Raw genomic sequence first — 43,409 nt, 5'->3', positions numbered from 1 at the left:
GAGTCATCTCCACTCAAGGTGTAGCAAGCTCAGGGTTGGCCAAATTGGCAGCGTCACTTAATCAGGTCGGATAGAACCTATCATTTGGAACTCAATTTACTGGAACCGAGAAAAACTTGACACATACACCCCAATGCTTTTCTTGTCAGTCAGGCTTTGATTGGCTATGATGGAGCTATACACGAAAGTTAAAGGAGCACATCATGTCTGCTAAATTCACGATCATTCTTGCGGCTGGTAAAGGCACGCGGATGAAGTCTTCATTGTATAAGGTATTGCACCAAGTTTGTGGCAAGCCCATGGTCGACCACGTGTTGACCCAAGTGGAACAAACCCATCAAGATCAAATTGTCACCGTCGTTGGCCATGGCGCCGAAGCAGTCGAAAAGGCCCTTGGCGACCGGACCCAATTCGTTTTACAAGCGGAACAGCTTGGCACCGGCCATGCGGTATTACAAGCTGAACCCTTATTAGGCGACAAAGACGGCATCACCTTGATCGCAAGCGGCGATACCCCATTGTTTACCGCAGACACCTTTGAAAAACTGTTTGCTTATCATGAACAAGCAGGCGTTTTGGCGACGGTTTTGACGGCTAATGCCCCAGACCCATTTGGCTATGGCCGCGTGATCCGCAACGCTGACGGCAATGTGGAAAAAATCGTGGAACAAAAAGACGCCACGCCAAAAGAAGCTGCAGTGCATGAGATCAACACTGGCGTTTATGTGTTCGACAACCAAACGCTGTTCAAGACCTTGCATCAAGTGGGCAACGACAACGCGCAAGGCGAATATTACTTGCCAGATGTAATCGGTATTTTAAAGGCGCAAGGTGAAGCCATCGGCGCGTACACCATGGACGATTTTTCAGAATCCATGGGCGTCAACGACCGCGTGGCGTTGGCTGCCGCGACGAAAGTGATGCAACGGCGCATCAATGTCGCCCACATGAAAAACGGCGTGACTATGGTCGATCCTGACACCACGTATATCGATGCAGATGTCACAATCGGCAACGACACGATCATTGAACCTGGCGTTTATTTGAAAGGTCATACCACGATCGGGTCTAACTGTGTCGTCGGCACGCATTCTGAATTGATCGATGCGACGATCGAAGACAATGTCACCATCACCAGCTCCACGATCGAAGACGCGATCATGCGCAAAGGCTCCAATATCGGCCCGAACTCCCATTTGCGGCCACAATCCGATATCGGCGAAGACGTGCATATCGGCAACTTCTGTGAAGTCAAAAAAGCGACCCTTGGGGCGCGCACTAAGCTGGGTCATTTAAGTTATGTCGGCGATGCCACCTTAGGCTCAGATATCAATGTCGGCTGTGGCGTGGTGTTCGTCAACTACGACGGCGTGCAAAAGTTCCATTCCAATGTTGGCGACAAGTCGTTTATCGGCTCCAACTCCAATATTGTGGCGCCAGTTGATCTGGCTGACCACTCGTTTGTCGCGGCAGGCTCGACCATCACCAAAGATGTGCCATTCCACGCGATGGGCATTGCCCGTAGCCGCCAAACCAATAAAGCAGACTTCTGGGATCGCTTGCCGATCGCCAAAGACCCTGATTGGAATTAGTAGACGATCACGCTTGCGGTTGCGCAGGCGTGATTTTTTGGACCAAATTTTGTCGACCCCCTAAACAAATTAAAGATGAAAAATAAGCATCGTTGTGCGATAATAGTCGCACAATTGTTATTTTTCGGGAGGAAGAATTATGCACAAGCGCTCAAAAGCCTCACGCATCACCTTGCTGGCATTATTGACGGCGTTGATCATTTTGCAAACGATGGTGCCAATGCTCGGGTATATTCCTTTAGGTTTCATGAGTTTGACGATCATTCATATCACCGTGATCGTGGCGGCGATCGTGTTAGGCCCTTGGGATGGGATGTTTGTCGGCTTGATGTGGGGGCTTTTTACCATTTTCCGCGCGTTAACGGCACCGACATCCCCGCTTGATCCGATCGTTTTCACCAATCCGATCATTTCCGTGGTGCCGCGGGTGTTAGTCGGCTTAGTCGCCGGCGCGGTATTCACCGGGTTATATCATCGCTTCCACAACCAAACTGTCGCCAGCGTGATCGCGGCAGGCTTAGGGGCGTTGACCAATACGGTTTTGGTATTAGGGCTGATGGGTTGGCTTTATACCGGCCCAGTCGCTAAAGCATATGGCGTGACGTCCAGCGGTTTGTTAAAAGTGTTGATGGGCGTGATCGCCGCCAACGGGGTGCCAGAAGCTATCGGCGCCATGATCTTGACGCCTTTGATCGTCGGCGCGCTGTTTGCCGTGAAACGTTTAGGCTTGAAGCGAGAATAATGCTTTGGAGGTTTCGTCTGTTGAGATGAAGCCTTTTTCTTTGTTGGCGAAACTTTGCTAGAATGGATCCTGGGATCGGAGGTATCAAGTTGAAGAAAACAGACACAGCGTTGGCTTTGCACTTGCCAAAAGCGGTATGTGAACAGTTAGGGGTCACCGCGAATACCCCGATGGAAATGAGCGTGAAAAATGGTCGCTTGGTGTTACAACCTAAGCTTGCGGCGCGCGTTTCGGCCAATCGTTTCTTGTGGTTGTTGCCATTGGTGGTATCAGTGGTGTTGAGCCTAGGGGTTTATGTGTACTGGGTCACACAAGATATCCACGTGCTACCGTTATCTGGCGGGGTCTCATTAGGGAGTTTTGTGATCGGCGTTGGCTTGGTGGCTGGCATGATCTTATTTGCAGGCTTTTTCATTCAAGCTCAGCGCGCCAAAACGGTGCCGAGGATCTATTGGCGCAATTTCCCAGTGATCACTGGGGCACTGACGATCATGTTAGGGTTGGCGCTAGTCGGCGGCTTTTGGTTGTTGGGACAGTTATTTCCAGGTGCTAGTTTTGACCGGATCACTGCAGTGCTGATCTTTTGGCTGTTTATGTTGGTCGTAGCGGCGTTTATGATGCAAGCGGCGATCACCCTTGATACCAGTATGTTGGCCAACTTACTGTTAGTGGTGATCGTGTCAGGAATGGTGATCGCCATGGCGACCAACAACACACGCCGCTGGTGGCAACATAACTTGAGTTTTTTAGGAACGGATATGGCCAGCCAAGCTTGGCAGTTCAATGTGACCTTGATCTTGTCAGCATTATTATTTGTCGCGTTAGTCGATACCTTGTTTGTGTCACTAGAAGCGCGGTATCCGCGCTCTTGGAAACTATGGACCATGCGCATCATGTTGACGCTGATCGGCGTGGATCTGGGCTGTATCGGGTTGTTTCCCAATAACGCCGCGTCGCATTTGTTGCATGACCAAGCGGCAGGCATGCTGGTGTTTTTGGTGGCTGGATTGATCGTCGGGTGCCGTTGGCTGTTGCCGGAAGTGACACCAGAATTTCTCGGGGCTTCTTATGTGGTGGCGGTAGCATTATTGGTGTTGAACTTCGGGTTTCGCTGGTTTGGTTGGCCGAGTTTGACCAGCTTTGAGATCCAAGCGTTTGTTTTGGCGTTTGGGTGGTTATTGGTGCTATTTGGGCGTTTAGAAGCGCTAGTGGATCAAGGCAGTCAAACTTGGGATGTCCAAGTGATCGATGACTGATTTGTTACGTGATCAAAAAGTCGCCACTCCTTTGCACGTAGGCATGCATCGGGGTGGCGACTTTTGTTTGGTTCAGTTATTTACCAGGCACATAATCTTCATCAATGACTAAGACTGGCTTGATGGTTTTACCAGAACGAGAATCGGCGTTGGCTTCGTTGATTTGATCGAATTTGTAGAACTTTTCCGTCTTATCAAAATCAAATTGGCCAGCTTGGTAGAATTGGATCAAGCGAGGGACATCGATTTGCGGAATGGAATCGCCCATGTTGACGCCGACGATCTTCTTGTCGTCTACGCACAAGTCGTTCCAAGTGTCGACATCGATATGATGTGGGGTAACGGCGATCGTGGCCGTGGTGCCGCCTTGAGCTAAGACTTTGATGGAGTTTTCCATGACTGCAGTGACACCAGTGGTATCGACAGCCCAGTCAACACCATAACCGTCAGTTAGATCTTTAACGGCTTTGACGACATCAACATCTTTGGAGTTGATCACATCAGTGGCACCAAGTTCTTTGGCTAAAGCCAAGCGAGAATCGACGATATCGATGCCGATGACTTTGACACAACCAGAGATCTTGCCAGCCATCATGGCAGCTAGGCCAACCGCGCCAGTACCAAATACGGCAATGGTGTCACCAGGCTTTGGCTTCAAGGTGTTCAAAACGGTGCCAGAACCAGTCACATAGCCGCAACCCAGCGGGCCGAGTTTGCGCAAGTCGAGTTCTTTTGGCACTTTGACCGCGTTGCGCTCGCGCACGACTGTGGTGGTGGTGAAACTGGATTGGTCGAACATATCAGCGACATGCTTGCCATCTTCAGTGAAGTGGCTGGAGCCATCTGGCCGCACGCCTGACAAGTTGTTGTGCGCGTAGTTCTCACATTGTGTTGGGATGCCTTTTAAACAAGACTTGCATTGGCCACAAGCGTAAAATGACAGCACCACATGATCGCCAGGCTTGAACTGAGTGACTTCTGGGCCGACTTTTTCAACGATCCCAGAGCCTTCATGCCCTAACACGATCGGATAGTCGATCACCGCATCCCCGATGCGCAAAGCTTCATCAGAGTGGCAAATGCCACTGGCGACCATATGCACTTGGAGATCATCTGGGCCCATGGGTGCTAATTCAACGTCATCTTTGATCACGAACGGATCATTTTGCTTTTCAACCACAGCTGCTTTAATTTTCATGAATGGAGAACCTCCTAGATTGGTTTACAACGTTCATTATTTCACGAATTCCCAATTAATCAAGCGCTTACATTATTTGCCACATCATATGTTCCGGCATCGATTCACCGCTGAAACAGCAGAATTCACCGATGCCAACTGTTTTCAAGCCAAAATGAACAGTTCAGGTCAAACTGTGATGGGACATATTTACAGTTGCTCAATGAATGACGAGTGCCTGGGATCTTGGCGGTCAAGGATCGGGGCATGGCCGAATTGTTCGTGATATTTATGGTAGAAAAAGCTTTTGTTGCGAATGCCCACCGCCAAACAGATCTCAGAAATCGGCGTGCTGGTGTTTTGGATCAAGTCATGTGCGCGCAATAAGCGCTCTTGAGTCAACACCACGCTAAATGGTTTACCGACGACTTTGGTGAATAAGTTACTTAAATAGTTCTTGTTGTAAGCAAATTTGTCAGCCAAGTCGCTTAATGTGAGGTGTTGATAATGGCTGCGGATCTCATTGAGCATGCGCATCGCCAATTCTTCGCTAGGCGTCAGCTGTTGGGCTGGAGTCGGGTAATGACGCACCAACAGCGCGATCAAAATCGTCAGTTGCGCTTCAATGATGGTATCGGCAAAAGCGCGATGTTGATAATATTCACTGATCAGCGTGTCTAATGTGGTTTGGATCTCGGGTTCAGCAGTCGGTTGGGCGACAAACAATAAGTGGCGACTTTGCGAAGTTTGCGCATGGTTCAACAAAAAATCATAAAACACACTTTTTTGCGCTTGCAATTGATTCAAAAAATCCAGCGATAAATTACGGTCGCGAAATAACACATTGATCATTAAGTCATTGGGACCCAAGGCTTTGATCGCATGTTGGCTGCCGATATCCAACAACAACACGTCGCCTTGGCTTAAATGCAGCGCTTGGCCGTCGACCACTTCATCAGCGTCCCCGCGCAACATATAATTGATCTCAAAAAATTGATGGGTATGTAGCGGATAATCTGCAAAACGGTTATGTTTGCGAATACTGACACTGCAGTTATTAAAGAAATAATCATTCAACACTGGCATTTGTGTGGCCGTCGTGGCGTGGGTGTCGATGGCAGCTGGTGGGATATCATCGGCAACGATGTGACTGTGTTGTTGTTGGCGTTCGACTGCAGTCAACGCTTGTAACGTTCTTAAAACCGTGATGTCCATGATATCCTCCCAGGTGTGATAATAGCTTTAGCATACCATTTGCCACACTTTGCTGGGGATCTTTTTCAAAAGGCGGGTGTTTCATGGTATGCTTAAGGCAAATCAGCAAAAGGGAGCGATTACATGTTGAGTCTTGCCAAATATATCGACCAAACGTTGTTAGCCCCAGACGCCACGCAAGCGCAGATCGATACCGTGATCTCACAAGCCAAAGCGTACGGTTTTGCCAGCGTGTGCGTCAATCCTTATTGGGTGCCGCGCGCCCATGCGGCTTTGCGTGGCACCGACGTGAAAGTTTGCACCGTGATCGGCTTTCCGCTAGGGGCCAATACCACTTTTGTGAAAGTGGCTGAAGCCAATCACGCGCTGGACGAAGGCGCCAGTGAAATCGACATGGTGCTCAATATCGGGGAATTGAAGTTCGGCCATGACGACCAAGTCAAAGCCGACATCCAAGCCGTGGCCGAAGCGACTCATGCCAAAGGCGCGTTGTTGAAAGTGATCATTGAAGCGGCGTTATTGACCGACTCGCAAAAAGTGCGCGCCTGCGAACTGGCAGAGCAAGCAGATGCTGATTTCGTCAAAACCTCAACTGGCTTTGCCAAAGGCGGCGCCACGGTGCATGACGTGGTATTGATGAAACAAGCGGTGGGTACACGCTTAGGCGTCAAAGCCGCTGGCGGCATCCACTCGTATGCGCAAGTCAAAGCCTTGATCGCCGCTGGGGCCACGCGCATCGGCGCCAGTGCTGGGGTCACGATATTACAGGAGGCAAAACATGAGCAAATTTAACCGCGTGATCGCGATCGTGACAGATTCTATCGGCATCGGCGAAGCGCCTGATGCCGCTAAATATCATGATGTTGGCGCCGATACCTTAGGCCATATCGGGGATGATTTTGATGGGGACTTGTGTTTGCCCAACTGGCAACATTTGGGCCTAGGCAATATCCAACGCCCGCGCCCGATTTTAGGGGTGGGGCCAGTGGCGCACCCGCAAGGCTATTATGGCAAAATGTTTGAGATCTCAGCTGGCAAAGACTCCATGGATGGCCATTGGGAAATGATGGGCTTGCCAGTGACGCAACCACTAGGCTTTTTCCCGGCAGGCTTTCCAGATGCGTTGATCCACAAAATCGAAGCTTTCTCAAAGCGCCATGTGATCGTCAATCTGCCTTATTCTGGGACTGAAGTGATCAAAAAATATGGCGAACAACAGCTTCAAACCGGCGATTTGATCGTGTATACGTCAGGCGATTCGGTTTTGCAGATCGCGGCCAACACGGCAGTGATCCCGCTTGAGGAGTTGTATCGCATTTGCGAATATGCCCGCAGGATCACCATTGACGAGTATCACATCGGCCGGGTGATCGCGCGGCCTTATGTCGGCGATTCAGCGGCGAACTTTACCCGCACGTCTGATCGTCATGACTACACTTTAAAGCCCACTGCCAAAACGGATCTTGATCGCTTGCAACAAGCTGGCATTGCCACTTACGGTATCGGCAAGATCAATGACATTTTTTCTGGGATCGGCTTAGATGATGGGGTGCATACCGTATCCAATGATGACGGCATGGTGCAAACCATCAAGGCAGTGAAGTCCAAGCGTGACGGGTTCATTTTCACGAATTTGGTCGATTTTGACGCGATGTATGGGCACCGCCGCAATCCTCAAGGCGACGGCGAAGCGCTGATGGCATTTGATCAGCGTTTAGGCGAATTGCTCAAGGCGATGCAACCAGACGATTTGTTATTGATCACCTCAGATCATGGCAATGACCCGACGTTTAAAGGCACGGATCATACCCGCGAATATGTCCCGTTGGTCGCATACAGTCCCAGTTTCACCAGCTCAGGCGACTTAGGCATCCGCAGCCCATTTGCCGACCTTGGGGCCACTGTTTTGGATAACTTTGAGGTGCCAGCAGGCGAATTTGGTCAGTCATTTCTCAGCCAATTACAATAGGAGGCAAAAGGATGAGTACGCATATTGATGCCCCACAATCAGCGATCGCCAAAGTCGTATTATTACCAGGTGATCCACTGCGCGCCAAGTATATTGCCGAAACGTATTTGACCAACACCAAATGCTACAATACGGTGCGCAATGCATTTGGCTATACTGGCTATTTTGAAGGGGTACGCGTGTCGGTACAAGCCACTGGCATGGGGATCCCATCGATGAGTATTTATGCCACTGAATTGATGGTGGATTATGATGTGCAAGTGTTGATCCGCGTGGGTACGGCAGGGGGCTTGAGCCCAGAGGTTCAAGTGCGCGATGTGTTGCTGGCGCAAGGGTCAACGACAGATTCGTCGATCATTCTCAATACTTTTGGGGCAGGGATGTATTTTGCCCCGCTGGCAGACTTTGAGCTTTTGGATGCGGCCTACCATCAAGCCCAAGCGCAAGGTTTATCGGTACAAGTCGGGAATGTGCTTGGCGAAGATCGTTTTTATAATGATGAAATGGATCGGCACAAGCTGATCAAATATGGCGTATTGGCAACAGAAATGGAAACGCCTGCACTTTATCTGTTGGCCAGAAAGTATCATCGCCAAGCGTTAGCCATTTTAACCGTGTCTAACCATTTGATCACTGGCGAAGAAACTACCGCGATCGAGCGGCAAACCAGTTTTGACGACATGATCGCGCTTGCATTTGCAGTTGTAAAGGGATTGTAATATTTCGCCGACAGCCGTGGTCCGCCGCGTGTTGTCGGCTTTTTGTATGCGCACTTAACGGTTTGCGAACAGGCATTCGGGTGTGCAAACGCCGCGATGGTGCTATTCTAAAACTATCTATTTAAGAAAATTTAAGCTATTAAAAGTGTCCTTAAGTTTTGATTGGAGGAATCTAGATGACAGAGTCAAAAAAGGCCTTTGCGATCGCTGCAGGTTTAGCTGGGGTTGCAGGTGCTGCCACATTAGCCGCTGCGCCAAATACTGTTAGCGCATCGACTGGTACCGTCACCTATGCAGAAGGTGCGACCACTGTTTGGCAAACACCAGCATTCAACACGGTCCAACGTTACGTAGTCAAAGACCAGTCCATCGCAGTTGTCGGCCAAAAAACCGTCAACGGTACGGTTTGGTATCAAATCGGGACCAACGAGTGGATCCCTGAACTCTACCTCCAAGTGGATGGTGCAGCGCCTGCTGCGACCAGCACGGCGAACGTCAAAACGCCAAGCACCACCACTGCCACTGGGACTTTCCAAGTTGAAGCCACTTATACTGAAGGCGCTGTGACCATTTGGAACAGCACCAACTATTCCGATGCTTCAGGCAAGTACTTAACTAGCGATGCCAGTGCAACTGCGGTTTCCACAGTGCAAGCAAACGGCGAAACTTGGTACAAACTGTCTAACGGCGGTTATGTACCAGCTCGTTTTGCCGCTAAAGCTGGTAGCGTTCAAACTGCCACTGTGGCCCAACCAGCCAAAGCCGCCGCTACGGCAACTCAAGCTGCAACCACGGCACCGGCAGCGCCTGCTGCCGCTGATACCACCAGCACCACCACTGGTACCACTGCTGAAGATACCGCAACCACTGCGGCTAATGCTGCCGCTGCAGCCAAAACCACGACTGCTGCGCCTGCGACGACTGCCGCGACGACAGCCCAAGCCACTAGCACCCCAGCCGCTGCGCAAAGCACTGCGACCCCGGCAACTAGTGCGACTACTGCGACGACTACGCAAACCTTGAAAGTGACTTACACAGATTCTGTGGTCACTGAATGGAAGTCTGCTAGTTATGCGCAAGCCGCTGGCAAGTACTTGAACCCAGGCACGACTGTTACTGCTGTGGGCACCACCACTGCCAATGGCGAAACTTGGTACCAATTAAGCGATGGTAACTTTGTTTCTGGTCGCTTCTTTGGTGCTCAAGGCACTGCCAACAGTAGCAAAGCCACGACGACGACAACCGCAACGGCTACACCAAAAGCCGCAACTACAGTGGCGACGCCAGCTAAAACCACAACGTCAACGCCAGCTAAAGTGGCGACGCCGGCTAAAGCGACTGCAACACCAGCGCCTGTTGCTAACAGCTCGCGTGCGGCTCGCATTGCGGCGGTGATCAATGTGGCCAAAGCCCAACTTGGCAAGCCATATGTTTGGGGCGGCAAAGGCCCTAACAGCTTTGATTGCTCTGGGTTGGCGCATTACGCTTACCTTTATGGGGCTGGCAAAGAGATCGGCGGCTACACCGGCGCCCAAGAATACTCAGGCACTGTGGTTTCGTTGAACAACTTGTCGGTTGGGGACTTGCTTTTCTGGGGTTCTCGCGGGTCCACTTATCACGTGGCCATTTACCTTGGCGGCAACCAATATATCGCCGCACCACAACCTGGCGAAAACGTCAAAATTTCTTCGATTTCCAGTTACTTCGCGCCATCCTTTGCGGTTCGCGTATTGTAATCCAAATCAAAAAGAGTCGAACATCGCGTTCGGCTCTTTTTTTGCGTTAGGCCAAAAATCGGCCCATGATCGTTAACCAATGCATCAACTCCAGCTTGCGTACAGTGCCTAACCCGGGGAAATGATCCAATGCCAGCAATGCGTCAGTGGCATCAGTGTTGGCATCTGGATGCATCGAAAGCCATGGTTTCAAACTGGCGCGCGCTTCAAAAAATTTGGCGCCAGGGTCTTGAAAATCAGCATTGTTGACGGAAACGAAATGTCGCACCCAAAGCTGACGGTGATCTTGAAACGACAAGTGCAAGGCAATGGCACGCTGAGGATAACCATGCTCATCAAAATGATGCGTACTAAGCGGGTAATCGGCAAACCCGACGCCTGGCAGTTGCTTGCGTGAATACTGGTAGAATTCTTGTTGCACCTGATAATAGTCTTCCGTGCGGCTGCGGATGGGGTAATGGTCTTCTAAATAAACCGCCTGCGGCAGCTTCAGCGCGCGCGCCCGTGCGGTATTTGGCACCACAGCTAGTTGCGTCGGTTTTAGTAAGTCGACTTGGCCAAAAGTCGACGCGATCACCAGCTTGGCTGGCAACACATCAAAATAGCGCGCTGTGGTGATCGGGTCAGGCAAAGGATCAGGCAGCGCATGTTTAGGCTTTTGCAATAAGCCGTATTGGCCCACTTGGGGATTGGCAATGACATATAGCGGATGACCAGCTTGGGCAAACGCCTTGACCACGCCTAACAATGCTGGAATATCTTTGACTGGTTCGATGATCGGAATGATCTGAGGACTTAACGTTTTAGCCAGGGTTTTTAACGCCAATAAGTCGTATTGCCGGCCGCGAATGATTGGATAATAGTTCATTGGTCTGCCGCCAGTTTGTATTCAGCCAATTCCGACGTCAGCGCATCAACTTCTGCTTGTAAGGCGTCGATGGTGTCGTTATGAAGTTTGTCGACGAATTGATCATACAAGTTCTCGTCTGGGTCATAGACTTGATAATCGGCTGAGCGTTTGCGCAACTCGCTCAGTAATTGCTCGTTGGAAAAGGCGCCTAACCCGCGTTTGAGCCGCTTGGCTTTGTTGACTTCACGATCCAAGCTAGCGATAAAGCGGTCAGTCAACGCCGCATCATCGACTTGTAGATCTTGATAGCGCGCCGGTTTAACGATCGTCAAGGCTCCTGGTGCCAGCGGCGGTTCGACGCTTTGGGCGATAGCTTTGGGGTCAAAGGCCCGATAAGTCATCACGCCAATATGCGCTGGGATCTCAGCTTTAAGTTTGGGGTAAAGCGTGGCTGGGAACACAAAGTAATTGTAGTTGCCGATAAACGATAGCTTGGCATTGGAGTGAAAGTCGGCTTTGGTGACTTTCAGCTCAAAACAGCGCCAAATGCCGTCATTTTGCCGTACCAGCGTGTCTACGATACCAGCGTCATCTGGCATCGTGACTTCTTCAACAGCCGTGGCGCCTTGTTCTTCCCAATACGCATAAAGCGTTTTTTCTAGATCTAGCGTTAAAGGGGTTTTCATGAGTCTTCCTTTTCTGTGGCCCAAAAGGCCGTTAATTGCCCAGCTAGCTGCTCCAAGCTGTAGCTAACTGATGCGTGCGCCCAATGCGGCGGAAACAACTGGGCATAATCCGGCCGACAAAATCTAGCATCCAACAATAAGATCACCCCGCGGTCATGGGTGCCGCGGATCACGCGGCCACCAGCTTGCAAGACATTGTTGAAGCCTGGCAACTGATAGGCATAAGCAAAGCCGTTGCCATTGACGCGATCAAAGTAAGCTTTCAAGCGGTCGGTTTCAGAATTAAGCCCTGGCAAGCCGACAGAAACGATCGCCACGCCGATCAGCTGGGCACCTTTTAAATCGATGCCTTCACTAAAGATCCCACCCAGTACCGCAAAGCCGATCAAAGGGTCCGGATCTTCGCGAAAATGATCCAGAAACTGCGCGCGGGCTTCCGCGTCCATGGCGCCGCTTTGTTTGATCACCGTCATTTCCGGGTTAGCCGATTCAAAGGCTTCAGCGACTTGGGTCAAATACGCGTAAGACGGCAAAAAAACCAAATAATGTCCCGGTTGCGCCCCGCACATCACCGTTAAGCTGGCGATCACTTCCGGCAAGCTTTGTTGGCGCTGTTTGTAGGTGGTTTGAATGTTGCCCGTGACGATCACTGCTTGATGTTTGGGGTCAAAAGGCGACGCCAAGCGATAAGCCAGCGAGTTTTCGGCGCCACCAAGCACGTCTTGATAATAAGGCAAAGGCGAAAGTGTCGCAGAAAACAGCACCGCCCCGCGACCTTTGTCCAAGCTGGCGCTGATGAATTCGCTGGGGTCCAAGCACATTTCTTTGATCGTCAAGCTTTGACCATCGTCTGTCAGCTTGGTTTCAAAACAGTCGTTGTAAAAATCATAAATCCGCAAAAAGCCCAAGCACACAAAGTATACTGGCAACAGGAGATCGACGACTGCTTGTTGATCAGTGCGCAATTCACCAGTCAGCCATTCGTGAATGCTTTGGCTCAAGCGGTCTAGTGCTTCAACAAACGCTTCGACTGGATCGGCGCGAAACACTTCACGCTGGCCGTCCATGCTCAAGCGCACCACGTCAAAAGCGGTGATCAACTTGGTGATATTGCCTTTGATCGCCGGCAACCCAGCGCCTTTAAACGGGGCTAGCGCCACTTTTAGCTGGGTGAAGGCTGTATCAGTGATTTCTGCAGAATACATATCGCGCGCCCGCGATACCAAGTTGTGGGCTTCGTCGATCAAAAAGAAATTCGCGTCATCAGGTTCAGCAAAAAAGCGCTGCAAAAATACTGCCGGATCGAACAGATAGTTATAGTCGCAAATAATGACATCACAAAACAAGCTGGCATCCAAAGAAAATTCAAAAGGATCCAAGCGATGTTTGCGCGCATATAATTCGACAGTTTTTTTGGTGATGGCATTTTCATTGGCCAACATATCTTTCAACGCGGGCTTGAGGCGATCATAATAGCCTAACATATAAGGATTTTGCGCCGGGTCGTCTGGCTCGTCATCAAACGTGATCGTATCTTTGGCCGTCAAGGTGATACTTTTGGCCACCAAACCGTGCGTTTCTAACAGTGCCATGGCCGACTCAGCGACATGGCGGGTCGATTGTTTAGCCGTCAAGTAAAAGCAACGTTGGATCAACCCAGCGCCCATGGCTTTGATGGTGGGAAACAGCGTGGAAATCGTTTTCCCCGTGCCAGTCGGCGCTTCGACAAATAAGCGTGTCGACGCGGCAATGGTGCGATAAGCTGCCGCGGCGAGTTCACGTTGGCCTTTGCGATAAGCCGGAAACGGAAAGTCCAAGGTTTCAATGCTGGTGTCGCGCACTTTAATGATGTCACTGCGCAACTTTAGCCAATCGCCAAATTCTGCTAATAAGTCGTCAAATTCGTCACTAAGCGCTTCGGCAGTTTGCACCTCAGAAAATCGGGTGACCGCGTCGTTGGAGGTTTGGTAATACACCAAGTCCAACGTGATCTTGTCCAAGTCGCGTTCTTGACACAAAAAGTGGCCGTAAACGCGCGCTTGTGCCCAGTAACGGTCTTTGGTGTTTTGCGGCAGTTGATCCCATGACCGCGCTGATGTTTTGATTTCTTCAACCACGACGCCTTTGGTTGTGGTTTGCACCCCGTCAGCGCGGCCATCGATGACATATTCTTGGTCGTTTACGGTGACGGTATGCTTCATATAAACTTCTTTTTCATAGGTGTCGTCATACGCTGATTGTAAGCGGCGGTGGATCTTGGCGCCGATCAGCGCCGTGTTATTCGAATTGGTGGTGACAGGATTGAGATCTCCTGTGCGTACCGTGAATTCCACGAATTCACGCACGCCGATACGGTTGGTGGCCAAGTGCTCACCTCCTTAAGGTGTTGGTGTCGGTCGTTTGAATTTGAGACTCCGGCTAGCCGCCTCAAATTCAAACGACCTTCGTGCGACGATTCGGCAATGGGGCTAGTAGGCATTGCCTACTAGCAAGAACTTGATCGATCGGTTACTTTGACCAATCCGAAAAATCTGGGGCGGCGGCAAAAAGCAGGTAGGGAATTTTGTTTGGCGCTCGTCTTAAACTCAGACCTTCCGTTTCGGTGCCAAATGCCATGATTTAGGCGGCAATGTGTTTAGCTTAATACCTTGAGCAATAGTAGACCCTGAAAACTTGAATATGAGTAGCTGTGGCCATTCGAGAAAATTTGTGGGCGAAGGGAGATCGGCGTCACGAAGGAAAACTGGCCAATTGCCGTGACAGTGAAATCAAGGATGACGCCGAACTTTGGCGGTATCCGCGGCTTTCACCGGCAAGTTTTGAAACAGTGGTTTGTGCTGGTTCAAAACTTAGGCGTAAGAACATCGGCGCTTTTTGCCGATTTCTGAAGCCGGCCGCACGGCAACTTGGCCAGTTTTCCGCAGTGATGCCGATCTCTCGCAGCCCGCAGATTTTCGGGTCGTATGACAATAGTCGTTGCCAGTTATCGGCAACAGTTGAATCTCTACTAGTATAGAAGAGTTTGCAAAAAAGTTGAACCTTGTTAGAAAAATCGCTATAGTTGGCCTTGTCATGAATTTCTGAAAAAAGGGGATCCCAAAATGGAAATCAACACCAAAGCCTTCCAAGACGCCATTATGGACGGCAACTACACCACCTTCAATCAAGATGTTACCCCAGAAACAGCCAAAAAAGGGCTCGATTCTGCACTAGCACCTGTGTTTGCGGCAGTCGATGACGCGATTGCGCAAGGCAAGTTGATCCAAGCGCAATTGACGATCACCAGTGCCGAACCGACGATCATTCGCTTAGAAACCGGGATCGTGAACTTGCCTTTTGCCGATGCCAAGAAAATTATCAACTTTTTAGAACCTGAAGAACAAGTGCCGCTGAAGCTGTATTTGATCGTCATCGCCGAACACGTCAACGCCTCTGGCTTGCGCATCGATGAAGTGGCGACATTAGAACAATACACGCAACAAAAAGCGGCCCAACAAGCGGCGATCGTCGCGGCAGGCATGCAAAAACTTGACGAGATCGCCGAAAACCAACTGCGGCCAGCGCCGGAACCAGTCGAAAAAAAGCCAGCTACCCGCCGCACCACGACGAAAAAAGCCACCACGAAGCGTAAAACTGCGACCCGCAAAACTGCAGCGAAAAAAACCACCACGCGTAAAACGACTCGTAAGCCGGCAGCCAAAAAGGAGACGAAAGCATGATCACCCAAGCCTTGATTTTTATTGGCGTTGGGCTGATGGCTGGCATTTTAGGCGCATTGCTTGGCTTAGGCGGTGGGATCATTGTGACCCCAGTGATCACCTTGATCCTTGGTTTGCCGATCCAATACGCCATTGCCGCGTCGATCATTGCCGTGATCGCCACCAGCTCAGGCGCCACGATCGCGTATCTCAAAGATGAAATGCTGAACTTGCGCGTGGCCATGTTTTTGGAGATCGCCACCACAGTTGGCGCCGTGCTTGGCGCGGTGGTCACCGGCTTGGTGTCTAGCCAAGTGCTGTATTTCTTGTTTGGCGCCTTGTTGATTTTTTCAACGTATAATATGGTGCGCAAGCTCATTGGCAAAAAAGATGCCCAACGCGACCCAGTGCCTGATCCTGCTGCTGAAAAATTGCGGTTGAACGGGACTTACTATGATAAAGCCAGTGGCAAAGAAGTCGATTACAAAGTCACCAATGTTCCTGGCGGCTTTGCGATGATGTTTGGCGCCGGATTAGCGTCTGGATTGCTTGGAATCGGCTCTGGGGCATTTAAGGTGTTGGCCATGGATACGATCATGCAAATGCCGCTGAAGCCTTCTACAGCCACGTCTAACTTAATGATGGGGGTCACTGCCGCAGCCAGTGCCACGGTGTACTTTTTTAACGGCGCTTTACAGCCGCAAATCGCCGCACCTTTGGCCATCGGGATCTTAGTTGGGGCGACGATCGGCACGCGCATCATGCAACTGCTGCCGACCAAAGTCTTGCGGATGATCTTTATTCCTGTGATCGGCTATATGGGCTTGCAAATGCTACTTAAAGGATTTGGGGTGACCATCTGATGACGCCAGAAATGAAAAAAGAAATCGACGACATCGAAGCCATTATCGGCAAGATCATGCAGATCGGCGTGTTGATCGCGGCGTTTGTGATCATTGTGGGGATCTTGGATCTGTTGATCAGCGGCACTAGCGGTTATCCCGCTGGCGTGCATCCGCATGCGCCTGGCACCATTTTGCAAGGGGTGCTGCAGTTTAAAGCTTACGCCATTATGATGCTGGGGATCTTTTTGCTGATCTTGACGCCGGTATTGCGAGTCGTGGTATCGATCTATGCGTTTATCAAAGAAAAAGACCGCTTATACACTTGGATCACGACTATCGTATTGATCATTTTGGTGATCGCGATGGTGATCGGATACTTAGGTTAACGTCATCGACAACGTGTTTCGTCAGCTTGACTGGCAGAAGCGCGTTGTTTTTTTGTTTTTTAATTTGGCACAAGTGTTCATTTAAAATCGACGCTTTGTTATTAAATTAATCACCTGTGTTGGAAATGTTCCCGTCTAGTAACGTTCACGTAAAACTTGGCTGGTAGACTCTAGTTATCAAATGTTGAAGCTTTTGTGATTTTATGAAGCGAAAGCGAAATTTTATCGGGTACCATGCCAGGAGGAATATCGTGAAAATTAGTAAATTAACTGCATCTTTATTAACCAGTACTGCCGTCTTTGCTGGGTTGCTTGTCGCACAACAAGGCCAATCCCATCAAGTTTCTGCCGATAGCAAATTGCGCGTCGACTATTCATCGAACCTACGCCAAAATGCCGGCACTGATGCCAAGATCATCGGCGGTTTAAAAGTTGGCGATACTTACAGCTATGACAAAACCGCGACTGCTAGTGGCTACACCTGGTATGAAATCGGCGATAACCAATGGGTCGCTTCTGCCGGCGCCAAAGTCACTGGTGGCCAAGTGACCGTGACTGACGCGTCCAATAAGCGCGTGGGCCCATCTACCAGCAATAAGATCGCTGGCGGTTACTACCCTGGCCAAAAGCTGAACTTTACGCAAACGGTTCAAGCAGGCGGCTACACGTGGTACAAAGTCGGCAAAAACGCTTGGGTCGCTTCTGCTGGGGTCACTGAAACTGGTGTGACCCGCACCGCCACACAAGCAAGCGTTCAACCCGCAACACCTACTACCACTGCGTCTGCTCAAACGACCACGCCTGCCGCTACCGCTACGCCTAGTGCCACGACCACGGCCAGTGCGACGCCTGCCGCTGTAACGCCGGCACCAAAAGCGGCCGCAACGACCACCACGCCAACAGTGACTGCGGCTAGTGGCAAAGTGCAAACGACCGTTGCCTCTAACTTACGGAGCAGTGCCGATACTTCCGCGACTGTCACTGGTAGCTTACCAGCTGGCACGATCCGCAACTACACGGCCACCACAGTTGCTGATGGCTACACGTGGTATCAAGTTGGCACCAACCAATGGGTCGCCGGCGCGCAACCATACACTGGCAGTGCTGCGGCTACCACTAGCACACCAAGTACGACGACGCGCTCAGCCAGTGCGACTAGCACAACGACGACGCAAACTCGCACGAATACGGCATCGACTTACACCAACGCTGCTAGTGCAACGCCTGCAGGCAACCGGACGGCGACGAATTCTGCCGGTAACACTTACGCTTGGGGTCAATGCACTTGGTATGTGAAGTCAGTGGCACCTTGGGCTGGCAACTACTGGGGCAATGGCGGCCAATGGGGCGCTAGTGCCGCAGCACAAGGCTTCACAGTCAACCATACGCCAAGTGTCGGCTCGATCGTCGTCGTTGCCGGTGGGCAAAACTTTGGCGGCTGGACTGCCGCTGCGGGTTATGGTCATGTGGCTTATGTTGTTGGCGTTAGTGGCAACACAATCACCGTTCAACAAGGCGGCATGGGCTTTTCTAACCCAGCTGGTCCAAACACCCAAACGGTTTCTGGCGCTGGCAACTTCACTTACATCCATCGTTAAACCAGATCCAACGAGTCGCAATTTTGCGGCTCGTTTTTTTGTGGTGTTATTTAGCATTCGCTTCATTTGTAAAAAATGTTATCTTTCAACTTTTAAAAAAACCTCAAAGGGCTTAAGGATGTTTTACGATTGTTTAGTTTTAGTCATCTTGCCGTAACACAATGAAGGTACACTCAAAGAAGTCAAACGTTACGTTTTTGACGTTGAATTGACCATATATGTTATTAAAAATGAAATTATTCGGGGGAACAACATTGAAAACCAGCAAGCTTTCCACATCCTTACTTGCCAGTACTGCCGTATTTGCCGGGGTGTTACTCGCCTCAGGGCATAGCAACAAAGTGTCCGCAGCCAGTTATGTGAAGATCAATTATTCATCTAACATTCGCCAAACGCCAACCACGTCTGCACGGATCGTTGGCGGCTTAAGCGTGGGTTCCGTACTCGCTTATAGCAAAACTGCCACGGCTAACGGCTACACGTGGTATCAAATCGGCACTAACCGCTGGGTCGCCTCGGCCGGGGCATCAACCACTGCAGGCGCAACCGCAAGCAACACCGGCACTGCTGCTAGCGGCAAAGTGCAGATCAAATATGCATCCAATCAACGTTCTGGTGCCGGCACTGGCTACAGTGTCAACGGTAGCTTACGTGTTGGCGCCGTTTATACATACACGGCTACGGCCAAGGCCAATGGCTATACGTGGTACCAGATCGGCACCAACAAGTGGGTCGCTTCTGCTGGGGCTGCCCCATATGCCGGCAGTGCGTCAACGTCGACGCAACCTTCAACACCAAATGCTGCCAGCGGCAAAGTGCAGATCAAATATGCGTCCAACCAGCGCTCAGGTGCTGGCACTGGCTACAGCGTCAATGGTAGCTTGAAGGCCGGTTCGATTTATAGCTACACGGCCACAGCAACGGCTAATGGCTACACTTGGTATCAGCTTGGCGCCAATCGCTGGGTCGCTTCAGCCGGCGCGGTTCCTTATACCGGCGCCGCTACTGGGACGTCAACTGCCCCATCTACGCCAACGAATAGCTCAGCGTCAGCTAAGATCGCCGCAGTGATCGCTTTGGCTAAAACTGAGCTCGGCAAGCCGTATGTTTGGGGTGGCAAAGGGCCGAACAGCTTCGATTGTTCTGGTTTGATGTATTATGTCTTCTTGCATGCAGCTGGCATCAATATCGGCGGCTACACTGGCAGTCAACAAAATGCTGGCACCCGCGTCAGCTTGTCCAGTTTAAAACCTGGGGACATTTTATTTTGGAGCAGTAACGGCAGCACGTATCACGATGCGCTGTATATTGGCAATAACCAATACATCACTGCCCCAGAACCAGGCGAAACGGTTAAGATCGCCACGATCACGCGCTACTTCTACCCAAGCTTCGGCGTTCGCGTGCTGAAGTAAGCATCAAAAAAGCCCTTCACGAGAGGAAATTCGTGAAGGGCTTTTGCTTAATGTTGAAGGCGTTGCGGTTGCGCTAAGGCTTGCGTCAACGCGTCGCATAATGCCAAGGCGCCGGTTTTGATCTGAGCCAACGTGGGGCCAGTGAAGTTCAACCGCGCCCCGTTGATCATGCCATTGCCTGGCACCATTACGCTGGCAGGCACAAAGGAGACATTAGCTTGTGGCATCAAGGTGTCATTCATAAAGGCTTCCGCGTCAAAGCCTTCAGGTAGCTGCAGCCACAAGAAGAAGCCGCCGTCAGGATCATTGATGGTGCAGCCAGCTGGCAAATGTTGTCGCAAGGTGTGGACCATCAAGTTTTTCTTTTCGACATAACAAGCGCGAATTTGTTGGATATGCGCGTTAAGGTCGTTTTGTTCCAAATAGGCATTGATCCCATGCATCATCAAGTTGCTGGATTCCACATCCACGCCGCCTTTTAAGGCAGTGAGGTGATGCAATAATTCCGGTTGTGCCACCAGCCAACCTAAGCGCAAGCTCGGCGCTAAGATCTTGGAGAAACTGCCGAGAAAAATCACGCGGCCTTGGGTATCCAAGCTTTGTAACGTCGGTAAGTTTGAGCCGCTATAACGCAAGTCGCGATAAGGCCCGTCTTCTAAGATCATCACGTCATATTGATTGGCCAAAGCGATCAATGCTTGGCGTTTAGCTAACGACATCACAGTGCCAGTCGGGTTTTGGAAATCAGGAATGGTGTAGATCAACTTGACGGACTTGGTCATCAACACTTTTTGTAGCGCGTGTAAGTCCATGCCGTCAGCTTCCACAGCCACCGGATAATAAGTTGGTTGATACGCATCAAAGGCCGCCAAAGCGCCAACATAAGTGGGACCTTCAACGACCAACCCGTCGCCAACGTTCAACAACAAGCGCGCCGTTAAGTCGATGCCTTGTTGGGCGCCTTGGGTCAACAGCACGTCTTTGTCAGTGACCGACATGCCGTCTTGTTGCATGCGCGCCGCCAACTTTTGGCGCAAAGGTAAGTAACCAGATGCCGAAGCGTATTGCAATAATTCTGGGTCTGCGCTTGAAAAACTATGGGCGAAAGCTTGATTCAATTGTTTGGTCGGAAACAACTTGCGATCGGGGTAGCCGCCAGCAAAGGAGATCACCTCAGGCGTCGACGCGGCAAACAGCGCCTCTAATCCGGCACTGGCATTTTGATAATTGCGTTGGGCTAATTCCATGATGATCTTCCTTTCTGTTTGACTAACTTGACTTCAGCTTACGTTGATTTTATGATGAAGTAAAATTCAACTTGTTCAAAGCTACATGAGAATTTCTCATGTATCGTCGAAAACGGCGTGGCAGTGGGATCTAGGAGGCAGTTCATGAGTAATTTCAGTTACGAAGTTTTTAGTGCGGTGGTAGAAAAAGGCACCTTTATGCAAGCTGCACAAGCGTTAAATGTCACCCCAAGTGCGGTATCTCACAGTGTCTCCCAATTGGAAAATGATCTGGGCTTTCCTTTATTTATCCGCAACCGTACTGGCGTGGAGTTGACGCCTGATGGCACGGCGATTTTACCGACGATCCAATCGATCTTAAATTTAGAAGACCAATTGGTGCAGATCGCCGACAATATCAATGGCATCAACACCGGCCGCATTCGCATTGGGGCCTTTTCGTCAGTGTCCAACAATTGGCTGCCGGAAATCATTCTGCGCTTCAAAAAACAATACCCAAAAATCGCCGTGTCGTTGGTGCAAGCCAGCTTCAATGAAATTGCTGAACAAGTGCGCGTCGGTACCATCGATATCGGCTTTTCGTTGATGCCAGTGGCCAAGCAATTGATCGCCATTCCGCTGTTGAAAGACCCGATCTATTGCATCACGCCGCGAGCCTACACCCCAGCTAACGGGACTTACATGACGGATCGTGATATGGCGCATCAAAACTTCATTTTGCAACAAGCCGATTACGACCGCGACACCAAAAAGGCGCTGGATCGCTACAATGTGTCGACCAACTCGCTGCATTATTCGCTGGATGACCAGTCGATTTTGTCGATGGTCGAAGCCGGTTTGGGCTTAGGGGTGTTGCCGAAATTGGCGTTAAAGAAGTTAGTGGGGGATGTCAACACGTACCCATTTTCTGAACCGTTTGAGCGGACACTGTGCTTGGTGATGAACCCTACCACCCAAAAGTCCCCTTCAGTTGCGCGCATGCAAACCGTGATCGAAGCGTATCTCAAAGAACATTATCCCAATGAATGCTTGTTGGCGTAACCGTTACGTTAGCCAAAAGCTTGGCAAATGCGTTAGAATAAACCCACGGTGACTGCCGTAAATTTTTGGACGTAAGGATGGCGGATATGAATCAAAAGCTGATCGCCTTAGATCTCGATGGCACCACGTTAAATCAAGCAGGGGCCTTGAGCCCCCAAACTATCGCAACGCTTAAAGCGGCGCAAGCGGCAGGACATTTGGTGGTGATCACCACTGGGCGACCAGATGCGATCTCAGAAAATTTCTATGATGAACTGGCACTGAACGGCCCGATGATCAACTTCAATGGGGCGTTGATCCACAAACCGCATCAACATTGGGCTCATGAACACCAAGTCGCCTTAACCACGCAAACAGCTTTGGCGTTAAAAGCGTTGAAGCAACAATTTGACATCGAGTTGATGGTGGCAGAAGGCAAGCAGTTGTTGTTAGCCGATCACGGCTATGTGGATATGCCATTTTTGCCGGATCTGCCAGCGCCACAACACTTGTTTGACGTCAACGGGTTGCAACAAGCGCCGATCTCCGTGACGATGTTTATTCGCGAACACACCTTGGCAGCTTTACAACGCGCGGTGCACCAGCATTTTCCCAAGCTTACCCCGAAAACTTGGGGGGCTTGGAGTGGCGAACACACTGCCCTTGAAGTGACAGCGGGCCATACTAGCAAATCGCAAGCAGTGGCTTATGTGGCCAAACTTTACGGCATCGCCCAACCAGACGTGATCGCGTTTGGGGATGATCTTAACGATTTAGATCTGATCGCTTATGCCGGCGTTGGCGTGGCAATGAAAAATGCCCGTCCGGAGATCTTACAAGTCGCAGACGCGGTGACGGCTTATGACAATGAAGGCGCTGGGATGGCAGATTATTTAGCGGATTATTTGGCGTTGTAAGAAGATGAGAAAATGCATGCTTCAGTAGAAAAATTATCCTCAGGCCAATTATTTGGCATGTTTGGCTTTTCGTTGATCCTTAATGGCTTTGGCAATGGCATGACAGTGGCGATGAACCTCGGCAGTGCGCTGTGGACGTCGAGTGCGGTTAATTTAAGTCACGCGTTTAACGTGTCGCTACTGACGATCTTGTTGCTAGAAGGCGTCGCCGTGGTGGCGTTTAATGCGGCAGTGTTAAGGCGTATTGACTGGCGGCGGATCGCAGGGAACTTTTTGTACATGGTGCCATTTTCGTTTCTGGTGTCAGGTTTTGCCACTTTGATCAAAATGACGCCGTTAGTGGCTTTGCCGTTGGCTTTGCGCGTCGGGTTGGATCTGATCGGAATCATGTGTATCGGGTGTGCGACGTCGATTTATCAACGCATCAATGTGGTGTTGCATCCCAATGACGACTTCATGCAGATCATTCGCTTCCGCTTTTTGCATGGCAATGCGGCGATCGCCCAACCGGTTTCGTTTCTGCCGCCGATCACCATCGATATTTTGTGTGTCGCGTTGACCAAGCAGATCTATGCCATCAATATCGGTACGTTGGTTTCTTTAGTGGCACAAGGAGCGGTGATCGGGTTTGCCGATACGCATGTGTTTCCGAAATTAAAGCATCGCCATTTGCAGGTGTAAGGTACATAAGTCGTTCAGCCATTTTGTTTCTCATGAATTGTTCATAAGCTTGTCAGAGTTGCTTGCTACAATGCCAGTAACAAGTGAAAAGAGGAATTGAAATGACATCGCGCAAACTCACACAACGCGAACTGATTTTTATTGGCACCATGTTGTTTGGCTTATTTTTTGGCGCCGGCAACTTGATCTTCCCAGTATTTGTCGGCCAGCAAGCAGGTGACCACTTATGGCCGGCAGTAATCGGCTTTTTGATTTCTGGTGTCGGCTTGCCGCTGTTAGGGGTGGCCGCGATCGGGATCACCAAAGTCGATGGGGTGTTTGGCTTAGCTGAAAAAGCCAATCGGCCGTTTGCTTATGGGTTTACCATCTTATTGTATTTGTGTATCGGCCCATTATTTGCGTTACCGCGCTTGGCGTCGATTTCTTATGAGATCGGGCTGACGCGCTTTGTCGGCGCAGGGCATCAAGCGCCAGTGTTGGCGATCTATTCGGTGATTTTTTTTGTTGCGGCTTGGTGGTTTGCCCGCAAACCTAGCAAGATCATGGTGTATGTCGGCAAAGTCCTGACGCCAGTATTTTTGGTGGTGTTGGCCGTTTTTCTGATCGCTGTGGTAGTGGCACCGATCGGACATGGGCAAGCAGCCGTTGGGACTTATCGCACGGCGGCGATGACTAGCGGCTTTACTGCAGGTTACTCGACGATGGATGCGTTAGCGGCGTTGGCTTTTGGGATCATCGTGGTCAATGCCATCAAGCAACTAGGGATCACCCAACCCACGGCCATTGCCAAACATACCGTGTTGGCGGGGACTTTGGCGGCAGGGCTGATGGGTGTGATCTATGCGCTATTGGCATTATTAGGGCGCAACGCCTTAGGGGTGTTTGCGCGCGCGGACAATGGTGGGGTGATTTTAAGTAATGTCGCCCATCACTATTTCGGCACGGCTGGTAATGTGCTGTTAGCGGTGATCGTGATCATTGCCTGTTTGAAAACTGCCATCGGCTTGATCACTGCGTTTGGGGATACCGCCAAAGAAATGTTTCCCCGTTTGCCTTATCAAGGCGTGATCGCAGTGGCCACGTTGATCCCGATGTTTTTTGCCAATGTCGGGTTGGATCGGCTGTTAAGCGTGTCAACGCCAGTGTTAGTGGCGTTGTATCCTTTTGCCATTGTGCTGATCTTGGTAGGGTTGTTGTCAGTGAAATTTACCCAACACCGCTGGTTGTTTAACTTATCGCTGTTATTTACGGCGATCCCAGCGTTATTAGATGGCTTGAATGCCACTGGCTTAAAAGCCGGCTGGTGCACCAGCTTGTTGGCACTTGGGCAAGGGTTGCCTGGGTTTGCTTCTGGGTTAGGCTGGACGGTACCGGCGTTAGTGGGGATGCTTTTAGGGATCTTTGTTGATCGCATCACCCAGCGACGAAATGCCAAGTGAAAAATTTAATTGGCCGTCAGCTTGTTGCCTGAAAGTCGTCTGGACTTGAGGCAAGGCCGCTGACACAAGGCTTTGGCCAAATTTTTCATCACGACACCTCACTGAAAAATGGCCAATACCTTGAATTCAGATTTGCTAACTGGCGCAAATTTAGCTATCGTATACTAGTGAGTAATTTGAAAGGATGGCGTAATGCTATGAGTAAGTCGATTTCTGAACTGACGGCTGACGCGCAACAAAAAGCCCTCAGCGACTTCATTGATTTTTATTTGGATAAATACCGTAACGAAGGCTTGGACCTGATCGCCCAAGCAGATACTACTGGGCATATCGCCGATATCAACGCTTGGTTGATGGACAACCGCTCATTTTCAAGAGAAGAGTTGGCTGCTGGCTTATTGCGCGAACGCGGTGCCAATTTGATCGCATTATTAAACACGATCAACGCGCCGTTTAATGACAACGGGTTACCCGAAACGCCTTGGAATGAATGGTTCAAATCTGACCTGCAAAGCATTCCTCAAGGACGCTAGACCTACGCTGACGGCTGAATCTTAGCCGTCTTTTTTTCAGGAGGAAGTTAACAGTAGTTGAAAATGTGGCACAATGTGTTAATTTGTAGCGATTAGTTGTTCTGCAGTAATCAAGTGGAAGGCAGAACGACTCAATGCTACAAGATGACAAACTCGTGAAAATTTTCTGACTGATGCATGGAGACCGGGTGGCGGTTTTCATCTTGTCTTGACAATGAAATTTCATCTTCATTTGCTATGCTGTTTATCAGCGAAATGAGGTGAAAAAATGTTGAGAACACACAAGATCCGCTGCTACCCAAACGCAACTATGCAACGGGCATTAGCCCAGGCCTGCGATTACCGACGCTATTGTTACAACCAAGCACTTGCGACTTGGAATGCGATGTATGATGCCTCAGTGGTATTGGCAGATAAGACGGCACGGCCTAACGAACGCAAGGTGCGAGATGAACTGGTCGCCAACAAAGCTGACTGGCAATATGGCCGTTCGGCGCGGATCTTGCAATTGGCGGTTCACGATTTATCCCGAGCCTGGGCAAATTTCTTTAACCCTGAAATGCCAGATCATCGCAAGCCTCGCTTCAAGTCAAAAAAGCGTAGCCGCAAAGCCTTCAAAACAGACAGAGCAGCCATCGTGAATGGTAAATTGCGCTTGGATAAACCGCATGGCTATCGTGATCGATGGTATGACATTCGGTTGGCTGAAACGCCCCGCTGGTCAGGTTCTGTTAAAGTGGCTTCAATCGTCAAAGAAGCAGATGGCTACTACGCTTGTCTTAGCATCGATGTTGTAGCGCCTGATCCGTTGCCTGAAAACCAGCGGATTTGTGGTATTGATGCCAACATCGGTAAATTCGTCTATAACGAAGGCGAAACAATGTCGGCCATTCGTGTATTGACCGAGCGACTGGTCAGTTTGTACCATCGAGTGTCCTTGTACCAGCGGCGGCTTGCTCGAAAGCGTCACGCAAATCCAAATCATTTTCGTTCTAACAATTACCGCGTAACGAGAACCAAGTTACAGCGGACTTACCAGAAAGTGACTCGGATTCAAAATGACCTCTTGCAAAAGTTTACGACGCTGCTGGTGCAAACTAACGGTACGATTGCCATTGAAGACTTGGATGTCTTGCATATGAAGATGAACAAACGACTAGCGAAGAAGTTACATCGCTCGTTGTTTGGCCGCTTCAAGCTGTTGATGAAGGACAAGACGCAATGGTACGGACGTCAGTTGGTGATAGTCAATCGGTTCTATCCGAGCACACAGCGGTGTAGTCGCTGCGCCTTAGTGAAAACAGACGATGATAAACTGACGCTGGCCGGTAATGCGCTTCACGGGACGAAACATCACGAGTTTCATTGTTACGGTTGCGGAGCTCAGCTTGAACGCGATGATAACGCCGTACAAAACTTGATTCAATATGCTCAGGGGCAGGCTATGTCCTAAAGGTTCAAGAGCCAGTCAATGTTGCTAGGTGTATACCGACGTAAGAATACTGGTGTTAACGGGACCAAATGAAATAATGAATGTACAACTAAGAAAGGAAATATATAATCCTTTACTAGTGTCATTAGACATTCTTCCACATTTTATATAGCAGGAGACATGGACAAGTATCTGATCATTTCCGACATTGATGGGACATTGGCCTATGACCATCAACACGTCAGCGCCAAAACCATTGCCGTTTTGCAACAATTGTTGGATGCCGGCCATGAATTCTACGCCGCCACTGGCCGCATGTATAACTTGGCCAAAGTGATCGCCGATCAAGTCGATCAGCGCGCCGAGATCATTGCGTCGAATGGGGCCGTGTATGACTTCAATGGGCAGCGCGTGCACCACTTAATGGGCGAACATGCCTTGACGCTGACGGAACAAGCCGCTGGCGCCCAAAATCTACCAGCAGTGTATTTCACTGATGACACCGTGTATTACACCAAAACGCCGAGCCAATCAGTGATCGACGTGATGATGAGTTTTGCTAGTGAAACTGCCCATATTGCCGTCAAGCAAGTCCACACGTTGGAAAACTTATTAGGCCATGTTGGCGAGATCACCAACGGGATCATTTTTAGCCCGCATGATCCGGAATCGCTGGCGCGCACGATGATGACTTTAGCTGCCAGCAATGCCATGCATTTGTCTGCCAGTGATGCGACCAATATCGAATTGATCCCTAAACACGTGGACAAATCTGTGGCCATTGCCGAACTGCAAGCCAAAACTGGCATTCCTGCCAGCCGCACGATCGTTTTTGGCGATGGGCTCAATGATCTGGGCATGCTTAAAGCCGCCGGGATCTCGGTGGCAATGGGCAATGCCGTACCAGATGTGGCCAAAGCCGCACGTTTTCAAACTTTGCGCAATACGGAAGATGGCATCGCGCATTTCTTGGAAAACTATTTTAAGTGATCGAAAGGGGCCGCAGTTGTCGGTCCTTTTTTGCGGTCACTTTTTAGGTCATTGGTTTACAAGCTTTGACCTGGCATTGAAAACGGTAACATGCGACAATATACCTATCGAGAAAGGATGATGGGTATGTACGAAGCAAAAACGACCCGCTATGATCAGTTGCCGATCCGCTCAGTAGGCGATTCTGGCTTGCGGCTACCAGCAGTGTCGTTAGGCTTATGGCAACATTTTGATGCGCAAGCGCCGTTTGAAGAACGCCAAGCGCTATTGTTGCATGCGTTTGATCAAGGGGTATTTCACTTTGATGTCGCCGATCATTACGGGATCCCTTATGGCTCCAGTGAAGCGCTGTTAGGTCGCGTGCTTGCCGGCGAACTAAAAGATTACCGTGATGAACTGGTGATCGCCACAAAAGTTGGCTTTGCCATCGGCGACGGGCCTTTTGGCAGTGGCTTGTCGCGCAAAGCGATCTTACAGCATATCGATGGCTCACTGCGCCGATTACAAACCGATTATGTCGATATCTACTATGCGCATCGCTTCGATGAATCTGTGCCGCTAGAAGAAACCGTGTCGGCTTTAGCTGCCGTGGTGAAAAGTGGCAAAGCCCGCTATATCGGGATCTCAAATTATAACGTTGAACAAACGCAAGCGGCGTTGGCGCTGTTTGAAGCCGAAAAAACGCCAGTAGTGGTGTCGCAAATGAGCTACAACATGTTCAATCGCGACGTGGAAACTAGCGGCTTATTGAACGTGCTGCGCGAGCATCATCAAGGGTTAGTGGCATATGGACCGCTTTCAGAAGGATTGTTGTCAGAGCGCTATTTAAACGGCTTGCCGGCAGACTTTAAGATCCATCACACCAATCAAGCGACGTTAAGCGTCGGTGCAGACGCGTTAGTTGAAAAACTCAACGCGCTGAACCAAATCGCCCAAAACCGCGGGCAAAGTTTGAGTCAACTGGCTTTGGCTTGGCTATTGCGCGATCGCGTGGTCGCTAGTGTGATCATTGGCACCACCAATGCCGCACATTTGGATGATAATTTACAAGCCGCACAAAATACCAGCTTTACTGCCGATGAGCTGGCTGCCATTGAGAAAATTACCACCTTATAAATCGCAAAAAGCCGCCGTGATGCGCTCACGACGACTTTTTTAATGTTGAAAATGGGTTAGATGTTGATGCAAAAACTTGGCGGTATGCCCATCACCGCTTGCCACTTGCTCAGGGGTGCCTTGGGCGACGAGTTTGCCACCAAAATCCCCGCCTTCTGGCCCCACATCAAACAAATAATCGGCATTGGCGATCATATCTAAGTCGTGTTCGATCGCCAGCACCGTAGCGCCTTGGTCGATCAAGCGCTGAAAGACTTGCAGAAGCACTTGCACATCTAGGGGATGCAAGCCCACGCTTGGTTCATCAAACACAAACAAAGTGCCGCGCTGGCTGCGCCGCAAATGGCTGGTCAACCGCAAGCGCTGGGCTTCACCACCAGATAACGAAGGCGTGCTTTCGCCTAATTGCAAATAGCCCAGTCCCATATCATGCAAGGTCTGCAAGGTTTGGGCGATCGCTGGTTGGTCAGCAAAGAATTGTTGCGCGTCATCCACAGATTGCGCCAAACATTCGGCGATATTTTTGCCATGCCACTTGATTTTCAACATTGCCGGATCGTAGCGTTGGCCATGGCAAGTGGGACAAATTTCTTGCATGTCAGGTAAGTATTGAATGTCCAAGTTGATCTGCCCAGTGCCGCCACAAGTGGGACAAGCGCCAAGCTTGACGTTATATGAAAAGTTGCTGGCGGTGTAGCCCGCGGTTTGGCTTTGTGGCAAGGCGGCAAACAGGCTGCGCAAGTGATCCAAAATGTCCGTATAAGTGGCGACTGTTGAGCGAACATTTTTGCCGACAGGTGTGGCATCGATGGCGACGACCCGCTTAATGCCACCAGTTTGAATGTCCGACACAAAACTTGGCGCTGGCTGTTTCTTGGTGGCGGTCAAGGCCGGGACTAAAGCATCTAGGACTAGCGTTGACTTCCCAGCGCCAGAAAATCCTGACACCACTGAAAACTGATTGATCGGGAAACTGGCGGTGAGGTTGTGCAAATTAAAACGATCGGTGACAGTGACGCCAAAATATTTCTTCGCTGGTTGCGGAACGGGTCTCACCCGCAAAGTTGCCGAGCCATTGAGAAAAGGTGCGATCAAGGAATCGTCAGCTTGAGAAATTTCTGCCGGTGTCCCAAGATTCAACAAGCGACCACCAGCCTTCCCAGCTTCAGGCCCGATTTCTAAAACCGTGTCGGCAGCTTCAATGATCGCCGTATCGTGATCGACGACGACCACAGAATTACCTTGAGCGACTAGTGCTCGCATCACTTCGATCAACCCTTCAACATTGGCGGGGTGTAAGCCGATGCTAGGTTCATCTAAGACGTATAACACGCCGGTGGTTTGCGTGCGTAAAGTGCGCGCCAGCTGGATCCGTTGCAGTTCACCAGTCGACAAGGTGCTCCCAGCGCGACTCAAGGCCAAGTAACTCAAGCCTAAATCAAGCAATGGCTTTAAGATCTGATCGAGTTCCCGCAAAATGTCATGGGCGAGTGGTTGCATATCATCAGGTAACCATGCTTGGATCTTTGGCAAAAAATCATGGAGTTCACTGAGCGTTAAATCAGAAACTTCAGCGATGTTTTTGCCGACGATTTTTTGCGTGAGCAGCTTTTGATCAAAACGAGAGCCGTGGCATACCGGACATACGCCGAATTCATAGAAGCGGTTCAAGCGTTGGATCGCGCGTTCGTTGGTGGTAGTGGCCATGGAATCCAGCACCGCATTATACGCATTTTCATAAACGGCATTGTCCATGTGGAAAATCTTGCCGGTTTTAGATGGGATGTTGATGGCGTAAGTGCGCTTGGGACCATGCCATACCATGTCTTGTTGATCTTGAGGCAGCTGGTTGAATGGCGTATCGATGTCGACGCCAGCATATTGCGCGACGATTTGCATGAAGTTGCGCCCTGGCAAGCGCCAAGAAGCCACGGCGCCTTCGCGAATGGTTTTGGTGGGATCTGGGATCAAGCGCGATACCGCTAAAGTCTTCGCCACACCGGTACCATTGCATTCAGGGCAAGCGCCAACGGAATTAAAGGCGAAACTTTCAGCGCCAAACAAGCGTACAGAAGCACCGCATTCGGGACATGTCAAAGTGGCTTTTTCGCCTTGGGTGTCCATTAAATGCGCAATTTCAATGGTCGGCGGGATCTGGTGGCCATTTGGACATTGCGGCGAACCTAATCTTGAAAACATTAAGCGCACCACATTCAGCGCTTCAGTGGTGGTGCCGACTGTACTGCGCACACCAGGGACGACTGGGCGTTGGCGCAAGGCGATGGCACTGGGGATGTGTTCAACTTTATCGACTTGCGCGTGGCCGACTTGCCCTAAGCGTCGGCGGGTGTAAGTGGACAACGCTGAAACATAACGGCGCATGCCTTCTGCGTACAACACGCCCATCGCGAGGCTTGACTTACCAGAGCCTGAGCGGCCAGTGATGGCGACCAGTTGATGCAAGGGGATGTCGACGTTTAAGCTTTTTAAGTTATTCGCTCTGGCGCCGCGCACCACAATGTGAGTCGGAATCGTGTTATCATGAAACATATTAAAAACCTTCTTTGAAATGGAGTGACCTTTTTGGATCAAAATGCTTTGGCGCATCGCAGTATTCGCAAATTTAAAGCTGAACCGATCAACTGGCAAAGCTTGGTGGCAACAGCGCAAGCGACCAGTTCTAGTGAATTCTTACAATCGTTTAGTTTGATTCGCGTGACTGACGCCAAGTTGCGCCAAGCGATCCAAAATATTTCGACCAGCCCATGCATTACCGGCAATGGTGAATTATTTATTTTCGTGGTGGACACGGCGCGTGATATTGCGCAAACACCTCAACAGGCAGATATTGCGCACTTCACCAACTGGAATGCTTTTTTAGCCGGCTGCTTTGATGCGACGCTGGCGGCCCAAAACATGTTGAGCACGGCTGAACATAGCGGCTTAGGTGGCGTGATGCTGGGGAGTATTTTGAACGACCCAGCGCAAATGATCCAGTTATTGCACTTGCCGAAGTACACTTTCCCATTGTTAGGGTTGATGATCGGCGTACCGGATCAAACCACTGAGTTGAAACCGCGCTTGCCACAAGCGGCAGTGCTAGGCGAGAATACATATCCCGGGCGCGTTGATTTATCAAGCTATGATGCGCAAGTCACTGATTATTACGCCCATCGGACAACAGGGGCGCGCGTGGAATCTTTCACCAGCTTGATCGAAAAGCACTTATCAGCTGATCAACATCATCGGGATGACATTGGCACAATTTTAAAGGCTCAAGGGTTCAACTTACCCCAATAGTGTAACGAATTCGAGGTTAAAATGAAAATTTCCACTTTAACGGCTTACGCTGATGCGGTGGCCCAACATGATTCCAGCGGCCATGCCGCCGATCATATCAAACGCGTGGTAGCCACCGCGCGGCAATTATTAAAACAAACACCGCAAGCGGATGCCGACATCACTTTGGCGGCCGCAACACTACATGACACCTACGACGATAAACTCGTGGCTGATGTGATGGCAGCCAAAGCTCAAACGGCTTCCGAGTTGGTCAAAGCCGGCGCCAGCACCCAACAGCAACAAGCGATTTTTGAAATCATCGATCATATGAGCTATAAAGCGAATTTAGCGCATCACTTTGAATTAAGTCTGGAAGGCCAACTGGTGCAAGATGCTGATCGCTTAGATGCCATCGGGGCCATTGGCATTGCGCGGACCTTTATGTATGGTGGTGCGCATGGCAGTATGATGTATGATCCAGCGATCCCACCGCGTACGACACTCACTGCCACGCAATATCGCCAAACGCCAAGCCCGGTGTTGAATCATTTTGAAGAGAAGTTGTTTAAACTCGCCGGTCAAATGAATACCCCAGCCGCTAAAACCTTAGCTCAAGCGCGGACGCAAGTGATGCATGATTTTGTGGATGAGTTCTTAGCGGAGTATCAAGGCCGGCGCTGAAAAAGTTGCAGGTGCCTAGACGACTATTGTATATTGGATAGGCAGTTGTTGACGCCGCCTTAGCTCAGAAGGTAGAGCGCAGCCGTGGTAAGGCTGAGGTCGCTGGTTCAAATCCAGTAGACGGCAGCGAGAGCCTTCCGCATTGGGAAGGCTTTTTTGTTATTTTAAATAGGAGGCGACGCATTGAATATTTGGAAAGTGATCCGGCGTTGTGCAGGCGTGGTTGTGCTGTTTGGCTTGTACATGATCGCAGAAATGATCGTGATGATCCCAACCATTGCCACGAAAGGCAAAGCCAGCACGGGATTAGTCGCCTTGGTATTTGCCATTGTCTTTGGCAGTTTGATCTATTTGCTGGCCACCACGTATCAGTATTACTTAAAGCGCGACCCGGAAGGCTTTGGCCCGCATGCGCCAACGCGAGAGACTTGGCAGTTCATGGGTAAAATGGTGTTGACCTTAGCCTTGATTCAAGGGTTCAGCGGTATCGCCATCAGCTTACATTGGACGGCAGAATCACAAAACCAAGATGCTTTAATGCAAGTCTTACAACAAGCGCCGCTGACCATGGTATTGATTGCAGTGGTCGGGGCGCCGCCGGTTGAAGAACTGCTATTTCGCGGTTTGCTGATGCACAGCTTTGGGTCACTGAAAGATAAACGCCGCTTATGGGCAGTTTCGATCATTTCCAGTGTCGTGTTTGGTTTGATGCATGCGGGACCGAGTGAGCCTTTGAATATGTTAGTTTACATTGCGATGGGCGCAGTCTTCACAATGACTTATGTCAAAACCAAAGACATTCGCTACAGCATTGCGCTGCATTTTCTCAATAACTTCATCGCCTTAATGTTGTAACGCAAAAGGCGCTGACTCGATTCGACTGAGTCAGCGCCTTTTGAGTTAAACCGGTAATTTCAATGGTTGGTAAAGTTCTTCGGGTAAGGCTGTGATCAAGGGGCTTGGTTGATCGATGCCCAATAAGATCAACTGATGCAAAGCGCGAGTGCACAAGGTATACAACACATCGCGCATCGCTTCAGTGGCATAAGTGTCAGCTGAAACATCCCAGCCGATCACTGCATCAAACTCCAACCCTTTGGCCAAGTACACCGGCATGATCAAACAACCCGTGTGCAAGTGGTGATCTTGTGGCGTGAGTAAGTGCGTTGGGGTGTCGATTTTAAGCGTGGTGTAAAGCTGTTCAGCAGCGGCGCGGTTCTTGGTTAAAATGGCCACCGTATGATTACTGCGCAATAAGGTATTGGCGAGTTTGGTGACACCAGCCATTGCTTGATCTTGTGGTAAACACAAGACTTGCGGTTTTTCACCATCGCGGTTGAAGGCTAAGATATGGTCGCTTTCAGGCAACAGTGCTTTGCCGAAGTTGGTGATCGGCTGCGTCGAGCGATAGGATTTGTTCAACGAGATCTGATCGATGCGCATCCCTTTGAACACTTGCTTCAAGCTGTCAAAATAAGGACTGGCTTGGTAGTTGCTGGTGAACACATCTTGTTTGGCATCGCCTAACAGCGTCAGCTTGGCTTTAGGAAAGGCATGATGCAAATATTTGAGCTGGGCCATGGTGTAGTCTTGCATTTCATCAACGAACACATATTGGATCTGATGGTTTTGTCCAGAACCGGCGATCGCATCGCGCAAATATAAAATCGGCGCGGCATCTTCTAGGCGCAAGTGATGAGCTTCCAAATCGTCTGCGACCGCCTGGCTCATGGTGGCCCACACGTCAGCGTCAACAGCTGGCACTTGGACCGTGGCTAAAAAGTGTTGATATTCTTGATACTCATCCAAGAAGTAGTCGTTATAAATCGCGTCATATACTGGGGCGAAGGCTTTTCTCACCACAGCTTCAGCTAAGAATTGCGCTTCGTCATCGCCAGATTCAAATTCACGTCCTGCTAACAATTGGCGCGTGGTTTCATCAGACATGAGTTCCAACTGAGTTTGTACCCAATCGTCATAAACCGCCAGGCGGATGCGGGTGTGCAGGCGTTTGATCAATGCATTTTTGGTGTCGAGGAATTTGTTGGCGGCAGTGGCGCGTGCAGGTTGGGCGGCGTAGATTTTTTGAATGGTGCTGGCTTTGAAGAAGACTTCGCCGTTCAACATGATGTCGATAAAGGCGGGAACGTGTCCTGGGGTATCGACAAAGCGTTGAATTTCATCCAAGTAATCTGCCGCTTCTTTATAGCGGCGGATCTTTTTGGTGGTTTCTGGCAAGTTCACTTGATCTTGTTCAAAACGTTCAAATAACGTTTGGACATGTAACCCAGCAAAACGCTTGGCGAAAAATTCATACATCGTGGCTTGGCGCATGTTCTTTTCGCCAAGCGATGGCAAAACTTCAGAAATGTAATTGGCAAACAGTTGGTTCGGGGAGAATAACACCATTTGATCAGCGTCTAACGTGGTGCGCGCGTGATACAGCAAGTAAGCCACGCGCTGCAGTACCGCAGAGGTTTTCCCAGAGCCGGCAACGCCTTGGACTACTAAGACATCCGCTTTGGTGTTTCTGATGATGTCGTTTTGTTCTTGTTGAATGGTGGCGACAATGTTTTGCATGTAGTCGTCTGATTGCGCCCCAAGCACCGCTTGCAGAATTTCATCGCCAACGGTTTCTGAAGTATCAAACATGTTGGTGATCACGCCTTGTTGGATCATGAACTGGCGCTTTTTGGTGAGATCGACTTGGCGTTCACCAACTGGGGTGGCGTAAGTCACTGGCCCCAGCGTCCCGTTGTAATAAACCGAGGCGATCGGGGCGCGCCAGTCGTAGATCAAAAACTGGTTATCATCGTCTTGAAAGGTGCCAGTGCCGATATACAAGGTATCTGGGCCATCGACATCTTGAATATCGATGCGGCCAAAATAGGGATTTGAGACTAACCGCTTTAAGCGGGTTTGTTCGTGTTCGAGGATGGTTTCATTTTCCACCGCGCGGGCGACCATCATTTTTTGTTGTTGGACGGCGGCATTGGTTTCCATGCGGTCATCGATTTCAGTGATGTTGACTTTGGTGGCATCGCCATAACTTTGTTCGATGCGTTGGGTATCTTCATGGGCTTCTTTTAATTGCCTGGCGATGATGTCGAGGCGGCGGTGTAATTTAGCTAACACCTGCGTGACGAGGGTTTGTTCTTGTGCTTGAGTTGACGACATGCAGCGAGCCTCCTAAGGTGATTTGCGGGAAAAATTCGGGATTTGTTACACTAGAGGTAACAAATTGGTCTATCTAGTTTATTGCATGTCACGCATTTGTGCAAGTGACGTGCTGTGAAATAGTAAGCAACCTGTCAAAAAATATGTTAAACTGGGTGATATTTAAAGTCGGAAACAATGGGCGTATGGAGGACGACATGAGCAATTTATGGCAAACATTTTTAGAGCGTCGCGGTGATTTGCTTGTGGCGTTAGGCCAACATATCCAAATCTCATTAGTGGCTTTGGTGATCGCAGTGGTGATTGCCTTACCACTGGCGGTATTTTCGCTGGGGCATAAGCGCTTGGCCAATGTGTTGTTGCAACTGACTGGGATCTTGCAAACCATTCCGTCATTAGCATTGTTGGGCTTGTTGATTCCTCTTGTCGGCATCGGCACCACGCCTGCCATTATTGCGCTGGTGGTGTACGCCTTATTGCCGATTTTCCAAAACACATATGTCGGGTTATCAGAAATCGATCCCGCCTATGAAGAAGCTGCTGAAGCATTTGGCATGACCCGGTTTCAAAAATTACGCAAGGTGGAGTTGCCCCTCGCGATGCCTGTGATCATGGGCGGGATCCGCACCGCCACAGTGTTGATCATCGGCACGGCCACTTTAGCCGCGTTGATCGGCGGCGGTGGTCTTGGGACCTTTATCATGTCTGGGATCAACCGCAACGATACGACCTTAACGTTACTTGGGGCGATTGCTTCGGCGGCGTTGGCTTTAGTCTTTTCGGCAGGCTTGGCGTTAGTGCAAAAGATCCGTTTTCGCTGGGTGGCAACGGGACTGGTTGCATTAGGCGTCATCGGTGGCGGGGTTTGGGGGTATCAAGCCTTGAAACCACAACCGGAAACCATCACCATTGCCGGCAAACTTGGCAGTGAACCAGAAGTGCTCATTAATATGTACAAATTACTGATCGAAGATGGTTCAGACAACGTCGACGTGGTGTTGAAACCTAACTTCGGGCAAACCAGCTTTTTATTCGACGCTTTAAAGTCGGGCAAAATTGATTTGTATCCAGAATTTACCGGCACGGTGGTCACCAGCTTAGTGAAACCCTCGGCCAAACAAACGGCTGAAATCAAGCAAGGCGCTGATTCTTATCCCATTGCCAATGCCTTGTTGAAAAAACAAGGGCTCACGCTGCTTTCGCCGATGAAATACAACAACACTTATGCCTTGGTGGTGCGACAAAGTACGGCGAAGCGCTATGGCTTAAAAACCATCGCGGATCTCAATAAATTGCCTAATGCCACCGCTGGCTTCGACTTGGAATTCTCTGGCCGAGCTGATGGTTATGCCGGGATCAAACAACAATATGGCTTGAACTTAAAGGTGAACTCATTGGACGCCTCGCTGCGTTATCAAGCTTTGTCGCAAGATCATGTGGACGTCACTGATGGGTATTCGACGGATTCCCAAATTGCCCAATACAAACTATTGGCGCTGCAAGATCCTAAGCACGTTTTTGCCACTTATCGCGGCGCGCCGATGATGAAAGCCAGCTGGGCGAAACAACATCCTGCCATCGTCAAGCGGTTGAATCGACTCGCAGGTAAAATCACCGAAACGGATATGCAGCAGATGAACTACGATGTGAACGTGAAGAAACAGTCGGCGGCCAGCGTTGCCAAGCGTTATTTGACCACGCATCATTTATTGGAGGCGAAACAATGAGTGAATTAATTGCCTTTGACCACGTCACCAAAACCTATGCCGCAGGCGACGCCGTCCAAGATCTCAACCTCAAAGTCCATACCGGGGAGTTATTTGTCTTAGTGGGCGAATCTGGCAGTGGCAAAACCACCACGTTAAAAATGATCAACCGTCTGATCGAACCGACTACTGGGTCGATCCAATTTAAAGGTCAAGATATCACCATTTATCCGCTTCGGGAATTGCGCTGGCAAATCGGCTATGTCCTTCAACAAATCGCCTTGTTTCCTAATATGACTGTGGGCCAAAATATCGCTTTGATTCCAGAACTGCGGCATATGCCCAAAAACCAAGTGATTAAGCGCGTCGACGAACTATTAGATTCGGTCGGCTTGCCGCCTGCTCAATACCGCGACCGTTTGCCCAAAGCCTTATCTGGTGGGGAACAACAGCGCGTCGGCATTTTGCGGGCGTTTGCCAATAAGCCGCCAGTGGTCTTAATGGATGAACCTTTTTCTGCGCTTGACCCCTTGTCACGCAATCAGTTGCAGGAGTTGGTGTTGGATCTGCATCAGCGCTTGAACATGACCATCGTGTTTGTGACGCATGATATGAATGAAGCGATGCGTTTAGGCGATCGCATCGCGGTGATGCGCGATGGGCAAGTCGTCCAATGTGACACCCCACAAGCCATTGCCAAAAATCCAGCCACGGCATGGGTCGCTGACTTTTTTGCCGGAACCAAAGCCCGGTTAATGGAAACACCGATTCATAAGCTCCAAAGTTTTGCCACGCCAGCAACCGCCTCAGCCAGTGAGTTGACGGCTTCAGATACCTTATTGAAAACGATCATGCCTGCGATTGCCAAAGGGAAAAAAGTGACATTTCAAACAGATTCGGGTAAGTTTAAACTAGATGCGCAAGCGGTGTTGAATTTCTTAGCCGCCAACGCCTGAACAGTCGCCGATTTTTTAAGAAAGGTGAGGATGTTGCATGAATCATTATGATGTGATCATTATCGGTGCCGGACCTGCCGGCGTCGCTGCCGCCAGTGCTTTGGCTGACCACAAGCGCGTGATGGTATTTGAGCGCGACTTGTGGGGTGGCACTTGTCCTAACCGCGGATGCGACCCGAAGAAAATGCTTTATCGCGCCGCAGAACTCAAAACAGCCACCCGAGATATGCAACCAGCTGGGGTGCGCGGTGAGTTGACCATCAACTGGCCGGAACTAATGGCACACAAGCGCAGTTATACCAGTACGGTACCTGGTGGCACGCTGACGGGTTTACATGCAGCAGGGGTGAATACCCGGCACGGTGAATTGGAGTTTTTCAATCGCCATACCGTGGCGCTGGCTGGAGACTTATTTGATGCCGATGACATCATCATTGCCACTGGCCGCAAGCCAGCCAAACCAGATATTCCTGGCGCGGAATTACTTAAAACTTCTAATGAATTTTTAGATTTGGATCAATTGCCGCAACGCATCGCCTTTATCGGAGCAGGTTACGTTTCCGTGGAGCTGGCCAACATTGCAGCGGCAGCAGGGGCTGACGTGCATATCATCAACCGCTCTGAAACCATTTTGCGCGGGTGGGATGAACGCGCGACTGCGACGCTGAAGCAAGCAATGACGAATGTGCATATTCACTGGCATGATAACATTCACCTTGAAAGTGTCGCCAAGTCAGACCAAGGCGTTTGGCTACACGGCGAAGATGGTTTCAGCTTAAATGTGAATGCGGCATTTGCGGCCACTGGACGCTCAGCGGACCTCGGCATCGATTTAGCGCCGATCGGTTTGGAAATGACCGCCAAAGGGTTGCCAGTCAATGAATTCATGCAAACCAAGATCCCGCACATTTATGCCATCGGCGATGCCGTGGACAAAACCCAACCGAAACTCACCCCAGTGGCCAGCTTTGAAGGCCGCTATGTGGCCAAGCATTTGTTAGGGATGAGTGAACCGATCGCATATCCCGTGATTCCAGAAATTGTCTTTGGCACCACTGAGATTGCGCGCGTCGGGGTTGATTTGCAAACCGCTAAAGCAGATCCTGACCGCTATCAAGTATTAGACCAGGATGTTTCCAATTGGTATACCTACCATCGCACCTTAGATCACACAGCTCGGGTGGCCACCATCAGGGATCGTCAGACGCAGTTGTTAGTTGGTGCGCTAGTGGTCGGCGACCATGCCGAAGAATTGATCAACCAATTCACGTTGCTGATTCAACAACACCAAGCGTTTGATCCACAACAAGTCTTGTTTGCTTATCCAAGTGCTTCAAGTGATTTGTCATATTTACTTTAAAAGGAGTTTCACATGTCTGCATTTACTTCCATTTTGTTGATCTCAGCCGTGATTTTAGCGGTGATTTTTGGATTTATTTTTGCCATCGGCCGCAAATTCAAAGGGGAAAATGCCGGTTTTGGCAAAGCCATGATGATCGTCGGCGTTATTGGTATGGTGGTTTGCGTGATCGCAGCGATTATCGTTGCAATGGCCTAATTTCCAACGCATTAGGCCATTGTGTCAAGTTTTTTTCGCATCACGCTTGACAAGGACGCGTCGTGGGTTTAAATTGTTCACAACAGTAAATGACAGACGGATGAGTAATTCATTACCAAATTCTCAGAGAGGCCGCGCCTGGTGAAAGCGACTAAGGCGGTGTGAATGAATATGGTCCGCAATCAGTCAGTGTCGGTGAGGGAAATCAAGCCAACGCCGGGTGCGCCCGTTAACGCGACAGGGATTCTTGCTTGCAACGATCCCCTTGAGGGTAGTTTTTAGACTACCGAAAACGAGTGGTACCGCGCTGACTGCGCCTCGTAGCTATATGCTACGAGGCGTTTTTTTGTGGTCAAAAGGAGCTTTTATGAAAATTTACTTAGTGTTATTGCTGGGCCTTGGTGTAAGGAGCAGCCGAATGTGTTCATGATTGGTCTGATACGAATTTAAGGAGGAAAAATTATGCCTAAACTGATTGATTTCAAACTGATTCTCACCAATATCCCGGACTTATTACAGTATCTGCCGATCACTTTAGGCATTGTGCTGTTATCGATGGTCGTGGGGCTGGTCTTAGCCTTGGGCATCGCCTTGGTGCGCTTGCACAAAATCCCAGTGCTCAATCAAATCTTCACCGTCTTGGTCTCCTTTGTCCGCGGGACGCCGCTACTGGTGCAGCTGTACTTGTCCTACTACGGTGTGCCGATCGCATTGCGGTATTGGAACTACTACAATCACACGAATTTCAATATTAACCATGTGCCTGCGTTCTTGTTTGTCTTCGTAGCCTTTGCCATCAACGAAGCGGCCTACAACTCAGAAAACATTCGTGGGGCGCTGCTTTCCGTGGATGCTGGTGAAATCGAAGCGGCTGAAACCTTAGGCATGACGGGCTGGCAGATCCTGCGGCGCATCACCATTCCAGAAGCTTTGGTGGTGGCCTTGCCGACGTTGGGCAATCAGTTCATCAGCTTGATCAAAGGCACGTCGTTAGCCTTTGTCGCCGGCGTGATCGAAATGACTGCTGAAGGGCAGATCACCGCTGGGCGCACCTTCCGCTACTTTGAAGTGTACCTGTCCTTGGCCATTATCTACTGGGCCTTGACTGTGATCACTGAAATCTTGATTCGCTTAATTGAAAAGCGCATCAATCGCTTCCGGGTGGCGCAACACTTAGTGGAAACGCCAGCGCCGACTGAAACGCCGATTGTAGGCGCACAAGTGCTTGCCAGCAAGGAGGTCCGCTCATGATTACGATCGAACATTTAGCGAAAAAATTTGATGACCATCAAATTTTTTCAGACATTAATTTAGAAATTCAAACCGGTGAAATCATCGGCATTATCGGACCCAGCGGCTCAGGTAAATCCACACTGCTGCGGTGCTTGAACTTACTGGAAACCCCAGATGCTGGCACCATCACCATTGATGATCAACAAATCGTCGCACCACACATCACCAAAGCCCAGCGTCTGAAGTTTCGCCAAGCCTCGACGATGGTGTTTCAACAATTCAACTTATTTCGCCAGAAGAACGCCTGGGAGAATGTAGCAGAAGGCTTGATCACCGTCAAGAAGATCCCGAAGGACGAAGCCAAAGCCCGGGCGTTGCAAGAATTAGACCGCGTCGGCTTAGCGCCTTATGCCAACTTTTATCCCGAACAACTATCCGGCGGGCAAAAGCAGCGCGTCGCCATTGCCCGCAGCTTAGCCACTGATGCCAAGTTATTGTTGCTCGATGAGCCGACGTCGGCGTTAGATTTGGAGCTAGTCGGTGAAGTCTTACAAACCTTAAAACAAGTGGTGCTCGACCATCCTGATTTCACTGTGATTTTAGTGTCACACGAATTGGGATTCGTGCAAGAAGTCGCCAGCCGGGTTTTATTCTTTGATGATGGGCGCATCCAAGAAGCTGGCACCCCAGATGAAGTCTTAGTCCACCCGCAACACGAACGCACTAAACAATTCCTAGCACGCTTTGCCACGCAAACAGTTCACAACTAAAAAACATTCCTTTGGAGGAACTCACCATGTCATTTAAAAAAATTACTATTTTATCGTTAGTCGCTGCCGGCGCCTTTGCTACTGTTGCCACCACCACTGCTGCCCCGACGCAAGCCGCCAAGAAAACCACAATCACGGCCATCACTGATGGGAACGTTGCCCCGTTTGCGGTGAAAGAAAAATCTGGGAAGCTCGACGGTTATGACGTCGACGTGTTGAAAGCAGTCGTCAAGAAACTGCCGCAATACAAACTCAAGTGGAAGATCGCCGAATATGATGCGTTGTTAGGCAATATTGATTCCGGCCGTGCTGATGTCGGGGTCAACCATTTTGGCAAAACTGCAGAACGCCAAGAAAAATACTTACCTGGATTATTCACCTCGGTATTGGGGACATGAAATCGCATCTGGCCGGTCTGAAAGCAACGTTTGGAGCGTTGCGAATACTGACTGAGCGGAGAAGTTGGTGATCGATGCACCACGAACAGACCGACCCAGTTTTCGGCTCGACGCACGACCTATTCAGTTATTCAGTTCAGGTCGCCAACTGATGGACTTCGTCCATGAGCCGACTAAACCAGTTCTTGTAAACATAGTTAGAAGCAAGATGAATCACCACACGACGGGCGTGCCAAGTAATCCTACCGGCGATGTGAAAGAGACTGAACCGTAGCGAGGAGATGGTTGAACGACGGTCTTCCGAGACAAAGAGCTGTTTAAAGAGCTGAACCAGGTTATAGGCAATACCGGTGATCAAGGCTCGTGCAGTGTTCCGTGCAAAAGTTGAG

General features: G+C 50.0%; 39 protein-coding genes and 1 tRNA gene. 31 read left to right on the top strand and 9 right to left on the bottom strand.

The genetic code is table 11. The annotated features are described in order from the left end of the window. Positions 1-203: 203 nt before the first annotated feature. The 3 genes from glmU (at position 204) to ACKTSG_RS06930 (ending at position 3,590) form a co-directional block, all read left to right on the top strand. Positions 204-1,592, top strand: a complete 1,389-nt coding sequence (glmU, locus tag ACKTSG_RS06940) for a bifunctional UDP-N-acetylglucosamine diphosphorylase/glucosamine-1-phosphate N-acetyltransferase GlmU (protein WP_407893272.1) — start codon at positions 204-206, stop codon at positions 1,590-1,592. Positions 1,593-1,731: 139 nt separating this feature from the next. Then, on the top strand, positions 1,732-2,334 hold the full coding sequence (locus ACKTSG_RS06935) for an ECF transporter S component (RefSeq protein WP_407893270.1): 603 nt from the start codon (positions 1,732-1,734) through the stop codon (positions 2,332-2,334). 89 nt (positions 2,335-2,423) lie between these two features. After that, on the top strand, positions 2,424-3,590 hold the full coding sequence (locus ACKTSG_RS06930; protein ID WP_407893268.1) for an AbrB/MazE/SpoVT family DNA-binding domain-containing protein: 1,167 nt from the start codon (positions 2,424-2,426) through the stop codon (positions 3,588-3,590). A gap of 76 nt (positions 3,591-3,666) precedes the next feature. Here ACKTSG_RS06930 and ACKTSG_RS06925 read toward each other — a convergent pair whose 3' ends face one another. Both ACKTSG_RS06925 and ACKTSG_RS06920 read right to left on the bottom strand, forming a co-directional pair. Next, on the bottom strand, positions 3,667-4,788 hold the full coding sequence (locus ACKTSG_RS06925) for an NAD(P)-dependent alcohol dehydrogenase (protein ID WP_407893266.1): 1,122 nt from the start codon (positions 4,786-4,788) through the stop codon (positions 3,667-3,669). A gap of 189 nt (positions 4,789-4,977) precedes the next feature. Then, a complete protein-coding gene (locus ACKTSG_RS06920; protein ID WP_407893264.1) occupies positions 4,978-5,982 on the bottom strand; it encodes an AraC family transcriptional regulator in 1,005 nt (334 codons plus the stop codon). A 123-nt stretch (positions 5,983-6,105) separates the two neighbouring features. Here ACKTSG_RS06920 and deoC point away from each other — a divergent pair, with 123 nt between their 5' ends. The 4 genes from deoC to ACKTSG_RS06900 all read left to right on the top strand — a co-directional run bounded on the left by deoC (position 6,106) and on the right by ACKTSG_RS06900 (position 10,406). Next, positions 6,106-6,774 (top strand): deoxyribose-phosphate aldolase, encoded by a 669-nt coding sequence (gene deoC / locus ACKTSG_RS06915; protein ID WP_407893262.1) that lies wholly within the window; start codon positions 6,106-6,108, stop codon positions 6,772-6,774. Beyond that, complete coding sequence (locus tag ACKTSG_RS06910) at positions 6,761-7,951, top strand: phosphopentomutase (protein ID WP_407893260.1); 1,191 nt, start codon at positions 6,761-6,763, stop codon at positions 7,949-7,951. The genes deoC and ACKTSG_RS06910 overlap by 14 nt, the downstream gene beginning before the upstream one ends. 11 nt (positions 7,952-7,962) lie before the next feature. Continuing rightward, entirely contained in the window at positions 7,963-8,670 is a 708-nt protein-coding gene (gene deoD, locus ACKTSG_RS06905) for a purine-nucleoside phosphorylase (RefSeq protein ID WP_407893258.1), read from the top strand. 176 nt (positions 8,671-8,846) lie between these two features. Further along, positions 8,847-10,406 carry a C40 family peptidase gene (locus ACKTSG_RS06900; protein ID WP_407893256.1) on the top strand — a complete coding sequence of 520 codons (1,560 nt, stop codon included), beginning with the start codon at positions 8,847-8,849 and terminating at the stop codon, positions 10,404-10,406. A gap of 46 nt (positions 10,407-10,452) precedes the next feature. Here the strand turns inward: ACKTSG_RS06900 and ACKTSG_RS06895 are convergent, their stop codons facing one another. The 3 genes from ACKTSG_RS06895 to ACKTSG_RS06885 are packed head-to-tail and all read right to left on the bottom strand — an operon-like array spanning position 10,453 to position 14,308. Next, positions 10,453-11,274 (bottom strand): sce7725 family protein, encoded by an 822-nt coding sequence (locus tag ACKTSG_RS06895; protein ID WP_407893254.1) that lies wholly within the window; start codon positions 11,272-11,274, stop codon positions 10,453-10,455. Beyond that, on the bottom strand, positions 11,271-11,942 hold the full coding sequence (locus ACKTSG_RS06890; RefSeq protein ID WP_407893252.1) for a hypothetical protein: 672 nt from the start codon (positions 11,940-11,942) through the stop codon (positions 11,271-11,273). Before ACKTSG_RS06890 ends, ACKTSG_RS06895 begins: the two co-directional genes overlap by 4 nt. Continuing rightward, positions 11,939-14,308: an ATP-dependent DNA helicase gene (locus tag ACKTSG_RS06885; protein WP_407893250.1), complete on the bottom strand. Its 2,370-nt coding sequence runs from the start codon at positions 14,306-14,308 to the stop codon at positions 11,939-11,941. The genes ACKTSG_RS06890 and ACKTSG_RS06885 overlap by 4 nt, the downstream gene beginning before the upstream one ends. 735 nt (positions 14,309-15,043) lie before the next feature. On the opposite strand from ACKTSG_RS06885, the gene ACKTSG_RS06880 reads away from it, so the two are divergent. From ACKTSG_RS06880 to ACKTSG_RS06860, 5 genes are all read left to right on the top strand, one after another. After that, entirely contained in the window at positions 15,044-15,661 is a 618-nt protein-coding gene (locus ACKTSG_RS06880) for a hypothetical protein (protein WP_407893249.1), read from the top strand. Continuing rightward, entirely contained in the window at positions 15,658-16,503 is an 846-nt protein-coding gene (locus tag ACKTSG_RS06875; RefSeq protein WP_407893247.1) for a sulfite exporter TauE/SafE family protein, read from the top strand. The genes ACKTSG_RS06880 and ACKTSG_RS06875 overlap by 4 nt, the downstream gene beginning before the upstream one ends. Continuing rightward, positions 16,503-16,871 carry a DUF1634 domain-containing protein gene (locus ACKTSG_RS06870; RefSeq protein ID WP_407893245.1) on the top strand — a complete coding sequence of 123 codons (369 nt, stop codon included), beginning with the start codon at positions 16,503-16,505 and terminating at the stop codon, positions 16,869-16,871. The genes ACKTSG_RS06875 and ACKTSG_RS06870 overlap by 1 nt, the downstream gene beginning before the upstream one ends. Positions 16,872-17,122: 251 nt before the next feature. Continuing rightward, positions 17,123-18,469, top strand: coding sequence for a CHAP domain-containing protein (locus ACKTSG_RS06865; RefSeq protein WP_407893243.1), 1,347 nt, complete (start codon positions 17,123-17,125; stop codon positions 18,467-18,469). Between the two features lie 254 nt (positions 18,470-18,723). After that, positions 18,724-19,884 carry a C40 family peptidase gene (locus ACKTSG_RS06860; RefSeq protein WP_407893241.1) on the top strand — a complete coding sequence of 387 codons (1,161 nt, stop codon included), beginning with the start codon at positions 18,724-18,726 and terminating at the stop codon, positions 19,882-19,884. 47 nt (positions 19,885-19,931) lie between these two features. On the opposite strand, the gene ACKTSG_RS06855 is transcribed toward ACKTSG_RS06860, so the two are convergent. Beyond that, positions 19,932-21,131 carry an aminotransferase-like domain-containing protein gene (locus ACKTSG_RS06855; RefSeq protein ID WP_407893239.1) on the bottom strand — a complete coding sequence of 400 codons (1,200 nt, stop codon included), beginning with the start codon at positions 21,129-21,131 and terminating at the stop codon, positions 19,932-19,934. A 144-nt stretch (positions 21,132-21,275) separates the two neighbouring features. Here ACKTSG_RS06855 and ACKTSG_RS06850 point away from each other — a divergent pair, with 144 nt between their 5' ends. The 8 genes from ACKTSG_RS06850 to ACKTSG_RS06815 all read left to right on the top strand — a co-directional run bounded on the left by ACKTSG_RS06850 (position 21,276) and on the right by ACKTSG_RS06815 (position 29,259). Then, positions 21,276-22,172 carry a LysR family transcriptional regulator gene (locus tag ACKTSG_RS06850; protein ID WP_407893237.1) on the top strand — a complete coding sequence of 299 codons (897 nt, stop codon included), beginning with the start codon at positions 21,276-21,278 and terminating at the stop codon, positions 22,170-22,172. An 86-nt stretch (positions 22,173-22,258) separates the two neighbouring features. Continuing rightward, positions 22,259-23,068: a Cof-type HAD-IIB family hydrolase gene (locus tag ACKTSG_RS06845; protein ID WP_407893235.1), complete on the top strand. Its 810-nt coding sequence runs from the start codon at positions 22,259-22,261 to the stop codon at positions 23,066-23,068. 12 nt (positions 23,069-23,080) lie between these two features. Further along, positions 23,081-23,749 carry a DUF6198 family protein gene (locus ACKTSG_RS06840; protein WP_407893233.1) on the top strand — a complete coding sequence of 223 codons (669 nt, stop codon included), beginning with the start codon at positions 23,081-23,083 and terminating at the stop codon, positions 23,747-23,749. A 101-nt stretch (positions 23,750-23,850) separates the two neighbouring features. Beyond that, positions 23,851-25,188 carry a branched-chain amino acid transport system II carrier protein gene (gene brnQ, locus ACKTSG_RS06835; RefSeq protein WP_407893232.1) on the top strand — a complete coding sequence of 446 codons (1,338 nt, stop codon included), beginning with the start codon at positions 23,851-23,853 and terminating at the stop codon, positions 25,186-25,188. A 197-nt stretch (positions 25,189-25,385) separates the two neighbouring features. Next, positions 25,386-25,721, top strand: a complete 336-nt coding sequence (locus tag ACKTSG_RS06830; protein ID WP_407893230.1) for a hypothetical protein — start codon at positions 25,386-25,388, stop codon at positions 25,719-25,721. A 268-nt stretch (positions 25,722-25,989) separates the two neighbouring features. Next, positions 25,990-27,174: an RNA-guided endonuclease InsQ/TnpB family protein gene (locus ACKTSG_RS06825; RefSeq protein WP_407893228.1), complete on the top strand. Its 1,185-nt coding sequence runs from the start codon at positions 25,990-25,992 to the stop codon at positions 27,172-27,174. A gap of 159 nt (positions 27,175-27,333) precedes the next feature. Next, positions 27,334-28,143: an HAD family hydrolase gene (locus tag ACKTSG_RS06820; RefSeq protein ID WP_407893226.1), complete on the top strand. Its 810-nt coding sequence runs from the start codon at positions 27,334-27,336 to the stop codon at positions 28,141-28,143. 126 nt (positions 28,144-28,269) lie between these two features. Further along, positions 28,270-29,259 (top strand): aldo/keto reductase, encoded by a 990-nt coding sequence (locus ACKTSG_RS06815; protein ID WP_407893224.1) that lies wholly within the window; start codon positions 28,270-28,272, stop codon positions 29,257-29,259. A gap of 39 nt (positions 29,260-29,298) precedes the next feature. On the opposite strand, the gene ACKTSG_RS06810 is transcribed toward ACKTSG_RS06815, so the two are convergent. Further along, the gene (locus tag ACKTSG_RS06810; protein ID WP_407893222.1) at positions 29,299-31,809 is read right to left on the bottom strand and encodes an excinuclease ABC subunit UvrA; all 2,511 of its coding nucleotides are present in this window, start codon (positions 31,807-31,809) and stop codon (positions 29,299-29,301) included. A gap of 33 nt (positions 31,810-31,842) precedes the next feature. Here ACKTSG_RS06810 and ACKTSG_RS06805 point away from each other — a divergent pair, with 33 nt between their 5' ends. From ACKTSG_RS06805 to ACKTSG_RS06790, 4 genes are all read left to right on the top strand, one after another. Continuing rightward, a complete protein-coding gene (locus ACKTSG_RS06805; protein ID WP_056963627.1) occupies positions 31,843-32,559 on the top strand; it encodes a nitroreductase family protein in 717 nt (238 codons plus the stop codon). A gap of 21 nt (positions 32,560-32,580) precedes the next feature. After that, positions 32,581-33,222: an HD domain-containing protein gene (locus ACKTSG_RS06800; RefSeq protein WP_054715647.1), complete on the top strand. Its 642-nt coding sequence runs from the start codon at positions 32,581-32,583 to the stop codon at positions 33,220-33,222. A gap of 53 nt (positions 33,223-33,275) precedes the next feature. Next, positions 33,276-33,348, top strand: a tRNA-Thr gene (locus ACKTSG_RS06795). Between the two features lie 57 nt (positions 33,349-33,405). Beyond that, complete coding sequence (locus ACKTSG_RS06790) at positions 33,406-34,077, top strand: CPBP family intramembrane glutamic endopeptidase (protein ID WP_056963629.1); 672 nt, start codon at positions 33,406-33,408, stop codon at positions 34,075-34,077. A 45-nt stretch (positions 34,078-34,122) separates the two neighbouring features. Here the strand turns inward: ACKTSG_RS06790 and helD are convergent, their stop codons facing one another. Continuing rightward, positions 34,123-36,399, bottom strand: coding sequence for an RNA polymerase recycling motor HelD (gene helD, locus ACKTSG_RS06785; RefSeq protein ID WP_407893219.1), 2,277 nt, complete (start codon positions 36,397-36,399; stop codon positions 34,123-34,125). Positions 36,400-36,596: 197 nt separating this feature from the next. Between helD and ACKTSG_RS06780 the strand changes: the two genes are divergently transcribed. From ACKTSG_RS06780 to ACKTSG_RS06750, 7 genes are all read left to right on the top strand, one after another. After that, a complete protein-coding gene (locus ACKTSG_RS06780; RefSeq protein ID WP_407893217.1) occupies positions 36,597-38,126 on the top strand; it encodes an ABC transporter permease/substrate-binding protein in 1,530 nt (509 codons plus the stop codon). Then, entirely contained in the window at positions 38,123-39,061 is a 939-nt protein-coding gene (locus ACKTSG_RS06775; protein WP_056963634.1) for an ABC transporter ATP-binding protein, read from the top strand. Before ACKTSG_RS06780 ends, ACKTSG_RS06775 begins: the two co-directional genes overlap by 4 nt. 37 nt (positions 39,062-39,098) lie before the next feature. Continuing rightward, positions 39,099-40,421, top strand: a complete 1,323-nt coding sequence (locus ACKTSG_RS06770; protein WP_407893215.1) for a dihydrolipoyl dehydrogenase family protein — start codon at positions 39,099-39,101, stop codon at positions 40,419-40,421. Positions 40,422-40,433: 12 nt separating this feature from the next. Next, the gene (locus ACKTSG_RS06765) at positions 40,434-40,619 is read left to right on the top strand and encodes a hypothetical protein (RefSeq protein ID WP_054715672.1); all 186 of its coding nucleotides are present in this window, start codon (positions 40,434-40,436) and stop codon (positions 40,617-40,619) included. A 462-nt stretch (positions 40,620-41,081) separates the two neighbouring features. Continuing rightward, positions 41,082-41,870 carry an amino acid ABC transporter permease gene (locus tag ACKTSG_RS06760; protein ID WP_407893213.1) on the top strand — a complete coding sequence of 263 codons (789 nt, stop codon included), beginning with the start codon at positions 41,082-41,084 and terminating at the stop codon, positions 41,868-41,870. Continuing rightward, entirely contained in the window at positions 41,867-42,622 is a 756-nt protein-coding gene (locus ACKTSG_RS06755) for an amino acid ABC transporter ATP-binding protein (protein WP_407893211.1), read from the top strand. The genes ACKTSG_RS06760 and ACKTSG_RS06755 overlap by 4 nt, the downstream gene beginning before the upstream one ends. Before the next feature lie 26 nt (positions 42,623-42,648). Further along, positions 42,649-43,020, top strand: a complete 372-nt coding sequence (locus ACKTSG_RS06750; RefSeq protein ID WP_407893209.1) for a transporter substrate-binding domain-containing protein — start codon at positions 42,649-42,651, stop codon at positions 43,018-43,020. Positions 43,021-43,156: 136 nt separating this feature from the next. On the opposite strand, the gene ACKTSG_RS06745 is transcribed toward ACKTSG_RS06750, so the two are convergent. After that, positions 43,157-43,409, bottom strand: a 253-nt coding sequence (locus ACKTSG_RS06745) for a transposase (RefSeq protein WP_407891817.1), incomplete at its 5' end; no start/stop codon positions are given.

The organism is Lacticaseibacillus salsurae, from assembly GCF_045862175.1.
GTDB lineage: Bacteria > Bacillota > Bacilli > Lactobacillales > Lactobacillaceae > Lacticaseibacillus > Lacticaseibacillus salsurae.
Note: the sequence above shows the minus strand (reverse complement) of the source record. Positions and strands in the feature narration are given on the sequence as shown.

Excerpts from the sequence above, each read along its gene's own strand:
- ACKTSG_RS06920 (WP_407893264.1), bottom strand. The coding sequence starts at position 5,982 with ATGGACATCACGGTTTTAAGAACGTTACAAGCGTTGACTGCAGTCGAA.
- glmU (WP_407893272.1), top strand. The coding sequence starts at position 204 with ATGTCTGCTAAATTCACGATCATTCTTGCGGCTGGTAAAGGCACGCGG.
- ACKTSG_RS06820 (WP_407893226.1), top strand. The coding sequence starts at position 27,334 with ATGGACAAGTATCTGATCATTTCCGACATTGATGGGACATTGGCCTAT.
- ACKTSG_RS06895 (WP_407893254.1), bottom strand. The coding sequence starts at position 11,274 with ATGAACTATTATCCAATCATTCGCGGCCGGCAATACGACTTATTGGCG.
- ACKTSG_RS06760 (WP_407893213.1), top strand. The coding sequence starts at position 41,082 with ATGCCTAAACTGATTGATTTCAAACTGATTCTCACCAATATCCCGGAC.
- ACKTSG_RS06840 (WP_407893233.1), top strand. The coding sequence starts at position 23,081 with ATGCATGCTTCAGTAGAAAAATTATCCTCAGGCCAATTATTTGGCATG.
- ACKTSG_RS06800 (WP_054715647.1), top strand. The coding sequence starts at position 32,581 with ATGAAAATTTCCACTTTAACGGCTTACGCTGATGCGGTGGCCCAACAT.
- deoC (WP_407893262.1), top strand. The coding sequence starts at position 6,106 with ATGTTGAGTCTTGCCAAATATATCGACCAAACGTTGTTAGCCCCAGAC.
- ACKTSG_RS06870 (WP_407893245.1), top strand. The coding sequence starts at position 16,503 with ATGACGCCAGAAATGAAAAAAGAAATCGACGACATCGAAGCCATTATC.
- brnQ (WP_407893232.1), top strand. The coding sequence starts at position 23,851 with ATGACATCGCGCAAACTCACACAACGCGAACTGATTTTTATTGGCACC.
- ACKTSG_RS06845 (WP_407893235.1), top strand. The coding sequence starts at position 22,259 with ATGAATCAAAAGCTGATCGCCTTAGATCTCGATGGCACCACGTTAAAT.
- ACKTSG_RS06775 (WP_056963634.1), top strand. The coding sequence starts at position 38,123 with ATGAGTGAATTAATTGCCTTTGACCACGTCACCAAAACCTATGCCGCA.
- ACKTSG_RS06825 (WP_407893228.1), top strand. The coding sequence starts at position 25,990 with ATGTTGAGAACACACAAGATCCGCTGCTACCCAAACGCAACTATGCAA.
- ACKTSG_RS06925 (WP_407893266.1), bottom strand. The coding sequence starts at position 4,788 with ATGAAAATTAAAGCAGCTGTGGTTGAAAAGCAAAATGATCCGTTCGTG.
- ACKTSG_RS06755 (WP_407893211.1), top strand. The coding sequence starts at position 41,867 with ATGATTACGATCGAACATTTAGCGAAAAAATTTGATGACCATCAAATT.
- ACKTSG_RS06850 (WP_407893237.1), top strand. The coding sequence starts at position 21,276 with ATGAGTAATTTCAGTTACGAAGTTTTTAGTGCGGTGGTAGAAAAAGGC.
- ACKTSG_RS06810 (WP_407893222.1), bottom strand. The coding sequence starts at position 31,809 with ATGTTTCATGATAACACGATTCCGACTCACATTGTGGTGCGCGGCGCC.
- ACKTSG_RS06750 (WP_407893209.1), top strand. The coding sequence starts at position 42,649 with ATGTCATTTAAAAAAATTACTATTTTATCGTTAGTCGCTGCCGGCGCC.
- ACKTSG_RS06880 (WP_407893249.1), top strand. The coding sequence starts at position 15,044 with ATGGAAATCAACACCAAAGCCTTCCAAGACGCCATTATGGACGGCAAC.
- ACKTSG_RS06765 (WP_054715672.1), top strand. The coding sequence starts at position 40,434 with ATGTCTGCATTTACTTCCATTTTGTTGATCTCAGCCGTGATTTTAGCG.
- ACKTSG_RS06780 (WP_407893217.1), top strand. The coding sequence starts at position 36,597 with ATGAGCAATTTATGGCAAACATTTTTAGAGCGTCGCGGTGATTTGCTT.
- ACKTSG_RS06770 (WP_407893215.1), top strand. The coding sequence starts at position 39,099 with ATGAATCATTATGATGTGATCATTATCGGTGCCGGACCTGCCGGCGTC.
- ACKTSG_RS06815 (WP_407893224.1), top strand. The coding sequence starts at position 28,270 with ATGTACGAAGCAAAAACGACCCGCTATGATCAGTTGCCGATCCGCTCA.
- helD (WP_407893219.1), bottom strand. The coding sequence starts at position 36,399 with ATGTCGTCAACTCAAGCACAAGAACAAACCCTCGTCACGCAGGTGTTA.
- ACKTSG_RS06830 (WP_407893230.1), top strand. The coding sequence starts at position 25,386 with ATGAGTAAGTCGATTTCTGAACTGACGGCTGACGCGCAACAAAAAGCC.
- ACKTSG_RS06910 (WP_407893260.1), top strand. The coding sequence starts at position 6,761 with ATGAGCAAATTTAACCGCGTGATCGCGATCGTGACAGATTCTATCGGC.
- ACKTSG_RS06900 (WP_407893256.1), top strand. The coding sequence starts at position 8,847 with ATGACAGAGTCAAAAAAGGCCTTTGCGATCGCTGCAGGTTTAGCTGGG.
- deoD (WP_407893258.1), top strand. The coding sequence starts at position 7,963 with ATGAGTACGCATATTGATGCCCCACAATCAGCGATCGCCAAAGTCGTA.
- ACKTSG_RS06890 (WP_407893252.1), bottom strand. The coding sequence starts at position 11,942 with ATGAAAACCCCTTTAACGCTAGATCTAGAAAAAACGCTTTATGCGTAT.
- ACKTSG_RS06935 (WP_407893270.1), top strand. The coding sequence starts at position 1,732 with ATGCACAAGCGCTCAAAAGCCTCACGCATCACCTTGCTGGCATTATTG.
- ACKTSG_RS06875 (WP_407893247.1), top strand. The coding sequence starts at position 15,658 with ATGATCACCCAAGCCTTGATTTTTATTGGCGTTGGGCTGATGGCTGGC.
- ACKTSG_RS06855 (WP_407893239.1), bottom strand. The coding sequence starts at position 21,131 with ATGGAATTAGCCCAACGCAATTATCAAAATGCCAGTGCCGGATTAGAG.